Here is a 56,690-nt window from a genome sequence, read left to right as displayed (position 1 = left end):
CAAAGCCTCATTTCCGGGAGCATATTCTTTGCTTAGCACGATGGTCGCCTTTACAACCTGTCCCCGCACATCATCCGGCACACCGGTAATGGCGCATTCCACAACGGCAGGATGAGTCATCAGCGCACTTTCTACCTCGAATGGCCCAATTCTGTAACCTGAACTCTTAATCACATCATCGCCACGCCCAACAAACCAGTAGTAGCCATCTTCGTCGCACCAGGCAATGTCTCCCGTATGGTAGAAGCCATTGTAGAGCACTTCGCTTGTTTTTTCCGGATCACGATAGTACTCCGAAAATAGTCCAATGGGCCTTCCGCCCTTGATATTAATTACAATCTCGCCCTGTTCGCCAACCTCACAAAAAGTTCCATCGGGCTTATGAAGCTCTACCTTATACAATGGCGATGGCATTCCCATCGATCCGGGTTTTGGAGTCATCCAGGGATAAGTACCAATTTGAACCGTTGTTTCGGTCTGTCCGAAAGCCTCCATGAGCATGATGCCCGTTAAATCCTTAAAAGTATCGAAAACCTTCGGGCTAAGTGCTTCGCCAGCTGTGGTGCAATATTCTAAAGAGGAAAGATCGTAGGCAGACATATCTTCTTTTATCATGAAACGATAAATGGTTGGCGGCGCACAAAAGGACGTTACCTTGTATTTCGAAATGACGGCCAACAGATCGCTAGGCGTGAATTTTTTATGATCGTAGATAAACACCGAACAACCCGCCATCATTTGTCCGTAGAGCTTTCCCCATACCGCTTTTCCCCAGCCTGTATCGGCAACGGTAAGATGCACACCATCTTCCTTTACATTGTGCCAGTACGATGCCGTAATAATATGTCCCAGCGGATAGGCAAAATTGTGCGCCACCATTTTAGGATCGCCCGTGGTTCCGGATGTGAAATACAGTAGGGAGGTATCCTCAATCGAGCTTGCCTTTTCGGGTCCGGCAAATCGGGGCGCTTTCGCGATACCCTTTTCCCAGCTATCCCAGTTCTCAAGCTCATCCGATCCTGTGACAATGCAATGTTCCAGCGTTTCACAATCCTTTCTTGCCTCATCAACATGATGAACCACCTGCTCTGCATTGGCAGCAATAATGGCTTTAATGCTTGCCGCTGAGCATCGGTAAACAATGTCTTTTTTGGTTAACAGATGAGTAGCGGGAATCGCCACAGCACCCAATTTATGAAGGGCAATAATTGCATACCAAAACTCCAGTCGGCGCATCAAAATCAGCATCACCTTATCGCCATGGCCAATACCAATCTCCTGCAAATAGGAGGCTGCCTCATCGCTTTTTCTTTTTAACTCCTCGTAGGTAATTTCAACATGTTCTCCCTCATCATTCGTCCAAATAATAGCCACTTTACTGGGTTCCAGCCTCGCGTACTCGTCAACAATATCGTAAGCAAAATTAAAATTCTCACCTTGCTTGATTTTAAAATTTGTCATAAAATCGTCCATGGAAGAAAATTCCGACTGAACGAGGTATTTTTTATATAACTGCATTGTATTTTTTATTTTAGGATAAGCACAAGAAACTTGCAAGCCAGGTTATTTACTGCACTCATACTGTGAGGAATCGCGGAATTAAAATATATTGAATCTCCTTCGTGCAATAGAATCTTTTTATTATTTAAACGCAGCTCCATTTCCCCTTCAAGCACAAAATTGAATTCCTGTCCAACATGCGAACTTTGCTTCAGCTCTTCCCCATTGGGCTCAACGGTAACCACAAAAGGTTCTGCTTTTCTTCCAACAAAAGTCGAAGCCAAAGACTCGTACTGATAGGCTCCTCGACGGTGAACACCAACGCCTGTGCCTTTGCGGGTAATTGAATACTCAAACACATGAGGCTCTTCGCCGGCAATGAGTGCCGTAAGCTCAATATGATAATGTTTTGAAATGCTATGAAGGACACTCACAGGAATATCAATCGTTCCACTTTCGTACTTCAAATAGGTGTCGGCTGTGGTATGACAAACACCTGCAGCTTCATCGATGGTGAACTCCAGCACTTCTCGTAAACCTCTTAAACGCGAAGCTATTTGACGGATTTGTTCGTTCATTTTGTGGTATATTTTGGTAAGAATGCAAGGAAAGAAAAATGATTCCCAAATGCAAGGCTCCTGCTTTTTACTTCTGATCCAAATAAAAATTATCTGAAGGAACAAGCTGAATTTGAATCAGCAAAAGCAGGAGAAACAAAAATCCCTCGAAAGAATTACTCTTAGGAGGATGATAGGTGGCACTATGGGAAGCTACTTTTTGTTAGAAGATCAAATAATTTCTCATTGATATAGTAATTGCTTTTTTACAGGATAACCATCTTTTGCAAGTACATTCAAATAACTCGCCGCCCTTCTTCTCTACACATCATCTTACTCCTGTAAGGAGAGTGCATTCTTCTGCTTGGCTACAATCTCATCAATTATTTCCATTACTTTTTCACTTCTTAATATTGTTAATCCAAGTCTTTCTGTAGATATCCCATTCGCAAGTTTGTAGTTATAAACTGCCTTAGCTCCCCTTAAATAGGACTCAAAACATTTAAAATCTACACTATTTAACTTTTCAAGCTCCCGACCAACCTCTACAATATGAGTGGATATGAAAAATAAGGAGTTTTTTATTTCTGAAAATCCCTTTGCAACCATTAGGGTCGCATCAAATGCATCTTTTACGTTGGTACCCCTAAATAATTCGTCGAAGATTACCATCACATTTTTCTTCTCCTTTATCATTAAAGCAATCTCCTTTACTCTTCTCACCTCGCTATAGTAATGGCTAAATCCCCTATTAATATCATCAGAGATATTAATCGTTGAATACAATCCATTAAACATCGATACCTTCATTTCATCTGCAGGAACAGGAAATCCAAGATGGGCCAGATATACACATAAGCCAACAGTTTTTAGGAAGGTTGATTTTCCTGCCATGTTCGCTCCTGATACAAAACACAGGTTTTTACCATCCAAAATATTGAAATCATTTTTTATTGGAGAGGTGAGAAAAGGGTGAAATAATCCATTGATTTTTAGGTAGACTGGAGAAGCCTTAGCTAGTTCCGGAAATCCAAAATTTCTTTTCTTCGATACGTAAGCCACCGACAGATAAGCATCTAATTCATAGCTTAGCCTAAGAACTCTTCTTATCGTTTCCTTACTTTTTTTTCTGATTATAAAATCAAAATAATTGATCTGACGGAAAGTAAAGCTATCCTTATCCTGCTTCATAAGCTGTCCTAATTCTGGCTCACTTTTTATGCTTTCTATTTCTTCTGATAGCCGATTGAAAAAATCGGGCCTATCTACTGTGCTGATATCATTCAAAAAATCAGACAAAATAAGCAAGTGATTTTTGATATACTCCAAACCTCTTTGAATAATATAATACTCGTTTTCCGGCTTTATCAGATACGAAATTCGTGCAACAAGCGAATCGAATAAATTATCTCTTAAAACTGGCGTATTCTGGTTTAAATAGTATTCAATAAAATCGAGATAATCTTTATCGAGGGCACAATATATTTCATTATCACAAATGAATTTTAGAGAAGATAATCTGGCATTTATGTCATCAGCATTGGTCAAAGGGATCCTCATCATTTGCTCTAATTTCTCCCTTCCTCCTTTTGTGGTGGTTGAGTTGTAGATATCGAATATGGAACGAACACCTTTCGACTCTGGAAAAATATTTAAATCATGAATTGTTTGTCTGTCTGTCCCAAATTTTATCATTTGCTATGCTTTTTAGGGTCCTACCTGCCAGGTAGAAGTGCTTTACTCTTTCGATTCTAAAATTAACAAAATAGGAACTAGAATGCCGATATTGACTACTTAGATTACCGAAGCAAAGACAGTAATTGCTTAAACGATCCGATAACAGCCGTGTTCATCTGCCTTTAGATCATAAGAATATCCTTGATATCCACTTCTTACATCCTCCATATCCACCTCACTTAGCAATCCAAAGGGACTGTCCATACTTAGGGGAGTTACTACCTCTTCCCGAATGAACTGAAAGCTGACCTAATATAATCCCTTACACAAAACCTGAGACAGTATCGGGAAAGGCTCCGGATTTTCGCGGCAAGCATTGCAGGATACAAAATCAGTAAAACATCACAATCTTGACAGAGAATTCCTGGCTTATACTTTTTAGCGGACTGCCCTTTTTGAAGGTCCCAATATTCGGCTTCTTAGAAATTCCGGCACAAAACAGACCCAAAGATGGGCGCGTTTCCAGCGGTAACATTTCAGAAAAAAGACCATTGCCACCAATAGGAAGATGGCGGCTCCTCCGGCCACCTGAAGGGGGTACAATGCTACATTTTGTGGCGGAATAATCATGGGAATAAGCGCAATGGCACAGGCTGGCGCAAAAGCTTCCCCAAGCAATTCAATAAACAGAAAAAGGCAGGCAAAAAGGAGAAGCACTGTATAAACTTCCGAAAAACCCAATACGCCATGCAAAACATACTGAAAAAGAGCCCCCAAACTTGCGGAGACTACGAGTAGGAAGAAAATCTGCACCGGACGCTTTCGAAAACCTGCCGCAGAGGAAGCAAACTCTACAAAGGTGACCACCAGTGGAGGAACAATAAAATACATTTTGCCGATGTACACCGGAATTGCCGCTATAAAGAGAAAGCCCACAAGCAATTTTAGCCAATGCACCAGCGTATGCCGGCAAAGACTTTTCTTGGAACTAACATTCACATATTTGCGCCATCCGATCTGCTCAAAAATCCACTGTACACCAACCAGAACAAGGCTCATGGAGAAAACAGACAGAGGATAAATCCAGGAATGGGTCGCCAGCAGCACAGGCAGCATGGATGCAGAGATAATCGGTATCAGGTTGGTGCGACTGAAAAAGAGACAGAGTGAGGTGAATATAAATGAGATTGCAAGATTGACAAACAGAGGCATAGGAGAATAGCGCACAAGGAGAATCCCAAAAAGGGCACTCACTGTCATCAGCAACACCACCATGGGTCTGCTGATGATCCAAACTTTCTTATCGATGATCCACAAGCCCAGTATCAGAGCCGCAATTTCCGGAAAGATTATTTCCTTCTCTCCCAGCCAATCCGAAACTCCAACCATCAAGCCGATCATGAGCAAAGCAAACAGGTAGCGGATGAATTTAAATTGATTCATTTTGTGATCATGCTTTTTAAAATTCGCCCGCAAAGATAGCCTTATCTGCTCAAATAAAATCAATGGATAGGATATCAAATTTGGTAGAAAGGCGTAGTAGCGAAATACCAGACTCCGAATTGAAATTGGGTGTATGTATTTGCCATCATTTCATTTTTTGATGTCAGGGCTACGCCCCTTTTATTTTTCGCTCAATCATTTTCTACGAAGATTGCAGGGCTACGCCCCTTTTGTTTTTCGCTCAATCATTTTCTACAGACGAATATTTGTTTTTCCGAACTGTCAATAAATTCTTCCTCACGAAAACCACCGAATTTATGAATAATTGTAAAACCATTTTCTTGTAAATAGGAATCTAGTTCTTGAGGAAAATATAATCTCATATCTAGATTTTGAATTGAATCAAACTTGTCATTAATAAAATAGTGCCATTCTATCCGATTAATTTGACTTTTGTTTTCATATTGCATTTTCTGCTTTATCAAAATATTCCTACCATCATTTGTTTTGTATTCAGCAACTTCAACCTGTTCTTTTTCAGATTCTACAATATATTGGATATTTGGATTAAAGCAGTCCAATAAAAACAATCCGTTTTCTTTAAGGTGTTTTTTTACAACTTTAAGAGTTTGGAATAAATCAGCATTCTGATATAAATGATGAATCGAATTGAAAGGAATAAAAATCAAATCAAATTTCTTATGTAGCTCCAAAGACCGAATGTCCGCTTGAATAAAATCAATCTCTAAACCAGCTTCGGTAGCTTTCGTTTTTGCTTGTTCAAGCATAGAGTTCATAATATCGACTCCGCTGACCTTATATCCATCCTTTGCTATTGGAATCGTTAGTCTACCCGTTCCACAGCAAAGTTCAAGTATACTAGCACCCTTGTCTTTGGGCAACCATTTTCGATAGAACTTCAAATCAGTCAGATCTGTATTCATTCCATCATATACATTCGCGTCATAAATTAAATCACCTACTTTATATTTGTTACTCATTTTGACCTTTTTGCGATGTTATATGTTCTCGGATTCTAATTGCCCACAACAGTTTGAATATGCGTAGTTGCGTGGGTTGCGCCTAAGTTTGCAAGTACACAGCCAACTGAAATCCTAGCGGATTTTCAGAAGGAGGCGAAAACAAGCAATTACTTATAGCCATTAATGTATGGTTATTTTTTTATTTCATTTTTTAAGTCCAACAATTTCAATTCTTTGTGGTAGTTCTCAATTCTTGAGTGTGCATTTCCGTCGATTAATAGAATGACAATTAACATTGAAATGCTTGTAACACTGATTGCTCTCCAGGTTGGTGTATGAATAAATAGAATCAATAATGCTGCTACAATAATTAATATTGGAACAAATTTAAATACAAATATAAATTGCTTTAAAGTGCTTTCAGAACGTTCAATTTCAGACTGATAAAAGGCTGTTTTATCGGTATTAAAATCCTTTTCAAATTGTTTAACTCTCTGCACATTGGTGTAGTTAGTACCGCTGCCAATTATTAATAGTAATATACCTACTACTAAGGTTGGAATGATATAAGCCTTAGCTAAATCGGTTTTTCCTAATTGCCAAAATCCAACACTTGCGATTAAAAAGCCAATCGCAAAGAAAATAAAGAAACGTGTTGAGAAGACTTCAGCTTTTGCCCATTCGATTGCTAGTTTTAATACGTCCATAGTTTCATTTTTTAATAAAACAACGGTCTTGCTAAGTATCGTGGGTGATTTCAAAGAGAAATCTCATCAAAACGCTAAAGAAGCAAGCCGATTAAATTTGTTTATATTTTTAAGCAAATCCAATTTAATGGGCTTGCTGGTGTTTATTAATTGTACTAAACTTTCGAACTGCTAATCACCGCCCATGAAATTTAGCTTTTGTTAGCCTTTCGTTATTTTTCAATCGTAATCAGAACTTATTCTTTCAACCACTTCCGATAGTGTTCTCCCAAAGGTGAACAAAAACATTTCAATTTGGTCAGGTTCAGCGTTTATTGATTTTGACAACTCATTGATAGTCTTTAAGTATTCAGGATAGCGTTTGGGTGCATTCTCATATGTAATTCCTCTCAAATGATTAAAGTCTTCAAAACGACCAGTATTTATTGCTTCAATGATTTGAATATCTAAAATCACGGCTTTATTTCCGTTGATAGTTGTATTTAGAAAATGTGTGAATTTAGTAATGGTTGAAAGACCAAGTCCAGGAACAGCTTTCAAGTCAGTTTTTAATTTCTCAATCGTGATTTCTGTATCTTGATAATCTTCCAGTATTTTTATTAACCGCTCAAAATTTCCGTTTTCAAGCATGTTTTCAATATTTCGCCCTCTACCCTTGGTCGGATAACCCCACATCAACGTTTTTAAGATAAAACTTTCTAAATCATGTGTTGAATTAAGTAAATCAAACCTGTTCAATGTTACTGTGTCTGTGTCATTAAATATCAAATCAATTTTTTGTTGTTGAGATTCAATTTCCCAATTCTTCTTTTTTATATCAAAAGATTGATTCAAATAAGGAAATGCTCTAATAAAATCTTTGAATTCTGAAATTCTCACAGTTTTTGTTTTTAATGAAGGCTAACTTATTAGTAAATGCTATAGTGTTTATTTCCCTTATCTTCTTCAGAACCTATTTATCTAGTCTAACAGCAGGCTGGTAATTCTGCCTGGCTTTGAAAGGCTTCCTATTCCAGCCGGGATCCTCTATTGAATTGAGGTTTTGTGTTTTCACATACAACCCTATATGGCAAGCAAATAGGAAGACAGACCAACGAAAGTACGCATAATAAATTATTTACGGTAAGGATTTTTTTACTAGTTTCAGAAGGAATGGAGCCTACTCGCTTGCAAGACTTGATTTTGGAGCTTTGTTTGTGGACTTTTAAAATGCAGCAAAGTACAAAAAACAGACGATTGGGGCGATATGCTGGGGACAAAGCAAAATAAGAAATCCGTAAAGTGCATATAAATAGCATTTTACGGATTTACCTGGTAGCCCCAGCAGGACTCGAACCTGCATCTAGTGTTTAGGAAACACTTGTTCTATCCCTTGAACTATGGGGCCAAAAGACATGCAAAAATATTCAAATCTTGCTAATCAGCAAAACAATTGGAAAAAGGATTCAAAGAAATAAGCAGGCTTCAGCCATTAGTCCTCCTCGCGGAAGAGTTCCGAAAGTACCGATAGGGATTTTAAATTGCTAAAACCATCAATTTGCAGGGCATAAAAGTTCAAAATAGACCTCAAAACTACATCAACCTCGTAATCATTCATTTTTAACACATTAACCTGATCAATTGAAGTAATAAATAAAGAATTTAACCTTCTACTAATCCCTTTTTCAAGGCAATGTGCATGCCTTCTTTCCTCGCCCACAAAAAAACCATTATCCATATCGAAATAAGCCTTTTCAGCTGACCAATTTAATTGGGGAAAAAAACCCAAATAGCGACTTAGCTTACTTAAAAAGTACAAATGGAAATATTGAATTGAGTCCTGACTAAGATCCAGGTAGCGAATGCTATTGTATAAAAAGTCAAATAATTCCTGGTTCTGCTCTTCTTCTCGTAGAACTTTGGTGCATACTTCAGCCAAAAATAGCACCATTGCACTTTTGTAAACATCAAAAACCAGGTTGTTCAAATTCTCACAAAGTCGAACTTCTTTCAATGATTGAATGTTTTTACCTTCCTTGTGATACACTTCCATATCCAGAAGAAAAAAAGACCTGAATAAATTGCCTTTCATAGCTGATTTTCTGGACCTTCCTCCTTTCACCATATATGTTTGACGACCAAACCTTTCGGTGTACACCTGAACAATCAAGCTAGTTTCTCCATACTTAATCTGACTGAGAACGATTCCTTTGGTCTTATGAAGCATGATTTCCTTTTTTAGTGAATGAACAGTAATTTAATTACCTTCGATTTGGAAGCATCAGAATTGGAACAAAATATCAGATAAACACCCGTATGTACACGCGAGCCATTAAAATTTTTCCCATCCCAAATAAATTGTCCTCCATCAGATTTTCCTTCCATCACCAAATTGCCACTTATATCGGTAATTTTCACCGTAGATTCGGCAATTAAACCACTCACAACAACATCGCCATGATAAGTTTCACGAACCGGATTCGGATAGACATACAAATCGCTGTAGCTTTCCGAACCTGAGGTAACTTCTCCTTTATAGGATACCATCCCTAAATCGGTCACAAAAAACACCTCGCCTGTTCCCGGATTTACCGATATCTTCTCAATGGTATTTGATGGTAGAGAACTGTTCTCGCTTGTAAAATGAGTAAGTTGTTCATCGCCATCTTCCGAAACCAAATAAGCGCCCGAACCAGCGGTTCCCAACCACTTCTGATTCGCTCCATTTAAAGCAATGCAATTCACCGTTTCTGTTGTCAAAAGATATTGTGTAGAGCCATCAATTGTAATAATAGGCTGATATGCATAAAAACTCCCTGACCTAAAAATATAGCCTGGATTTGCATAAACAGCCACTCCACTAGAGGTTCCTACCCACACATCACCATTATCGTCCTCAATAAAATCATAAACATTAGAACTAATAATGGAGTTATCCTCATCCCGCACATAAAAAGCAGCCAATACATCGTCATCCTGATCGGAAAAACTTTCATTCTCGTTAAACGCGAAAAGAGCTTGTCCTACACCATTTAAAACCCACTTATCGCCATTGGAAAGACATTGTATTTTTTTCATATCCGAGCGATTTGCTAGAGTCGAATAGGATAAAGAAAACCATTCACCATCTTCTGAGTAAAGCTTAATGGCTTCAGTAGAAGCAGCATCCAAAATCCACAAATTTCCATCCTCATCGCTATCCATTCCACTAATTCCCTTACTGCCAAGAGGCGAATTTACAGTATTCCAATTGGCTTGATATTCACCATGATCAAACACAAAAAGTCCATCGCCCCAGCTTGCCGCATAAATGCGCGATGCATCACTTTTATCGCCAACAACAGTTGTTAAATCATACTTACCGGCAAAAGCATCTGTGTTTTCGCTGGTATAATTGGTCCATTTCTGATCTTGGAAAACCGACAATGCAGCCTCTTCACCTAATCCTGCATAAGTTGAAGTGATTCCCCCCGGCACAAGCCAGGTTTGATCCTCTACCGAATAAAGACTAGAAACATTCTCACTCAAGGGACCATCAGGCTTTATTTGCTCTCCAGTGCTTCCTTCGAGCTCGAGCAATGACTGTTGGTAATCGGCCATAAATATACGACCCTCAATTTTTAAAGCATCTCGCATGGTAGAGACCTCCGAAACCTGAATTTGAGAAGATTGAATTCCATTGGTATTAAAAATCAAAACTTCGTCAGCTTGTATGACCCATAATTGATCATCGACATTACGAAGAGAGAAGATTCGGGAAAAACTTCCAGAAAAATTAGTCCAATTACCATCAACAAGACGATACAGCTCACTCGCATCATCGCTTAAAAATCGACTTAGAAATAAATCATCGCCAATGGCTTCTATGCTTTCACATTCCCGTTGATAACTTGGAATTTCGACCTCCTGTTCCCAACTATTAAAGTCGGCCAAATTGCTTGCTGTTAAGCTTGCATGAAACAATCCCTCATCGGTAGCCGCCCAAATTATATTATTACTGATTATTAAATCGTTCACCGAAAGCTTTGCTCCGCCCTCGCCTATATAGTAAGTATCAGCAACCTCCTCCTTTTCCAAGTTAATTGCCACAATTCCGAACTCAGTTCCCAGGTATGCAAAATCACCTTCCGTCGCAAGGCAAAGAATCGCTTTTTCATCAAGTAGGCTATAGTTCTTAACATCAGGAATATTGCTGATTGCACCATTGGAAATCAAATCAATATTTCCACTTGAATAGCCAATTAGTAAAATCTCAGAACCATCAGCCCAACCAATGGCAGATATTTCCGATTCCGACAAACCTGCGGTTTTACTGTAAGCAACAATTTCATTATCGCTCAACGAATAAGAGAATAAACCCGAAACAGTTAGGCAATATAATTTTTCATTTCCCACAAGAAGCTTTTCTGCCTTCAAATAAGGTAAATGCTCCCGCCAGTCACCAATCTTAATTTGGCCGCGACCATTCAAGCTGCTCACCGTGAGTAAAAAAGTCAATATCCATCCTACGACTAATTTCATTGGGTTTCATTTCAAAACAAAATTCAAAAATACTTACTTGAGTTGTAGCAAGTAATCCACTAATTTTTGTACAGCTAAACCTCGATGGCTGATCTTATTCTTTTCCTTCATATCCATCTCTGCAAATGAAAGTTCATATCCATCTGGTTCAAATATAGGATCGTAACCAAATCCGTCTATTCCTCGTTCTTTTTCAAGGATGTTTCCTTTAACTATACCTTCAAATTGATTCTCCTTACCATCAATAAATAAAGATATTACAGTTCTAAACCTAGATTTTCTATTTTCACAACCTTTTAGCTTAAGAAGTACCTTTTTCATGTTGGCTTTTGAGTCCTTATCCTCACCAGCGTAACGAGCAGAATACACACCTGGCTCGTTATTTAAAGCTTCTATTTCTAAACCAGTATCATCAGCAAAACAATTCAATTTATATTTATCAAAAATGTATTTGGCCTTCTGGCGTGCATTTTCTTCTAATGTTTCATGATCTTCCGGAATTTCATCTTGGCAATGAATATCGGCTAAACTTAAAAGTTCAATTTCTTCTCCCAAAAGATTTTGCAGTTCCTTTAGTTTATTCAGGTTATTTGTGGCAAAAACAAGCTTCATATTAACAAAATTAATCAGATATGGATATAAAAAAACAACGGCTTCTCAACCGTTGTTCAAATATATAAATTTCAAATTTATGCTTTAGTAAAAACTACCATATTTGGCTAAATCTGTTCGTGGATTAACGCACATTACTGGAATATGAGCAGAATTAGCAATCACAAATTGCTCATGAGCTCCTAACATATAATCCTGAAAGGAAATATTTTTTGTGGTCATGATTAAGATGATATCTGCCTCAATTTTCTTTGCAAAATTGACCGTTTCCATGGCAAAATCGTTGCCTCCATCTGCGGTATCAATCTCGTAATCAATCCCTCTGTTTTCGAGATATTTTTTTGCAAACACCAAATTGGCTTTTGTCCTCTGAAGCATCTGACCTTCGGGAATTTTAGGCGTAATAATTCGCATTTTTGCTTTAAAGAATTTACCTAGAAATTCAGCCCAGCTAAGCTTTTCTTTATTCTCCTTTTTAAAATCCACAGGCAATACCACCGAAGAGTATTTTTTATGTACTGGAGGTTCTTGAACAACAATAAAAGGAACACGAGAACCAATGATCACTTTAAGTGCCCAACTGCCCGTTAATTTTTGCATTCCTTTAATTCCGTGAGTACCCATAAGCACCAAAATGCAATTCATTTCTTTGGCAATATCATTAATGGAAGTAAAAATACTACCCTCACGAACAAGCACCCCAGGACGAATTCCCTTTTGTTTTTCTATTTTATCCGCGGCCTCAATCATTTTTACCTTAGCCTCATCAATGTGAGAATCTTTTTTAACGATGTGTAGCAAGCTAACATTAGCATCAACATTTTCAGCAAATATTAATGCGTGATCAAGCGCATACTCAGCCACAACGGAGAAATCCCAGGCTACAAGTATTGATTTCTTAGTATTTTCCATAGTTCATAGTAAAAAGAGGATAGTCATTAAATACATAACATAACCGAGGTACAATTTAGCCAAATTAAACTAAATTAACAAATTTAAAAGAGTTGGGTAATAATCTTTATTAATTTAAACTTAAGCCTATTAATTAAAAATTCTTGGCTATTTTTATTACCATTGTTAATCATGAATTATAATTCCTAAAACATGACCTCAGTCTATCTTCTATTAATATACTCATCAACAAAACAATACATAACTATAATTCTTGTATTATTAGAAGAAATCAGTACTTTTTTAACATCAAAAAATTTTATCTTACTTGCTCTTTCTCAACTCATTTTAATTGCTTTAATGTATTTATGGTATAAAAGGAGACTTAATAAACAAAAAGAAGAGATCGAAAATGAATTTTACGATAAAAATCAAGAATTAATTCAACAGAAGGACAAAGCTGAAAAACTTCTTTCGAATCTTTTACCTCAACAAACTGCCGAAGAACTCAAATCTACAGGTAAAGTAAGTTCAAGAAGGTTTCGTATGGTGACTGTATTGTTCTCGGATATTCATGGATTTACCAAAATTGTTGAGCAAATGAATCCTGAAGATTTGATTGATGAGCTGGACAAATTTTTTATGCATTTCGATTCTGTAGTCGAGAAATTTAATATTGAAAAAATTAAAACCGTAGGTGATGCCTATATGTGTGCTGGCGGAATTCCCAATAAAAACAGAACCAATCCTATAGAAGTAATTTTAGCTGCCATGGAAATACAGCAGTACATGAAAAGCATGAGAATTAACTCGAAAGCAGGCAAAAAAGCAATTTGGGGGTTACGAATTGGAATTCATACAGGACCCGTAATTGCAGGAGTTGTAGGCACTAAAAAAATCAGTTATGACATTTGGGGTGATACCGTAAACACTGCCAGTAGAATGGAATCCTCGGGCTCGGTGAGCGAAATCAATATCTCGGGCATGACCTACATGCTCATTAAAGATTTCTTTATTTGTGAATACCGGGGAAGAATGCCAGTCAAGTACAAAGGCAATATCGACATGTATTTTGTAAAAGGATTCAAGCCTAACATGTCGGTTGATTTAAAAGGCTTGGTTCCGAATCAGCATTTCATGACCCAATTCCAAATGCTCCGATACGATGATCTAGAAGAAGCTGTGCTGACCAAACTTGAAAATGAACTTCCTAAAAACTTATATTACCACAACTTAAAACACACCATTGATGTAATTACCGAAGTAGAGATAATTGGCCGAAAAGAAAACATTTCAGATTCGGAAATGCTTATCATTAAAACGGCTGCTTTGTTTCACGATACTGGTTTTATTCTTTCCTATGCCGAACACGAAGAATGCAGCGTGAAAATGGCTCGTCACATTCTTCCAAAATACTTTTATACAGCCCAACAAATTAATCAAATCTCCGAAATAATCATGACCACCAAATTTCCCCCAAAACCCAAGAGTCTTTTGGAGATGATTATTTGTGATGCAGACTTAGACTATTTGGGAAGAACTGACTTTATCCCTGTTTCAGGAAACTTATATCGCGAATTGAAAGAACATGGCAAAATAAAAAATATTGATGACTGGAATCGCTTACAGATTAAATTCATTGAGAATCATCAATATTTTACCGAAACAGCTCGTGAAATGAGAGATGTAAATAAAAACCGACAGCTGGACAAACTTCGGGAATTAATCTAATCAATTTAAATGATATAACACATATTTGTTTTAAACTATAAGTGTTTTATCTAATTTCATTAACAAATTCATTGTTTTACCCCCTAAATATCGTAAATTTATAAACAAAGCTTGAATTATATCTTTTACGAATTTAACCATTAGCAAAGGGGGACAAATAATGATCACAAATCTTGAAAACATTCTCTCTGATAGTGCAAAACGCATGAAACGATCTGTTATCAGAGAGCTATTAAAATTAACACAAAAACCTGAAATTATCTCATTTGCCGGAGGACTTCCTGCTCCTAGCACCTTTCCTATCGATGAATTAAAACAAATAAGCAGTGAAGTTTTAGAAGAAGATGGAAATGCTGCCTTACAATATAGTGCCACCGAAGGAGATTCGAAACTACGCAGTATTCTAACTCAAAGGTATCAAAAACACGGTTTAACCATTTCCGAAGATAATTTGGTAGTTCTTACCTCATCGCAGCAAGGGCTTGACTTAGCAGGAAAAATTTTTCTGAACAGTGGCGATAAATTTATTTGCGGATTGCCTAGTTATCTGGGAGGCTTGGGAGCCTTTTCGAGTTACGGTGGAATACCTATTGGAATTAAATTTGATAAATATGGTATGCGTTCCGATCTTTTAGAAGCTACTTTAGCTGAGCTTTTGGAAAAAGACGACCTCCCTAAATTTATCTATGTAATTCCTGACTTTCAGAATCCTGCAGGAATTACGATGCCCGAATTCAGAAGATTGGAAATTATTGCCATAGCTAAAAAATACAACATCTTAATCATTGAGGATAGTCCGTACAGAGAACTTCGATTTGAAGGAATACCTCAGAAAATGATGTACGAATTAGATGCTTCGGGACAGGTAATTACGCTGGGAACTTTCTCAAAAATATTCGTTCCTGGATTTAGAATTGGCTGGGTAATCGCCGACGAGGCAATTATCGATCAATTTGTGAAAGCAAAACAATCAACCGATTTATGCACATCATCCTTTGTACAAAAAATAGCGGCTAAATATCTAGAAAAAGGTCTGTTCGATAAAAATCTGAAGGGAATTATACAACAGTATCATCGAAAACGGGATGTAATGCTGGAAGCATTTGAAAAACACATGCCAAAAGGTGTAAGTTGGACAAAACCTGAGGGTGGTTTATTTCTTTTTCTTAACTTACCAGAAAATATGGATGCTGAAGATCTGTTTAAAATTGCCATTCAGAAAAATGTAGCTTTCGTATTAGGATCGGCTTTTCATTGCGATGGCAGCGGAAAAAACACTATGAGAATTAATTTCTCCTTTGTTGATGAAAAAGAGTGCCGAATAGGTGTAGAACGCCTGGCCGAATCCATAAAAACACTAATGAGTAATAAATGCTTAAGCCTTTGATGTTCTATTTAAAGTCAAAAGCTAATTTTTTAATAATTATAAATCCTAACTCTCACCTTACAATGAGAAAAAGCGAGCTCACATTGTAGTGAGTTCGCTTATTTTTACACCAAATATCCAAAAAGAAGAAATTACCAGTTTTCCTTCGCCCTTAAAAGTCATTCTACCTCCAAAATGTAAGGTGACTAGCTGGAATAAAATTTTATTATAAAAATATTCGCACTAACAAACGCCAACAAATCACTAATTACCATCTACTTGTGTGCCTTTATAGATATTGCCTATCGCTTTCTATTTATTATCTATTTGATTTATATTGCAATCTACACTAGATTTGCAGCATAGAAAAAAACAAATTGAAATAATAATAATAAAAAACTTTAGTTATGTCATTAATTGGAAAAGAAATTGTAGATTTTGAAGCACAAGCTTTTGTAAACAACGAATTTAAAAGTGTCAAAAAATCAGATGTTTTGGGAAAATGGTCAGTATTTTTCTTCTACCCAGCCGATTTCACTTTTGTTTGTCCAACCGAATTGGAAGATCTAGCAAATTTGCACAGTGAATTTGTAGCTGCAGATTGTGAAATTTATTCCGTTTCAACTGATACTCATTTTGTGCACAAAGCATGGCATGATACTTCAGATACCATCAAAAAAATTCAATACACCATGCTAGCTGATCCTACTGAAGTTTTATCTCGTGGATTTGATGTTATGATTGAAGAAGTTGGCCTTGCTGAGCGTGGTACTTTTATCGTGAATCCTGAAGGCGAAATCGTAGCTTACGAAGTTGTTGCTGGAAATGTAGGAAGAAATGCAGAAGAATTACTAAGAAGATTAAAAGCTCTTCAGTTTGTAGCTAAAAATCCTTCAGAAGTTTGTCCTGCAAAATGGAAAGAAGGAAACGAAACCTTACACCCAAGTATCGACCTAGTGGGTAAAATCTAATTAATTATCCTTTCGTCAAAATCATATAAGCTGCCTCAAATAAGACTTTTGCATAAAAACTCGAAAATTTTCGAAGTAGACAGCAAAACTAAGATTTGAGGCAGTTTACTCTAAAACAAAAACAAAATGCTGGAAACATCTATAAAAAATCAGGTTGTTGATTTATTCACTTCTCTTAAAAATCAATATAGCTTTCAAATTAAGGTTGCCAATTCTCATCCAAACAAAAAAGAATTAATTGACTTGCTGGATGATGTAGCCAATTGCTCGGATAAATTGCAAGTTGAAATTGAAGAAGAAAAAGGATTATCCTTTACAATCTTTAAAAATGGTAAAGCCACCAATGTAACCTTTAAAGCTGTTCCTAACGGACACGAATTTACAAGTCTTCTATTGGCCATTCTAAATTTGGATGGAATTGGAAAAAACCTACCCGATGAAACGCTTTCCCAGCGAATTAAGAACATCAATAAAAAAGTAGAAGTGAAGAGCTATATTTCACTTTCCTGTACCAATTGTCCGGATGTGGTTCAAGCTTTGAACATAATGGCTTTTCTAAATCCTAATATTAGTCATGAAATTATTGATGGAGCTATTAACAAAGAAGAAGTTGATCAATTAAATATTCAGGCAGTTCCCAGCGTTTATGCTAACGGAGAGCAGCTTCATGTTGGACGCTCCTCTTTAGGTGAACTATTGGCTAAAATTGAAAATTTAGTTGGTGTTGAACCTTTATCGGTAAAAAAAGAAAACAAAGAATACGATGTAATTGTTGCGGGTGGCGGGCCGGCAGGGGTTTCTGCGGCTATTTATTCGGCACGAAAAGGCTTTTCGGTAGCTATTGTTGCTGAAAAAATTGGTGGCCAAGTAACTGAAACTGTCGACATTGAAAACATGATATCGATTCCAAAAACTACTGGATCTAAACTATCGGCTAATCTTATGGAACATTTGGGCGATTATCCTATCGATATTTTAGAAAACCGCTTGGTGAAAGAAGTTGAAGTAGTAGATGGAATCAAAAAAATCACCACTTCGTTGGGAGAAAACTTTACCACTCCTGCACTAATTATAGCAACCGGAGCAAGTTGGAGAAAACTAAATATTCCTGGTGAAAGTGAATACATTGGGGCTGGAGTAGCATTTTGTACCCATTGCGACGGTCCTTTTTACAAAGGTAAAAAAGTAGTGGTAATTGGCGGTGGCAACTCAGGACTAGAAGCCGCAATTGATCTCTCCTCTATTGCCACAGAAGTGAAAGTGCTGGAATTTATGCCTGAAGTAAAAGGCGATCAGGTGCTTCAAGATAAAATTAAAGAATTAAAAAATATAAGCATTACTACCAATGCGCAAAGTTTACGAATTGAAGGTGATGACAGTAAAGTAAATGCCATTGTTTTTCGCGACAGAGAAAGTGGCAATGAGGAAAGCATACAAACTGATGGGGTATTTGTTCAAATTGGCTTAACTGCCAATAGTCAAGCATTTGCAAATGCAGTGAAAACCAACAAAATTGGGGAGATTGAAATTGATTCGCACTGCAGAACCAATCAGGCTGGTATTTACGCGGCAGGCGATGTTTCCATTGTGCCTTACAAGCAAATTGTAATTGCCATGGGCGAAGGTTCAAAAGCTGCTCTATCCGCTTTCGACGATAAAATTAAAGGATTGCAATTGGCCAACTAATCCATCGGGTTAAATTACTTCCATTGTAATAATATAACAACAAAGGCTTTGCAATGTGCAAATCCTTTGTTGTTTTTTATAGAATGTGAAAAATCCCTACTTAAAATTCGATAATGGTATTCCACTTGTGTTTATCTTCTACGGTTCCATACTGAATTCCACGAAGTGTTTCATACAGTTTTAGGCTCACCTTTCCAGCCTCATCGCCATAAACATAGTCCACTTTATTATCAGCATCTACAATTTTACGAATTGGTGAAATAACAGCAGCAGTACCACAAGCTCCTGCCTCGCTAAAATCAGCAAGCTCTTCAACAGTTACTTTTCGGCGTTCAACAGTCATTCCCATATCTTCGGCAATCTGGCACAAACTTTTGTTGGTGATTGATGGCAAAATAGAATTCGACTTTGGAGTTACATAGCTATTCCCTTTAATTCCGAAAAAGTTGGCAGGTCCACACTCGTCGATGTATTTTTTCTCTTTGGCATCGAGGAATAAAACAGCCGAAAATCCTTCCTCGTGTGCACGAGTTCCACTACGCAAAGAGGATGCATAATTTCCTCCTACTTTAATAGTTCCAGTTCCTTGTGGAGCTACACGATCGTACTCACGATAAATAACGTAGTCGGTTGGTTTAAATCCTTCTTTAAAGTAAGGACCAACTGGCATCACAAATATTGCAAAAGTATATTCTGGTGCTGGGTTCACTCCCACTTGAGCTCCATTTCCGAAAAGAAAAGGACGAATGTAAAGCGATGCGCCAGATTCGTATGGTGGAACCCATCTTTCATTCAATTTGATGGTTTTAACTACCGCTTCCTGGAACAAATCAACAGGCATCTCCGCCATCATGATACCGTGAGAAGAAGTTTGCATACGTTTAGCATTTTCATCCATGCGGAATACTCTTACCTTTCCATCGGGACCTTTAAATGCCTTTAAACCTTCGAATGCTTGCTGTCCGTAATGCAAACCTGTTGCTGCAATATGAACATTTACCTGATCGGAAGAAGAAACTTCTAATTCTCCCCATTTTCCATCACGAAAGTGACAACGAACATTATAGTCGGTTTTAGTATAACCGAAACCAAATTGTTTCCAGTCTATATTTTCCATCTTTTATTAAGAATTTTACGATTAGTAAAGAATATTTAGTGTAATTGGGTCTATTTAGTCTTCTACAGAAAGTTCAATTAGGTATCCGTTGTGTTTTCGAACGTTCAGAACTTTTCCATCTTCAAAGATAAGATATTGCCCCTTAATTCCTTTTAAAATTCCGGAGTATTCTTTCAACTTTTCAAATCCGAAACTTACAATTTTTTTGGGTGGGGAAATCAGGGGAAAATGGATATCAAATACCTGATCTTCTTCGGAAATATATTGTTGCAATTCAGGATGTAAAAAGCTGCTTGCTTTTTGTTTTTCGGCAAGCAAATCTACATTCTCAACAGACCTTAACTTCAGCATTTGACGCCAATTTGTTTTATCGGAAAAATGTTCTTTTAAGGCAACTTCTATTACTCCTGCGATGTGTCGATTAGGCGTTTTTGCCAATTTTATGGCCTTGCTTGCTCCCTGATCCATCCATCGGGTTGGCACTTGCGATTGTCGTGTAACACCTACTTTAAGATTTCCCGAATAAGCCAGGTACACAAAATGAGGCTGAAGCGAATTCTTTTTTGCCCATTCCATATCGCGTGAAATTCCCAAATAGGAAAGATCCAGTTCGGGACGAAGAATGCTATCATCGGTTTGTGGCAGCTTGGTAAAACAGGAATAGCAGTAACCCTGTCCAAATGATGTTTTTGTTTTTTTGCCACAATGAATACAATTGATCTGACCTAAATAGTTAAAATGTAACCGTCTTCCAATCAATGGATTCATTTCAAGCATTTCATCGCCTATTGGCAACTGATACTCAACGATCTCTTTAAGATCGGTATGCATTTTTCGAATATTTCCCTGCATGTGCATCAATACTATTATTTACAAATTGTCTTGAATTGTTTTCATCATTTGCTCCAACTCTTCCTCACTAAAGCCAACTCCCTGCCAAATAATCTTACCTGTTTTATCAAGAATAAAATTACGAGGAATGTACTGATTTGCAAATTTACTGTACACTTCTCTTTTCGGATCGGGAGCGATAGGAAATGTAAAAGCTTTTTTCTTATTCCAAGTCTGTAACTGCTCTTTTGTGTGTTCACGACCAATCGAGATCATTGTAAAATTCTCATCTTTAAATTTCGGCCATAGTTTTGCCTCAACTTGAGGAAGTTCTTTCATACAAGGTCCACACCAAGTAGCAAAAAAGTTTACAAGCACTACTTTCCCTTTTAAATCGGCAGTAGAAATTTTGTTTCCCGATATGGATTCAAGAGTAAAATCAGGAACTTGATCGCCACATTTTACCAATGAGCCTTGATAATCCTGTGCAGAAAGACTTGTTATAGCTACAAAAGCCATGAGAGTAAGAACTATTTTTTTCATGTTTAATTTTAATTGCATCAATATTATATTCTTTTCTGTCGCGAATAAGTAAATTTTCGAACTTATCCTGTTTTTTTTAAACTTGTGGCTTAAAGCTAACCGCTTTTTACTGTATTAAATCATTGGTCACCTCTACAATTTTATAGAGTTTATCCGAACGACGAATCATCGTATCCATAGCAATGGAAAAACTATCTCCTTTAACTGCCTTTTCAACCGATTTTAAATCCACTCGAATTTCCTTAATGGTAGTTTCTACCACTCCGGTTGTGGGTCCGGTAATCAATATCTTATCTCCTACTTTCAATTCTTGTGATTCGAGAAGAAACTCTGCCACCTTAATTTTGGCAAAATAGTTGGTTCCTTTTCCGATAAGCATTTTACGCTTGGTAGCTCTATTTCCGTACTCGTTGCTCCACTCGCCTAGCTTTTGTCCTAAGTAGTAACCATTCCAAAAACCACGATTAAAAACCGTTGCCAATTGCTCCATCCAAGCATCAATTTTACTTTTGCCATAGGAACCATCCAAATAACTACCAACAGCTTCACTATAGCAGGAAAGCACGGTTTTTACATATTCGGGAGAACGAGCTCGTCCTTCAAATTTGAGAACACGAACTCCGGCATCGAGCATTTTATTCACAAAACCAATGGTGCACAAATCTTTAGGCGACATGATGTATTCATTATCGATCTCCAATTGGTTGCCCGACTCTTTTTCGGTAACCGTGTAAGCTTTCCGGCAGGTTTGCATGCATGCTCCTCTGTTAGCTGATGAATTTTTCTCGTGCAAACTCAAGTAACATTTGCCCGAAACTGCCATGCACAAAGCACCGTGAGCAAACATCTCTATTTGAATCAATTCTCCTTTTGGTCCACAAATTTCTTCTTCAACAATTTGCTTGTAAATGGCCGCCACCTGATTGAGGTTCAGTTCGCGTGCCAAAACCACCACATCAGCAAACTGAGCGTAAAATTTAAGCGCCTCTATATTGGTGATGTTGCATTGTGTAGAGATATGCACTTCCACGCCAATACTACGTGCATACATAATTGCCGAAACATCGGCTGCGATGATTGCTGTAATTCCACCTTCTTTGGCAGCATCCACAATCTTGCGCATCATAGTAATATCGTGATCGAACAAAACAGTATTCACCGTAAGGTAAGATTTGAGATTGTTTTCCTTACAAATGGAGGCAATTTTATGCAGATCTTCAATGGTAAAATTGTTCGACGATCGCGACCTCATATTCAACTGCTCAATGCCAAAATAAATAGAATTGGCTCCTCCTTGTATTGCGGCCATCAGCGATTCGTAAGAACCTACTGGCGCCATTAATTCAATTTCACTTCTCTTCATCTACTCTTAATTAACTGCTATTACATTCTCAAATCGAATGTTTTTTTTGTTTATTCTGTCAAAAAAATCCATTTCTCACTGAGTTTCAGCAAAAGTAATCTTTATGTGCCATTCATGCAAAACAAATAAGAATTCTAATTCAAAGGCAAAACTTTCCTCAAAGTCTTCCCATTCAGTCTCTTTTCAATTTCAAAAATAAAAAACTAGACTTATTATTTGGATTAAAAAACGGAAGGAGTTAATTTCAGTTAATTCACGTTAACTGAAGTTAATATGCATTCCTAACCAGCAACAATACTGAATATTACACACTCTCGCAATTATTTTAAAACAATGATAGAAACTCAAAAATGTTAGTACATTTGAGCAATTCTCACTAATACATTTTTAGGGTTTAGACATTCAAATTATATGTAAACAAAACATTATACAATAATGTTAAAGTGTGCAAGGCGCACGTTCTAAGTAAAACAATGATAAGTCTATAATTTAATAGGGAAATTGATTATATGAAAACGCGATTTATAATAGTAACAGTTCTTCTAGTTGTTGTATATTTTGGTTGTGCAAACAAATCGATTAATGACCAAGTAGTAAAAAAAGGAATGGCCTTGCCCTTACGCTCTGGCGAGCAAATGACACCTTTACGTGATTTAAAAAATAGTGTATTACAGTCTAAACTGGATAAAACACTAAAAAAGAACAGCAAATGGAAGCGCCTCATTGACAGTAAGAAAATGGCTGTGGGCTTGGTTGATTTACGCGATTTAGACAATATTCGATTTGCCAGCGTAAACGGAGACAACATAATGTATGCCGCTAGTTTACCAAAAATTGCCGTTTTGTTAGCGACAACTGATGCTCTGGAAAAAGGTGAATTAGAAGAAACTCCCGCTGTTTTAAGTGACATGAGACTGATGATGAGCCGATCGAATAATCAGGCAACCACCCGATTAATTGATTTGTTGGGCTATGAGAAGATAAAAAATGTTTTAATGGATCCAGCCTATAAACTCTATGATGAAGAACAAGGAGGAGGATTATGGGTTGGTAAACGATATGCTAAAACTGGTGCACGCTATCCCGAACCTATTAAGGGAATAAGTCATGCAGCAACAGCAAATCAGGTTTGTCGCTTTTATTATATGCTTATTAATGGAGAATTGGTAAGTCCCGAACGATCAAGTCAAATGCTGGAAATGATGGTAGATCCTGAAATTCACCATAAGTTTGTCAATACCATCGAAAAAATTCGTCCCAATGCAAAATTGTTCCGAAAATCAGGAACCTGGAAAAATTATCACGCCGATTCCATATTGGTGTGGGGAAAAGAGGATCGTTTTATTCTAGTTGGTTTACTGCAAGATGATGATGGAGAAAGAATTTTAAGGCAACTGGTTATAGAAGTAGAGAACGTTCTTGACGAAGCAAAATAATGTTGAATATAAATTTTCAGTAAATTGAGAAAGAACTCACAATTTTTTCTCAATTTTATTAATTATAACATTAAACACGATCAAAAATACAATCCTTTTAAATCTAACCTTATACTACCTGATTTTACCGAATGAAAAATTTTGAGAGTTCAATAAGAAATGTTTTTCAGGAAGCTTTTCAATACTTCTTAAACAAATCCTTTGATATTCGGGTAGGTGAATATCGAAGGGTCGTTTTAATGCAGGTCAACATTTTCCTGATCATCTCTACTCTTTTAATAATCAAGCCAATTGTAAATTCTCTTTTTCTTTCTTCTTTCGGTTATTCTTCCCTTCCTACAGCATTCATTATTGTTTCCATTTTTGCTGTCGCTATTTCAAGATTGTATTCTCGTTTGTTATCGAAATTTGCATTCGATAAAATTATGACCCGAACACTGCTAACCTCGGTCTTGAGCCTGTTTGTTTTTGGCTTGCTACTTCGTTTAAACATACTGGTACAACTTGTTCTTTTGTTATTTTATGTTTGGGTAGCACTTTTTGCAGTGGTTTCCTCTTCCCAATTTTGGGTACTGGCCAACATTATTTTTAATGCTCGTGAAGCCAAACGGGTTTTTGGGTTTATTGGTGCTGGAGCTATTGCCGGAGGAATTTTTGGTGGTTACCTTACATCCATTATGGCTCCGCTAATTGGCAGCGAGAACCTTATTTTTTTAAGTATACTGGTATTATTGCCCAGCTTTTGGATTACCAAACGAATTTGGACCGAAAGAGACAGTGAACAACAACGAGTACAACAGCGTAAAATTCAGGAAGAAAACTTACCCGATAAACCTTTTCATCTCATAAAAAAATCAAGGCATTTGAGCTTAATGGCTGGCATAATTGGCGTAAGCGTTGTTGTTGCCAAACTGGTTGATTATCAATTTAGTGCCATTGCATCTACAGCAATTCTCGATCCGGATCAATTAACAGCCTTTTTTGGATTCTGGTTTTCGAACTTTAACCTGTTATCCTTATTTATTCAATTGTTTCTTACCCGAAGAATTGTTGGTATGTTTGGTGTGGGAAGCTCACTGCTCATTCTTCCAGGAGCAATATTTTTAGGAGCTTTGGCAATGCTGTTTTTCCCACTACTGGGAGCTGCCATATTCATTAAGCTCTGCGATGGAAGTCTAAAGCAATCCATCAATAAATCGGCTACGGAACTCTTGGCCTTGCCAATTCCTCTCGAAATTAAGAGCAAAACCAAATCCTATATTGATGTTACGGTAGACAGTGTTGCGTCAGGAATTGGAGGATTATTATTATTTTTTCTTGTAAATGGACTACAGATTTCTACCAATTGGATTAGTTTACTGATTATTGGCTTGCTTGCTGTTTGGATCTACTTTGCCCTGCAAGTAAGAGATGAATATCTAAAATCATTTAAACTGAAAATCAGCAAAAAAATTAGCAGGAAAAATACGAACAAGCAAGCTGAAAGTAATGAATCGGTTATTGGCAATCTGCAAAAGCAATTGGAAAGTACTAAGGAAAGCCAATTACTATACATGATTCAGAAAACACGTGAGGTACCACGCGATGAGTTCTATTTACCACTTAAAAAACTACTCGTGCATGAATCTGGAAGGGTAAGAGCAGAAGTAATCAGTAGTCTTAGGTCCTATATCAGTCACAACCTATCGGGCGACATGCTTCTTTTGGTAAAAGATAACGATCAGGAGGTTCGTGTAAATGCTTTTGAATATTTAATTGCATTAGCACCAGGCAACCGCGTAAAATTAATTGAGTCCTATTTGGAGCATGAAGACGAAAGAATTCGTGAATCGGCCCTATTGGCATTGGCAATTGAAACTCGTGGAAACCAAGAACTTCAGAACTGGTTTTCCTTTGGTGATCGTTTGCAGATGCGAATTCAACAAATGGATAATACCGAAAATGTAAGTGAGAAAGACAAACTGCACCAGCATATCATTCAGATTATTGGAGCTTCAAATGCTTCGGGATATTTTAGTTACCTGCAAAATGCTTTTCATCACGAAAAAGTAGAGATTGTTATCAAAGCAATCGAAGCTGCAGGAAACACCGTTCACCCACAATTTATTAGTGTATTGCTGAACTTTTTAAATCAAAAGATATTTCTTCCGGCAGCACAAACTGCTTTAGCAAATTATGGCAGTCAGGTTTTCCCAGTATTTCAAAAACTTATTCAAGAGGATAAAATACCGGCCGAACTCGTCCGAAAACTACCTGTTGTTGCACAAAAAATAAACAGCCAGAAATCAATTGATTTTCTTTTCTTTTTACTTGATTATGAGGACTATATGGTTCACTTGGAAAGTTTAAAAGCACTAAACAATCTCAAACAAAGTTTTTCTCATTTATTTTTCGATAAAAAACTGGTTATGAGTCTGATTGCGGAAGAAATACACTTATCCAAAAACACTTTAATTGTTCTAAAATCAAAATTCGTTACTAATATGGATCTTGACTCAATTTCGCCTAAGATACTAGATGCACGAAATAGTCTGATTAAATTATTGGAACGTAGGCTGGATGGTAGTTTAGAGCGCATCTTTCAATTGCTAGAGCTACAATATCCTCCCGAAGACATTCTAACCGTTTACAAAGGAATTCAAAGCAACAAGACCGATCTTAGAATGAATGCCATTGAATTTTTGGATAATTTATTGGAAGCTCGTTTGAAAAAAATACTCATTCCGGTTCTGGAAACAGCCATCTTAAATAGTATGGCTGAACCCGTTTTTAATTTATTTGCCGAAAAAGAACCCGATGAGTTTGCCTGCTACCGACTGATACTAGAAGGAGTTGATTTAAAACTAAAATTAGCCGTATTCTATTTACTAGAACAGCTCTCTGATCCGCAGTTTTTGCCACTCGTTCAAGCCTATCTAAATTCCGAAAATCAGAAAATCAGAACATTTGCAAAAAAAGCTCAACAAGCAATGACACTCAGTTAATTTAGGGTTTCCGAATTAAATCATCAATATTGCTGGCCAAACCCAAGTGATCGAGATTGGAATTTTTTCTCAGCACGTTAGTCATTAACACCACCATATAGGTAGTCCCATCAGGTTGTTCAACAATCACCACCGAATTCATGTAATTCTGAACATTTCCCATGTATTTTTTGCAAGTAAAGTCCTCTTCGGGTTTACATTGATACAAACTACCCGATTTAAAATAAATAGCTGCATTGCTTAACCGAGGTGAGGATCCGTAACGAATTCGTCTATCGGTCATGTACATCATTCTTTTGATCTCGAGGCTCGACTTGTAATCTACAATTTTACCTCGCTCCAAAGCAATTAGGAATTTCATTAAGCCTCGCGGACTTCCAATACTTCCACCCGAACCAGGAATAATTCGTTTTGCTCCCTGGGTAAACATACTCCCTAATCGCCATTCCTCTTCACTAATTCCAATTTTAAACAAAGGTTCATTTACAACCAAGTTCGCCAAGTTTTGCAAGCTAGCTCTGGGAGTATTCTTAAAATACTCTGCAGCCTGCTCCTCGCTAAGGTTTGGGTAACCCTTCCCGAAAGCTCGCATTAGCAATGCTTCTCGCCAAACTATACTTGCCGCACTATTATTACTTACTGAAAGCATATGATCCACCCACTCGTAAAGTGAAAATATATCGGATTCCTTTACTGTGCGTTTAAAAAATACATTCGTTGTGGTATCATAAAAAGGAACTGTATGTTCGTCGTAATTTCCCCAAGTTCCCGCTTTTACCGATCGTGTTTTTAGAAGCTTTACCCTATCCTCATACGAATTGGGATAAAGTCGTTCCAGCTCATTAAATAAGCCAGCAATTACTGCCAACTTACCCACACTGCCTGGCTGAAACCCTTTGGTATCCTGGCGAGATGCATACCTTATTTTTTTTCCTTCAGTAATATCCAGTAATGCCAATGAATAACTTTCGTGAAGATTGGGAAACAGGCCATTTAGCTTTTGTTGTAGCTTTTTATCGGCCTGAGGAAATACCTCCAAACTATCGCCTCGAACTCCTAAAAGATTTAATTTGATATCCTTTATCGACTTAAGTGCTCCTGGAATCGGCTTTGTATCCTTAATTTGTCCATCGATAATTTTTTGCAAACGCACCAAACGTCTTATTCCTGTGGTTTTGTAACCATCAATCGGATATGGCTCTCCACTTCCTTCTGCAAAAGTTAAAAAGAAGGAAAACAGGAAGAAGATTACAATATAATTTTTACAATTCATCATTTCAAAATTGTAGTTAATAAAACAGACTGTACTGATTTAATTTCAGGAGAAATAGACTGCAAATAAGCAGAAGATAGTGCTTGTTTATTCTCCACAAAAGGTCGTACCTGAAACAACCAAAGCTTGTTATTTTTAAAACCCAGTTCTACATCCCAGGGACCGCTACTATTCACTCCTTCGCTTGTTTTTAATTTCTCCTGCAAAGTCTTTGCAAAAGCTCGAATCTCCTGAAAATTCTCATCCGACAAAATCGACTTCTCGAATGTACTACTAAGTTGTAAAATTCCTCCGGTATGAGGCAAGCTGTTGTATTTTGGCTCCCGTGCTGGCGACAACAAGTTATTTACGCCACTAACCTCTAAAACATGCGATTGCGCCGCTTGTCCGTCTACTGCTCCACCAGCACCTCTGCTAAAGGCAATGGTCAGCTCATCGGATTTTCCCGACTGCACTCCTTTGGTGATTAACACGCCAGAATAATCCACATCTACACTCGGAATTATCAAAATAGAAGGAAAAACATTCTCAGGATTCAGCAAATAACTTTGTCTCCACTTATAGCTTCTTTCCGAATAAGGCGAAGCCCAAACATCTTTGATTCCCTGCACTATTTTTTCAGCATCAAGCACATTAAAAAGAGTCAAATTCAAACCTGCTCCTGTAAAGCTCTTTAAATCTTCCATATTTGTATCGCTACGCAGGAAAACAGGAATTTTCCCCAAAGTTTTTCCAAAAACTGCTAAAAACTGCTGTTCCATATCCTCCTTAAATTCAGGCAACAAAGGCATTTTTTTAATCGCTTCTCTAAGTGTTGACAACTGAGATAAAACGTACTCATCGATATCTAGACTAGAAGTCCCCGCCTTTTGTTTTTCACCTGCAACACGAAAGATTTGGTTCAAAAACTGCCAATACGATACATTTAATCCCGGCATAACCTGATTCATATGCTTTCTGAAAATGCCGAAAGGAACCACCAGACCTTCCACCACCTGATTGGGAAACAACTGCTTCAACTGTCCTAAATTTGCAGCCTTAGGACCACATAATTTTCCCGAATTCGTAGCATTTACCTTTCGGAGATTTACCAAACTGGTTTGCTTCAAATCGATCTGTTCTACCGGAATTTTAATTTTTTCTTCGCTTCGCTTTTTAACAGCAAACAATTTTTTTTCCTCATCAGTCATCCTACTTTCAGGTTTAATAATCACCTTTCCTTTATGCGAAACCACGTAAAAAACGGAAGTTCCCGAATATTTTTTAAGATCTCTAAGGTTTTGCTGCGAAAGCACTGCATTTGGAATCCCTAAATTACGAGCCAAAAGCTGAACGTGCGATACCATATTACCTTCCGAAACAGTTGCAATACCAGCTACTGGCTTTAAATCGGCAGGTGGCCTGCTAAACAAATATATTTTCTCCTTCGATACCTCGATATTTTCCACATTAGCTTCCACTACTACCAATTCGCCTTTTGCAAAGCCTGGATTCAAGCCTCTAAAATGACTTTGGTTTTCAATATCCATCACCTCATTGGACTGGTTGGAAATTTCATTCATAAAATCGCCCAAACGACTTACCGAAGCACCCAAAGGAAGCAGCACCGATGAGCGAATTCGATCATCGATAAAATGATAACTAAGTGGTTCAAAAGCACCAAAAATCTTAATCGTTTCTTCGAAAACAGCAGAATTCATACCAGTTCCCCACTCAATAATGCTACGAGCAGCATCGTGCACTTTACGAATTGATTCCAATGAAATATCTGATGATTCGGTAATCTGCAAATCATTTTTCACTTGCTTCCATTCCCACATTTCGATATAACCACAAGCAGCTGCTGCCTTGGCAAGCATTTCATCCAAATTAATTACGCCTTTCAAAGTTTTAGGTTTCCAACTAGTTAACTCATAAAACAAAATACTTTCTAGCTGAATCGAAACATCCATAAAGGCAAGACGATGCGACGAAAGTTCCTGCAAAAGACAGTCCCGAATTTCGAACAGCATATCGCTAATAGCTTTCACGCGTTGCTCCCCTTTTGTATTGGCTTGCAGATTAGTGAAATTGAGTATGTTTTGCTTTAATTTTGAGCTTGCAGGAACCTTAACAAGGTATCCTTCTAAATCTTTTAAATTTATTGGCTGATAATACAATTCCAATTCGCGTATCAATTTATCAAGCTGTTCTTTTGTGCTTGCCTCGAGCTCGGTGTATTTTTTGCTTTTATATGCTTTTACGCGTTCGATATCTGATTGATCGGGCTGTCCGTGAATTTTAATGCGTGCATCCATAAAATCCAAATCAGTATCTGCAATTTGCAAGGATAAGGAACGAATATTTTGAAGACTTTTTGTTTCCTGACTATGCGGAATACTGCGAACAGATTCCCGCAACAAATAAAATTGGCTTTTAACAGCCTCGCTGTCGGCCAACAACCAGTTGAAGAATTTAATTCCCCAAGCATTTTCATCTTCTGCCTGAATGGCTCCCCGATAAAATTGTCCACGACGAAGCACCCAAGCATTATCGGTAGCCTGTAAATATTTCTCTATCAAATATTGTTTCAATCGAGATTGATGATTTGCTTCATCCCAAAAATCCTCATTAGGAGTTGTTGTCAAAATCTGACCTAAGAACACGTGATTTGTTTGCGCCAAACGCTGCACTGCATCCTTATATGTTGCACGTTGCACTCCTCCTGGCTCGGGACAGCGCTGCTTAGGAGGTACCATGGATCCATCCGGACAAAACCACATGATTTGTTGATAAGGCCCCTTGGGATCCTTTTTGAAACTTTCAATCATACTGGTAATTTCTGCATTGGAAACAGGTTGTGACTGAACCTCAACTCCAAAAAAACAAATTCCCAAAATCAACAATATTAAACTTGTCTTCATAAGTATTTTATTATCGTTATACTAACCAAAAATATCACTTTAAATAGATAAACAATGTTTTTTACGAGCAGTTTAAATCGAAATGCCAAACAAGTTAAAGCTTTCCCCAAAATGAGAATCATTGCCACTCTTCTATTGAAATGAAAGTATTTTTTTACGGCATAAAACATCATTACATACCGCCATAACAATCTTTGAACCAATATATTTCTTCCTACTTGCTTACAAAGTACAAAAATTCCTTATTCATTGAACTACATTTTCGGACAAGTGCTATGTCGAACAAAATAAACTTCGCCAATGTGCCCCTAATAAAATGTTAATATGGAAATAACAGGCATTTTGTGTATCTTAAGAGCAAGAGCTTCTATTCGTGTTACCATCCAGGAAATATCTACTTACAACTCTACCATCTGAATTGCCTTAGTTTTTAAAACTATAAGCATCTTATGCCTTTTCAGATTGGCTCTCTAACAAAACAAAAAAGAATAATTTTATGGAATACATTGCCTACAATTTAAAAACATTCAAAAACATCCCCTTTATTAAGAATTTGAGTCAGGAACAAATCTTCGATATTGAGGTAGTAGGAGAAGTACTTCCTTTTAAAGTAAACAACTATGTAGTAAATGAACTTATCAACTGGACAAATTTTGAAACAGATCCTATCTTCATTCTTACTTTTCCGCAAAAAAGAATGCTGTCGGAAAAGCATTTTAAGAAAATGGCTCAATTGATTCAGGATAAAGCAACTAGGCAAAAAATCGTGCATACCGCCAATCAAATCCGCAAAGAATTAAATCCGAATCCGGCAGGGCAAGGAAAAAACATACCCAAACTAAATGGAACACAATTATTTGGCACGCAGTACAAATACAAACAAACATTACTATTTTTCCCATCACAGGGCCAAACTTGCCATGCCTACTGTACCTTCTGTTTTCGTTGGCCTCAGTTTACTGGTATACATGAATTGAAATTTACCACAAAACGGATTGATTTGGTGATTGAATTCCTCAGAAAAAATCCTCAGATTAGCGATTTATTGATTACCGGTGGCGATCCAATGGTGATGAAAAGCAAACTATTTGCAGACTATATCAACACCATTCTTACTGCCAATATTCCGAATCTGAAAACCATTCGCATTGGCACCAAAACACTTAGTTACTGGCCTTACCGATACACTAGTGATGATGACGCACAACTGCTTCTGGATACCTTCCAACAAATTACAGATGCTGGAATTAACCTATCGATTATGGCCCATATAAACCATCCGATAGAAATGGATACTCCGGTTTTTGCCGAAGCAGTTCATAAAATCCGCGCAAGCGGTGCAATAATTCGCAGCCAATCGCCACTGATAAAACATTTGAATGATGATGCGGAAGTGTGGGCCCAAATGTGGCGAAAACAAGTAAATATGGGCATTATTCCCTACTACATGTTTGTAGCTCGAAACACAGGTGCTCATGAATATTTTGCCCTTAGTTTGGAAAAGGCTTACAACATTTACCGTGAAGCCTATATTCAACTTAGTGGACTTTGTAGAACCGTACGCGGCCCCGTTATGTCGTGCTATCCAGGGAAAATTCAACTTACTGGCATTAGTGAAATTAAAGGAGAAAAGGTATTTATACTGAATTTCATTCAGGCTAGAGATACCGATTGGGTAGGCAAAGCATTTTTTGCCCAATACAATCCCGATGCCCTCTGGTTAAATGACTTACAGCCAGCCTTTGCAGATAAATTTATTTTTGAGGAGAAAACACCTCAGATCCATGGCTAAAAATTTAGCTTTGATTTCAAAAGATAAAGCAACAAACACATATAAATTAGCAGGATTTAAAAAGGGTTCTTCTTCCAATTATATTCATCTTCGCTCAACTGATTTCCGTTTTTACAGATAGGACAATAGTGTAGATAACGAGTCTTGAAGGGAAAAACGGAAATAAAAAACAGACTGGCAAATGTGGCATTTTTTTCCAATATCCAATTGCTTGTGTTATTGCAATTGGTGCAATGTTCCTGCTCTCTGCATTGCTGTTGTTCAACCACTTTATCGTTGGCTCCGAAAATAAAAATCATATTCTTACTTGTATTTAATCGTTTGTTGGGGTTTGGCGATTACTTATTCCTTAATTTGTTCTGATTCCAAAATACAATCTATATCATTTAGAAGTGTTTCCTTCTGATCCGAGGAAACCGATTTCCGATAATCATCGAGAATGGCCTTTAGGCTTAAATAAGCCTTGGTTTGCAATACCGGAATCTTATCGGAACCTGCATTCTCGAGAATATCTATTACCTTATTTACCGTCATGGAATTGATATCGAAAGCTGGCTGATAGGCCATTTGCTTATCTGTATCGGTAACCAATTCCACCACCAATTTAGCATTAATCAAATCAAATATAATTTCCCGAACCAAACGAATTGGCATTTGTAGACGATGCGAAATTTCCTGAGAATGCATGGCTACCTGGTCCTTACGAAAATTATGGATGATTACATGCAAAACATAAATACTTAGAAGGCGTTTGTAATCGTAGGATATTTCGGAGGTTTCTGTTTCGTACTCATAGTTTTCCACATTTTGCTCAGCAAAAGAAATTTCGGCACCAAATAGAACAATCAACCAACTTAATTGCAGCCACATTAAAAATAGAGGTAAGGCAGCAAAACTACCATAAACAGCATTATAAGTAGTTACCATTCCCTGAAACTCGATGTAAAGCAACTGAAATATTTGATAGATGGTTCCAGCGATAATTCCCGCCAGCAAACCCGACTTAAATTTGACATTGGTATTGGGCATAAAAATATACAAGAGAGTAAACAACACCCAAACCAAAAAGAAAGGAGCCAAATTGATCAGAAAACTAAGGTAAGGTCCGACCGCTTCGAGCAAGCTATTCCCATGGGTAAATTCCTCAATCATAGTTTTAATCACCACCGTAGCCGCACTAGAACCAATCAATAAAATAGGAGCAAAAATCATAATAGCGGTATAATCACTAAACCTGCGACCCCAACTTCTTCCCTTTTTTATTCGCCAAACATCATTAAACGATTCCTCTATATTACTCAAAACCTTTAGTACCGACCAAAACAAAATTACAAAACCCAAACCGGCAATCAGGCTGACTTTTGTATTCAGAAGCATTTTATTGGCAAATTCAATCAACCAGTTTAGAACTTCTTCCTGACCAGATAGTTGAGACATGAGTTCTTTCTCCAATTTTTTATCCAAACCAAAGCCTTTTGCAATTCCAAAACCCATAGCCAAAACAGGAACCACCGAAAGAATAGAATAAAACGTTAAAGCTGAAGCCCGAAGCTGGCATTTATCCTCATAGAATCCTTTAACCGCCAAAATGTAAATTCGCAATTGTCGAAGCAAAAAATAGCGTGGACCCGATAATTGTTTCAAGCGCATGCTCCAAACACCACGACTTAAAAAATTCATTAGGATATCGAAATAGTCACGAATACTCTTCATTTATTATGTTTTAGTATATGATTTACTTCTTCGAATTTACAGAAAACGTAAAGATTTAACAATACTATAGATACATAGCCTTTATTTACAAGTTAATTTGCAAAAATAGCAAGAGTATCTAAGATATCCACTTCACTTTTTCCTAAGTTTGTATTTGGCAGTTAAAAAAATCGTTCCCATTTATGAAAAAAGAAATGTTAATTATCGAAGACGACCTATCGCTACAAAAAATTGTGAGCGAACACATGCAAAACATCCAATTTAAATGTACTTGTGTTCAAACAATTGCCGCAGCAAAATCTCTTTTCGAAAAAAAATTTTTTCATATTATATTGCTCGATTTAGGCCTTCCTGACGGAGATGGACTGGATTGTATTTCCTTCATAAAATCGATATGGAACGAAACTGGAGTGCTGGTTATTTCGGCACGTGACAAACTGGAAGACCGCGTAGATGGTCTAAATTTAGGAGCCGATGACTACCTGGTTAAACCCTTTCATCTGTCCGAACTAACTGCTCGTGTAAATGCCTTGATGAGAAGAAATTTTCAATCGGAAAATCAGATTCTTCACTTTGGTCAAATACAAATAGATACCCAGCTAAACCAAGTCTTTATTACTGGCAAAACAATCGATTTTAGCCGAAAAGAATTTGATTTGCTCCTGTATTTTTTCGAAAATAAAAACAAAGTTCTTACCAAGGAAAGTTTATTTGAACACGTTTGGGGTGAAAATTCAGTTTTTATGGATAATTCCGATTTTATCTACACACACATCAATCGCCTCAGAAAAAAAATCAAAGTACACACAGGCGAAAATTACATTACCACCGTTCATGGTTTTGGCTACAAACTAGATATTCTAAAAGATGAAGCTTCTCACTAAAATTAATCGCTCCTACCTGAAATATGCTATTATCGTATTCTTAGTTGCCGATATTGTTATTGTAATGTTGAGCAATCATATCATAAAAGGTGAAATGAGCCAACAACTAAGGCTTGAAGCTGGAGAGATTGAAAGCACAATAAAAAATAATAAGCAATTTTATAACATCAACCCCACTGATATTGCTATTGAGGTTCCTCCTTCGCAGGTGAAAAAGGACATTTTAAAGGACACATTACTCTACAATTCCGAACAAAATGAAATGATCCCTTACCGAGAGTTTACTACCTATAAATTCATCGATGGTATCTGGCATCAAATTACAACCCGGCAAATGCTCATGGAGTTTGATGACATATTAACCCTCTTCACCACTCTAATTTCACTGGTCTTGCTTCTTATTTTCATCGGACTTTTACTTTTTACCCAACGCCTAAACAACGCCTTATGGAAAACATTTAATACAAACCGGGAAAAACTAAAATCCTACTCTTTTTACCCTCCAAGTAAATTAGAATTGGCAAAAACCGGAATCGATGAATTTGATGCTCTTAACGAAGTTCTTTCGCTAATGTCGAACCGACTAGAAACAGATTACAATGCCAGCAAGGAATTCTCAGCCAATGCTGCACACGAACTTCAAACACCTCTTTCCATCATTCGAAATAAATGTGAAAATTTGTTCTCCGAACCCCATATCGATCAAAAAACCATAGAAACCATACGGGAAATTTACCTGGCAACAGATCAACTTTCAGGCATAAGTAAAGCTTTGCTTTTACTCGCGAAAATTGACCATGGACAGTTTCATGAAAAAGATCAAATCTCATTCAATGAAATTTTTAAGTACTGGATCAACTCTTTCCAAGATGTTATTCAGGATAGAGAACTGGCACTTTCGGTTTCTGCAACAGATAATTGTCGAACTAAAATGGATAAACGACTCGCCAATTTGTTGATTCAAAACATTCTTGTTAATGCCATAAAACACAGTAAAAATGGTGAAGAAATCGCCATTTCCTTTGGCAAAAATTATTTTACTATTAGTAATTCGGGCGAAAAAGCCATTCATAAACCCGATCTGATTTTTAATCGTTTCTATAAGGAAAGTCAAAGTAGCGGTGCCACAGGAATTGGTTTGGCCATCGTAAAAAAGATTGCAGATCATTACAAAATTGAAATTGAATACCGATTTACAGATTTTAAACACTTATTCACGTTCAAACACAAGGATTGTTAGCTTTTTGTTAGAAGTATTGTGTTGTTTTGTCTTGAATTTTATATAAAAAAATAGGGGAAATAAACAGCTAGTTTCATCTTTTTCCAAAAAAGTAAATCTAAAATGTTAAAAATTCAAAAATATATTAATTCATATTTATAGTGAATAAGCTCAAAAAAGAGAGATTTGTATATTATTTGAACTATATATTACCGTTCAGTTTATATCTTTGGCAATTATTTTAATAAAATTCCGTTTTTAGACAGAATACCGAACATTAGTCTGCAGTATAATATTTCATTAAAGCTAAATTAATGAGCCAACAAGAAAAAACATTCGAATTAACAATTATCGTTCCTGTTTACAACGAGGAAGACAATATGAAGCGTGTAAAAGAAGAATTTACAGCTTATTTTGCCAGCTCAAAATATACATCTAAAGTTTTGTTTGTAAACGATGGCTCCTCAGACAGTAGTCAGGAGATGATTGAGGGAATTTGTAAAGATTCAGATCTATTTTCCTATTTAGAATTGAATAAAAATCACGGTTTAAGTGCGGCAATTAAAGCAGGATTCGATAATACAGATACACCATTTGTTGGCTATATCGATTCCGATCTTCAGACCACCCCATTTGATTTCGATTTGTTAATGGAACACCGACACGAATATGCTTTGGTAACCGGCGTTCGACAAAATCGAAAAGATAGCTTTGTAAAAAACATGAGCTCGAAAATTGCCAATGGCTTTCGCCGATACATGACTAAGGACACCGCAGAAGATACTGGTTGTCCACTAAAAATCATGAAAACTGACTACGCCAAGAAAATGCCTTTCTTCAATGGAATGCATCGTTTCATTCCTGCCCTAATAATGCTACAGGAAGGAGCTATTAAGCAAATCCCCGTTCGTCATTTTCCTCGAATCGCGGGTGAAGCCAAATACCATCTTTTCAATCGACTATCAGGGCCTTTTAAAGATTGTTTTGCCTATCGGTGGATGAAGAAGCGATATATCAATTACGAAATTATTTCCCGTAGCTAATGAGTAGTTGGTACGTTTATACAATCGGCTTTATCGCGCAAGGGCTGTTCTCGGCTCGATTAATTGTGCAATGGATAAAATCTGAGAAAGCCGGCAATTCATTATCGCCCATCCTATTCTGGCAACTCAGTATTTTAGCTTCGTGGATGCTTTTTATTTATGGCTTACTACGCGATGATTTTGCCATTATCATAGGACAGGTTATTGCCTATTCCATTTACATTCGCAATCTGCACATTCAGAACAATTGGAAAAACCTTCCCTTGTTAACGCGTTTAATTGCCATTGTAACACCCATTGTAGCCTTGGTTTTTATGATGAAAAACTGGGAGTTTCACTATCATCAACTGTTTAAAAATGCGGATATTCCCACGCTACTTTTGATTTGGGGAATTGCTGGTCAAATAACCTTTACCTTTCGCTTTGTTTACCAATGGATTTACTCCGAGCGAAAAAAAGAATCTTGTCTTCCCCTTGGCTTTTGGGTAATCAGTATCATTGGCTCAATTATGATTCTTTCCTACGCCATTTACCGAAAAGATCCGGTTCTTTTCCTTGGACAAGGTTTTGGCATGTTGGTCTATTGCAGAAACATCATGCTCATTCGAAAACAATCTCATAAATTAGATCACTAAACTTTTATACAAATGATTCAACGTTTTCTATTTGACAATAAAACATCAGTTCATCTGATTTTTCTGCTACTAGTATGTTACTTTGCCTTTTTCTTTGCCAACAGTAGTTTTTTTGTGAATATTATGGAAGCAAGGAACTTTGTTACTGCCCGTGAAATGATCGAAAAAGGAAACTGGTTGGTACCAAGCATGAATGGTGAATTACGTATTGCCAAACCCCCACTTCCTACCTGGATTACTGCACTAATCGGCAGCTGGTTTGGCTTGGAAAATCTCAGTATTCTGCGCTTCCCATCAGGCATAATGGCATCGATTATGGTGGCGTTCATGTACTTGTTTACTCTTTCGCTAAATAAAAACAGAATAGCAGCACTTACCAATAGTTTAATTTTAGCAACCAGTTTCTACGTGCTTTTTATGGGAAGAAATGGTACTTGGGACATCTACTGCCACAGCTTTATGCTTGGAGCCATTTGGCTCTTGTACAAAGCCTGGAAATCTGAAGGAAACAAATGGTTAACATTTACTGGCATTGGCGTGTTGTGGGGATTATCTTTTTTAAGCAAAGGTCCGGTTGCCTTTTTTGCAACCTTAATTCCTTTTCTAATTGCCTACGCATGGGTTTATAATGGAAAAACAATACTCAAACAATGGAAACCCCTGGTCTTAGCAATTCTCATTTTTGCAGTCATCAGCTTTTGGTGGCCCATTTTTATTTCTCTTATGCATGCCGACGAAGCTGCTGCCATTGCAAAACTAGAATCGGGCTCTTGGATGAACCGACACGTTCGTCCTTTTTACTACTACTGGAATTTTCCTATTCAATCGGGAATCTGGACTCTAGTAATTGCCAGTGCCTTAATTTTTCCGTACGCTTTTAAGCGATTCGAAGCCAAAAAGGAATACAAGTTTGCACTTATATGGACAATCTCAGCTGTGGTTCTCTTGTCTCTTTTACCAGAGAAAAAAGACCGATACCTTTTGCCTGTTCTGATTCCTTCGGCACTTTTAGCAGGTCAATTTATTCAACACTTGCATCAGGTATTTACAGAAAAAACAGACCAAAAATGGGATCGTATTTTGTTTGGAATCAACCTTGGTTTAATTTCCATAGTTGCTTTTGCATTACCCATTGGCGTTTACATCTTTTTTTATCAAGACGGTCAGATATCTCTTGTTTCCTTCATTTTATTTGCTCTTCTTTCGGAAAGCGTTCTCGTTTTACTCATACAGGCCTGGAGAAACAGAAAAGCGCTTCATCTTGTGGTGGGAATGGTTGTATTAATGGTTTTGGCAGAATTTTTTGTGATTCCAAACACTGCATCCATACTCAATCAGAATCCTGATTTTAAAGACATTAGAGAGTCGAGGGATTTGGAGGAAATTAAAAATTTAAATTTATACAGCGCCGGCGAAGAAGGTTTTCGAATTGAACTGGTTTGGGAAGTAGGTCGCGAAGTGAACGAATGGAATTTTACAGAATCTCCAAATTTACCAGAACAGCAGGCATTTGTTGTCTTTTCGAGTCAATTACCAAGTAAAACATTTCCGCAAAACATATTGAATCAGGTAGACATTGAGGTTCTCGACTTTTATGACTACAACCGATACAGCAAGGGAAAACACCGAAACAAACCTCATTTTCAAAAATATGTTTCGATCATCAGGCCAAAAATTAATTCCAGCAAATAAAAAGAATAATAAAATAATATCCAAAGTGCTACAACAGTGGATATCATAGCCTTTTTATTGCGAAAAAATCCTGACACAATTTAAATGATATTTGTTTTTACGGTCTGAATACAATTTAGCTTAACGGATTGCATATGGAAACACTCATACAAATCGATAAAGAATTATTACTGTGGCTTAATAGCTTCCATACCCCTTTTTGGGATGTGATAATAATGATTTTTACAAGAAAGGAATTCTGGATTCCACTGTATTTTACCTTAATTTATCAGATTTATAAATTCAAAGGAAAGGAAGCTTTGTGGTGGATCATCGGCATTGTGCTCGTTGTTGTTTTAAGCGATCAGATTTCTACACTGTTCTTCAAAGATGTATTTGAACGATTCCGCCCCAGTCATGATCCAAGTTTAAAAGGTATGGTAAACCTGGTTAGCAACTATACAGGAGGCAAATATGGTTTTGTTTCCTCGCACGCAACCAATTCATTTGCCTTTGCCATTTTCTCAGCTTTACTGTTTCAAAATAAACTATATACTGCATTTATATTCACTTGGTCTTTGCTTATCATCTATACACGAGTATACCTTGGCGTTCATTTTCCAGGAGATGTATTGGGCGGAATGTTGTTAGGCCTACTAATTGGTTACGGGATTTATCATCTTACTCAATGGGGAATTTCGAAATACCGATTATCCAACCATTCAGCAAAACCCAAAAGGCTTGATTATAAAAGTGTTTACTGGATTATTTGTGTAGCTTCTGCCGAAATAATCACCATCTGCCTAGTTGTTAAGAAACTACTCAAATACGGAATGTTTTCATAAATTCTTTTTTTTATTTGGTAAATAAAACGACTAATTTAGGAGATTCATAAAAGTAAAATTTGTTATCCTCCGTAATACATTCGGCACAATCATTAAACATAAATTTAACTTTTCAAAAATAGATTCGAAATATCAGTCCTTTGACAAATTAACAAGAAGGAAAAGATCAACAAAATAGTATCAAATGAAATCAATCGTAGTGACTGGATGTGCCGGTTTTATCGGCTCACATCTTACAGAAAAATTATTACAACTTGGATATAAAGTAATTGGAATCGATAATTTTGATCCTTTCTACCCAAAAAGAATAAAGGAAGAAAATATGAACCATTTTCGTCAGGATTCTTCTTTTGTATTTTACGAGCTAGATTTGAGAGTTGATTCAAGTTTGGATATCATTACAGAACCGGTTGATTTAGTGGTACATTTGGCGGGAAAAGCTGGTGTTCGACCTTCCATAGAAGATCCGCAAGGATATATCAATAGTAATATTTCTGCTACCCGCAATGTGTTGGATTTCATGAGAAAAAAAGGAGTTAAGAAATTTGCATTTGCGTCCTCCTCATCCATTTATGGCAATAACAAGGAGGTTCCTTTCTCGGAAAGTCATAATGTCGATCGTGCTATTTCACCCTACGCATTTTCTAAAAAATCTTGCGAAATTCTAAATCATTGCTACCATCATTTGTATGATTTAGATATCATTAATATGAGATTTTTTACCGTTTTTGGTCCTCGTCAGCGTCCCGATTTGGCTATTCATAAGTTTCTAAAGCTAATGAAAAACAATCAGGAAATTCCCATGTTTGGAGATGGTAGTATGGCTCGCGATTATACCTATGTTAGCGATACAGTAGAAGGAATTGTGAAAAGTTGCCAATATCTTTTCGATCACGAAAATGTTTTTGATACCATCAATTTGGGCAACAGTTATCCTATTCTTTTAAGCGATATGATAGCAACCATCGCAACAAGCGCAAAATGCACCCCAAAAATCAAGCATTTACCAATGCAGGCAGGTGATGTTGATCAAACTTTTGCGGATATTTCACGAGCTAAAAAACTGATTGGTTATAATCCTAAAGTTAGCTTTAAAGAAGGTATTGAGCTCTTTGTGAAATGGTTTACCCAAAAAGACACTCCGATCCTATAACCTGAAAAATTAGGAGAAATAAAGTTATTTTACTGATGGTATTTTTTACAATCTTTACAAAAAATACGATGCTTTGAATTTTAACATCTTTTAAAATTCAAAAGGTCGAATTGTTAGGTTTTTATTAGAACTCACCTCTTTCTTTGGGGCAGTTTTAAATCCAACAATTCAAAAAATATGAAATTTCAAAGCATCCTACAAAGTCGCTATGGAGGTATTGTAATCTTTAGTTTTATTTTCCTGACCATTTCTTTTTTGGTTCGAAGTATCCTTCTTATTACCGACATTCAAAATGTTGATTTGAATCTTGTTCGATTTATTCAAATTTACGCCTTTGGTTTGTTCTATGATTTAGTAGCTATTTCCTATTTTATCATTCCATTCGTATTTTACCTGCTAGTTGTTCCAGATAAAATTTTTAATTCTACAACACATCGCTGGATTTCTTATATTTTCTTTATTATTAGTATCGGAATACTAGTGTTTTCGGGAATTGGCGAATGGTTCTTTTGGGAAGAATTTAGTGTCCGATACAACTTTATTGCTGTTGATTATTTGGTTTATACACACGAAGTAATCTCAAATATTCAGGAATCTTACCCAATGCCTATTATCATTATGGGAATGCTTTTACTTTCAGCAACTATTTTTGCTCTTGTAAAAAAACATTTCGACAAGGTTATTAATTCAAAATCAAAATTTACTTCCCGCCTAACTACTAGTTTAATTTTATGGGCCTTACCTCTTATAGCTTTTTTGTCAATTAACAAATCTTCAGCGGAAATAAGTGAGAACACCTATTCAAACGAATTGGCTCACAATGGTATTTACCAAATTTTTTCTGCTTTTAGAAACAACGAATTAGACTATAAATCTTTTTATCAATCTATTGATGATAAGAAAGCTTTTACGAATCTGCGAAAGCTAATTACAACACCAAACAGTAAATTTATTAGTGACGATATATTCGATGTAAGAAGAAAAATTACCTATGCTGGCGAGGATAAAAAGTACAATGTAATGATGATTACAGTTGAAAGCTTAAGTGGTTCCTTTTTTACCAGATTTGGCAGGTTAGATAACATTACACCCAATTTGGATACCATTGCTCAACAATCTCTCTTTTTCACCAATTTCTATGCTACAGGAACACGTACAGTTCGTGGAATGGAGGCTTTAGCACTTTCTTTACCTCCAACTCCTGGCTATTCAATTGTAAAAAGACCTAACAACGAGGGAATGTTTACCTTTGGTAATGTTCTTAAATCGAAAGGATACGAAACCAACTTCATTTATGCAGGAAATGGCTATTTCGATAACATGAACTATTTCTTTGGGAACAGTGGCTATAATATTGTAGACAAAAAAGACTTTAAAGAAGAAGAAATTACCTTTGAAAACGCATGGGGCGTATGCGATGAAGATTTGTTTGCAAAAGCAAGTCAGGTTGCTGATAAAGCCTACAAAAAGGGTAAACCTTTTCACAACTTTATTATGACTACCTCTAATCATCGTCCATACACCTATCCTGAGGGAAAGATTGATATTCCTTCACATACCGGAAGAAAAGGAGCTGTAAAATATACCGACTATGCCATAGCTAAATTCCTACGTGAGGCTAAAAAGCATGCATGGTTCAAGAACACCATCTTTGTAATTGTTGCTGATCATTGCGCTTCAAGCGCCGGAAAAACATCCCTTCCTGTAGAAAAATATCATATTCCTTTACTAATCTATGCACCAGAAATTATAGAACCAAAAGAAATTAACACCCTAGCATCTCAAATCGATTTTGCCCCAACCATCTTAGGACTTCTTAATATGGATTATACGTCAAAATTTTTCGGGAAAGATATTCTTCTTGATGAGCCAAATCGAGCACTAATAGGAACTTACCAGAAAATAGGACTACTAAGAGATGGGAAATTGACAGTACAGTTGCCTACGAAGCGTACTGAATCTTATCTGTTAGTTGACAAGGAACAAAAAGCCAATCAGCTTGATAATAATGAGTTAAAAGATGCAATTACTTACTATCAAACAGCAAGTTACCTATTTCACCACAAAGGATTTAACTTTTCAGATTAACTCAATATATCAAGAAACAAAACACGATTAAACTCTTTAAATTTTATTTCTAAGTTTAAAAGAATGATAACAGTATTAAAAACACTTGCAATAGTCAATCCCATTTCGGGAACAGGCAAACAAAAAAACATTGAGGTTTTACTGAATAAATATCTGGATCATAAACAATTTCATCTTCAAATAGAAAAGACAGACTACGCGGGTCATGGTACCGAATTAGCAAAACTTGCCATTAAAAATAGATTTAATCTTGTAATCGCAATTGGAGGAGATGGAACTATCAATGAAATTGCTAATGCACTAACTTTTAGCAATGTAGCTATGGGAATAATTCCTTGCGGTTCGGGTAATGGCTTGGCACGACACCTTGGTATTCCTATGAGTATTAAAAAGGCAATTGAATGGCTAAACAAAGCCACTATTAACAAAATAGATACGATAACAGCTAATAATTATCGTTTTATAAATGTGGCAGGTATTGGCTTTGATGCTTTGGTTGCTCATGAATTTACCAGAATGAAATCCAGAGGGTTAACAAACTATGCTAAAGCTATTTTAAAGTGTTTCCGAATCTTCTCGAACCAAACATTTGTATTGAAAAATCAGGAGCAAGAAACAGTAGAAAATGGAATGATGCTTTGTTTTGCCAATTCATCTCAATTTGGAAACAATGCCTACATTGCCCCAAATGCAGTCCTTGATGATGGGAAAATGAATATTTCACTACTTAAAAAACCAAAATGGTTTCAAATCCCGGCATTAAGCTGGAAAGTATTTACAAAGGGACTGAACAGTTCCTTTTTGTTTAGGGAAATAATCACCGATGAAATAACGATTATTCAGCAATCAGAACTAGGGCATGTAGATGGAGAACCCATTTGTTTTGGAAAAAACATTTACCTGAAAGTAGATCCTCTAAGTCTAAAAATTCTCGCTTAAATTGTAGGGAAAGAGTTCCTTATTGAAACTCTTTCCTACAATTAAATCTACTCTCAAAATTATAACATTTCCTTAATCTTGTCTTCGAAATCTTCAGGAGCAATATTAGGTTCGATACGTTCCAATACTTTTCCATCACGACCCACAATAAATTTGGTAAAGTTCCACTTCACACCATTTCCTTCGTAAATTTCGGGGTACTTTTTACTCAAAAAACCTTTGAACTTTTTACCTGATTCAGAATCATCAAAACCTAAAAAAGGCTTCTCATCGGTTAGCATTTGGTATAGAGGATGAGCATTCTCGCCTCTCACCTCAATTTTCTGAAACATTGGGAAGCTCACACCATAGTTTTTCTCGCAAAAAGCGGCGATTTCTTCCGATGTTCCGGGTTCCTGCCCATTGAATTGATTACTCGGAAATCCCAGAATCACCAAACCCTGATCCTTGTATTTTTGGTACATCGCTTCCAACCCCTCGTATTGTGGCGTTAAACCACACTTACTGGCCGTATTAACAATCAACACCAATTTCCCTCTATATTGTTCCAGTGAATGCTCTTCTCCGCTTAAACTCTCCATTTTAAAGCCATAAATTGTTTTATCCATACATTTCTTTTTCGAACAACATTCCTTTCCCTCCGTTTTTGTAGCTTTTGATTGAGCTATTCCTTGCTGAGCCATCATTCCAAAAGCACAAATCAAAACCAATGCAATTTTTTTCATCCAACTATTTTTAATCGTTTATTTCATTTGAAGCATTCCCATAAAATTCAGCTGAAATTTATATCGTGCGCGACACGAATATACTTGATTAATTTGAGTTCCCCTAACTAATTCTTAAAAAAACAGGACTAAATTGGATGAAGTACCAAAAAATAACTTTAGGACATGCGCTGCTTTACTTCACGGGCAAGCCACTCGGGGGTGATATCGACCATGCATTGCTGATACACTTTCCGACTGCATTTTCCCGAGCCATCTTTCGTACAAGGACGACATTTTAAATCAACACTTAGCGTTTTGATGTGTTCTCCTGTCGTAAAACCAAAGGCTGTAGGTCCCATGAGCGACAAAGCGGGAATCTGAAATTTATCGGCAGCATGAAGAAAGCCCGTATCACCGGAAATCACCAAGTTTGATTTTTGAACCAAATAGCAGGATTCTAACAGATTGGTTTTTCCACTCAGATTCAGGACTCTTTCTTTGGCCACATTTTCAATCTCCTTACAGAAAATATCATCGGGTCCGGCTAAAATCATAAAATGATATTCGGGAAGTAGTTGCACCAACTTTTGCCAGTGAGAAACCGGCCAGCGCTTCATCGCCCAGGCTGCCGACGGAACCAGAGTAACCAATTTAGGAAGATCTCCTTTCAAGTTCGAAAAGACATTCTGCTCCATTTTCTCTTTAAGTTCCTCAGGAAAAAACCAATTCGTATTCACCTTAGAATAGTCGGTTATTCCAAACTTCTCGAGCGGTTTTCGAAAAGATAGCATGCCCCGAAAAGGCATGGGAAATAGATCGATACGAAATTTGAAAAGTAGAATTCGCTTGATTCTATCCTTACTTCGCATAGTGAATTTAGGTCCGATACCAAAGCATCGTTTCCAACGCGGAACGAGTACTGTTTTTAGTACGATGGATCGGATATTGCTATGCGCATCGTAAACAAAATCGAATTTCTCTTTTTTAAGCGCTTTTGCCTGTTGTAAAAGACCTGAAAAACCCTTTTCTCTATCGAAACCCCACACTTTATGAATGCGTTGATCCATGGCCAAAAAAGAAGACATGTCTTTCCGGGCAATCCAATGAATTTCGGCATCAGGATAATGATTTAAAATGCCATCAACAGCAGTCATGCATTGAATAATATCACCTATGGAAGAAAATCGAATGATTAGGAATTTTTTGGGCATTTGATAAGTGTCAGATATAGAGGAACTAGAACAAGATGTATTTACAACCTGATTCAATTATTTGTGAATGCAAAAATAGTAAGAGGAATTAGGAAATCCACAATCTTAGTAAATAAAAAAAGAGACTTTAGAAATTCCAAAGTCTCTTTTTTATAAATTATATTGTCGGCAAAATACTGATTACCAAAAGACAAAATCTATTTTTTCCTAGCTATCTGCCAATACTGAAATTACATTCTTCTTACATTCAACAACACCTCCGTTGATTTCAAAGAAAATTTCCCCTTCTCCAACTGGTTTTAGTTTAATGATTCCTTTCTCGAGAGAAGAAACAATAGGAGCATGGTTTTTCAATATTTCAAAAGATCCATTTTTCCCTGGCAGCTGAACCAATTCAACTTCCCCGGAATACAGTCTTTTTTCAGGTGTAACAATATCCAAATGCATACATTCTAAGTTTAATTATCAGCTTCAGCCAATAGTTTTTCTCCTTTTTCAATGGCTTGCTCAATGGTACCAACAAGGTTAAAAGCAGCCTCGGGATATTGATCTACTTCCCCATCCATAATCATATTGAACCCTTTAATGGTATCTTCGATAGAAACTAAACAGCCTTTTAAACCTGTAAACTGCTCAGCAACGTGGAAAGGTTGCGATAAGAAACGCTGAACACGACGCGCGCGGTGAACAACAAGTTTATCTTCTTCAGATAATTCCTCCATACCCAAAATGGCAATGATATCCTGCAACTCTTTGTATCGTTGAAGAATCTCTTTCACATCCTGAGCGCATTTGTAGTGAGCTGCACCCACAACATCTGGAGTTAGAATACGAGATGTTGAATCCAAAGGATCTACCGCTGGATAAATTCCCAATTCAGCAATTTTACGATTCAGTACCGTAGTTGCATCCAAGTGAGCAAAGGTCGTTGCCGGAGCAGGGTCAGTCAAGTCATCGGCAGGAACATAAACTGCCTGCACCGATGTAATTGATCCTCTTTTTGTTGAGGTAATTCTCTCCTGCATCACACCCATCTCGGAAGAAAGTGTTGGCTGGTAACCTACCGCCGATGGCATACGTCCCAAAAGTGCCGAAATTTCCGATCCTGCCTGAGTAAATCGGAATATATTATCCACAAAGAAAAGAATATCTCGTCCTCCTGATTTTTCATCCCCATCACGTAAACTTTCAGCAACAGTTAGTCCAGAAAGAGCCACACGAGCACGAGCCCCTGGTGGTTCGTTCATCTGGCCAAAAACCAAAGATACCTGAGAGTTATCCAAAGCTTTTTTATCCACTTTAGAAAGATCCCATCCTCCTTTTTTCATATCTTCTTCAAAAGCATCTCCATATTGAATTACTTTTGATTCAATCATTTCACGTAGCAAATCGTTCCCTTCACGAGTACGCTCACCAACACCAGCAAATACCGATAAACCATCCTGACCTACAGCAATATTATTAATCAATTCCTGAATCAATACTGTTTTACCAACACCAGCACCACCAAACAAGCCAATTTTACCTCCTTTAGCGTAAGGCTCAATCAAATCAATTACTTTGATTCCTGTAAAGAAAACTTCCGATTCTGTACTTAGCTGATCAAAAGCAGGAGGTCTTCTATGAATTGGATATCCGCCTTTTTTATCAACAGGATCTATTCCATCGATGGTTTCACCAACTACATTCAATAACCTTCCTTTGATTTTATCTCCCGGAGGCATCATAATGGGCGAACCTGTTGCAATAACATCCATTCCTCGTCGTAAACCATCGGTAGAATCCATAGCAATGGCACGAACCGTGTTCTCGCCAATATGTTGCTGACACTCAACAACTAAATTCTTGCCTTTTTCCATCACAACCTCTAAAGAATCGTAAATTTCAGGAAGTTTGGTTCCTTCCAAATCAAAACTTACATCGATAACAGGTCCGATCACCTGCACTATTTTGCCTGTATTTTGTGACATTTACATTAATTTTTTGGATCATTACTATCGTGTAACAACAAATTTAGAATTTTTTGTCATTAAAGGAGAATCTTATCTGAATTTTTAACATTCTTAAACGGAACGATTTATCAAACCCTTTACTAAAGAATAAAGTTCTTTTTTCTTTTCTGCCGTAACATTCACTTTATCAAGATATTCCAAACACAAAGCGAAATAGTCATCAATCTTTTTCTGCGAAAGTTCACGCACACTCAATTGTTCATAAATTGTCTTTACAGCCTTTATTTTTTCCTCAGGATTAAAATCTTTTACTTCTAACCAGTATTTCAAATCCTTTTTCAACTCGGGAGGCACTTTCTCTAAAGCATTTATTAAGAGGTAGGTTTTCTTATTAGATAAGATGTCTCCTCCTATCTTTTTCCCAAAAACAGATTCATCTCCAAATACATCCAACAAATCGTCTTGCAATTGGAAGGCCATACCTAGATTCACTCCGAAGTAATAAAGCAGATCCGCATCTTTTGTGCTGGAATCCCCCATGATAGCTCCCATTTTTAAACTTCCACCCAAAAGAACAGCTGTTTTCAAACGAATCATATTCAGATATTCTTCCACTTTTACGTTGCTACGACTCTCAAACTCCATATCGAATTGCTGACCTTCACAAACTTCCAAAGCCGTTTGGTTAAAAACAGAAAGAACATCACGCAAGTGTCTGTCTTCACAGGATCCAATGAACTGATAAGCTTTAATAGACATAGCATCACCCGACAAAATGGCTACATTACTGTTCCACTTTTCGTGAACGGTAGCCTTTCTTCGCCGTATAGGAGCATTGTCCATTACATCATCGTGCAAAAGGGTAAAATTGTGAAAAATCTCGATTCCAATGGCTGGTAGGCAAACTTTTGAAAGGTCATCCTTGTATAAATTTGCTGCTAACAAAACCAAAATTGGTCGTAAGCGTTTGCCTCCAAGTCCAAGAATATATTGCATCGGTTCGAAAAGACCTTGCGGAGGAGATGATAACTCCAGTCCATCTATCTCTTTTTCAATGATTTTCTGAAGCTCTATAAAAGTATACATGATTTTTAAACTATTTTAATGGGTATTCGGAAACAGCTCACTAAAATATAAAAAAATCAATTCAATAAGCTTTATTTGTCCTCTTTGTTTTCGTTAGGTGCAATTCTAAGATTATCCAACTCAATATCCTCTTCCTCGTCGAAAATTTGCAGCAAAGGTTCTTTGAAAGAACGGTTAGTGATAAATTTCTCGAGAGTAAGTAGTAGAGATGGCAATAGAATTAAATTGGAAAGCATTGCCGAAAGCAAGGTTACCGATACCAATATTCCCAAAGATACTGTTCCGCCAAAGTCGGATAGCGCAAAAATACCAAAACCAAAAAATAGAATTATAGATGTATACATCATGCTCTGTCCGGTTTCGCGCAAGGCAAGTACTACCGATGAACGAATGCTCCAGTTGGTTGCTTTCAACTCCTGACGATATTTTGCCAGGTAATGGATAGTATCATCCACAGAAATACCAAAGGCAATACTAAACACCAAAATAGTAGAAGCTTTAATTGGAATGCCAAAGAAGCCCATGAGTGCTGCAGTAACAATCAAGGGCAAAAGGTTAGGGATTAATGCAACCATCACCATACGTTTGGAAGAGAACATCCAAGCCATGAAAGAGGCGATTAGGAAAACAGCCAAAGCCAAACTCAGAAATAAATTCTTAACCAAGTACTTGTTGCCCTTAAAAAAGATAATGCTCGATCCGGTTACATGAACGGTATATTTATCTGTCGGAAAAATTGAATTTACCTGATCAATAATTTTTTTCTCCATCTCCTCCATTCTTGTGGTTCCAATGTCCTTCATTCTAAAACTCATTCGAGTAGTCGTCTGAGTTGAGTCTAGAAAAGTATTGAACAACCTTGAATCATCGCCGGTATTTGATTTTGCTACGTAGGAAAGAATCACGTTTATCGTTTGACTACTCGGAAGCTTATAGTATTTTTCTTTGCCGTTAAAATAGGATTGATTGGCAAATTTGGCGGCTTCTACAATCGAAACCGAGGAAGATATTTCTGGGTAGGATTTTAGACTATCGTTGAGAGCATTTAATTTTCGTAAAGTAGATAATTTTAAAACTCCGGCCTTCTTTTTGGTCTCTACCATCACTTCCAAAGGCATAATTCCATCCATGTTCTTCTCAAAGAACTTTAAATCCTGAAAAATTACATTATCGTGTGGCAAATCGTCTACCATAAAACCTGTACTTTTCATTTTGCTGATTCCGAAAAAACCAACAAGTACCATAATAACTGCTATGATATAAACAACAGTTCGACGCTTAAGTACAATATTGACCAATCTCCCGACAAACCAAACGGTCATTTTGCTATCCAAATGCTTTGTTGCTTTCTGATCGGGAGGATTTATAAAGCTAAAAATAATAGGAATAAGCAGCAAAGAAAGCATGAAGACCACCATGATATTTAGGGCTGCAATCACCCCAAATTCTTTTAATATCTGACTTGAAGTCACAATAAAAGTAGCAAAACCTGATGCTGTGGTTAGATTGGTTAAAAAGGTGGCATTCCCAATTTTGGAGACCACGCGTTGTAAAGCCTTAATTTTATTGTTGTGACGAATGTATTCGCCGTGGTATTTGTTGATAAGAAAAACGGAATTCGGTATTCCTATGACCACTAGCAAGGGCGGCAACATTGCAGTAAGCAAGGTAATTTTATAATCGAACAAGACCATCGATCCTACAGCCCAAATTACACTTAACCCCACAACCAGCATGCAGAAAAACACCACCTTAAACGATCGAAAAAACATAAATAAAATAATGGCGGTCACCAAAAGAGAAAGGTAAATGAACATGTTCATCTCCTTCTTGATCATTTGGGCGGTCACCACACGAATGTATGGAAGGCCCGAATATTTCATGTCTAGATTGTACTTTGAGGTGAAGCTATCGGTAATTTCGCGCACCCTAACCACCATAGGTTCACGCGCCTTAGAGTTAATTATTTTGGCATTTACCGTAATTCCCATTAAAAAAGTATTGCTCTCCTTATTAATCAAACTGCCCTGATAAAAAGGCAAAGATTCTGCCACCGCAGCAATACTATCGAGTTGTTTTTGAGAACTAAGCTTTTTGGGGAATATACTTTGGAATTCAAATCGTTTTTCCTCTTTATTTTTATTGATATTGTAGGTATGTGCAATGGAAACTACAGCATCTATTCCATCCAGAGCTTTTAAACTATCGCCTAAGGCAATCCAATCGTTGAACTTATCAAGTTCATAGAAGTCTGAATCTTGAACAGCGAAAAACATCACATTCCCTTCTTGCCCAAAAGTATTCTGAAATCGCTCATACTCAACCGAAGCAGGATCATCATCGGGAAGTAATGCAGCATACTGATATGACATTTCCACAAATTGAGCTTTGTAAGCCATAAATATCGTGATAAGCCCAATTATCACTAAAAGTAAAATTCTATTCCTAAGAATTAATCCTGCAATTCTATTCCACATACTATATCCTGCTAAAGAGATCCCGATTTTTATTTAGATTGCGGCGAAAATACTACTTTATAATCATTTTTTCAAAAGATACAGAAGGTGTAGAATCCGAATCTATATGTTGTGACTCACATCAGGGAATAAAATTACGGAATTTAGATGAAATCATCTGGTTTTTAAGAAATTAATTCCAAAAAACACCTTAATTCTAGAGCACCATCATCTATCTTTTTAGAGAATATGTCCCAAAATTGAGTTTAATTATAGAATATACCACAAAAAAAATTGCCAACAGACTAATTTTCAGAACTAATTTAAAGCGTTAAAAATCTATAAATATTCTTCTTGTTATGATTTTGACATGTTTAATTGAGCTTATTTTGACTTTTTCTTAATACTCAATTAAGAATGAAAAAAATTAGAGATTCTCTTAATTACTTCTATTTTTGCGCACTTTACGAGTACTAATTCATTGAAAATAAAAAACCAAATCAAGTTATGGATTACGGATTGGCCGATATTTTAAGACTTATAGGCTCTTTAGGCTTATTTCTTTACGGAATGAAGTTAATGAGTGAATCGCTTCAACGAGTGGCTGGAGACAAGATGAGATCTATTCTTGCTGCAATGACTTCGAATCGATTTAAAGGAGTATTAACAGGTGTAATGATAACCGCATTAATTCAATCTTCGTCGGCAACTACTGTTATGGTAGTAAGTTTTGTAAATGCTGGCTTGTTATCGTTGGTTGAATCGGTTGGAGTAATTATGGGTGCCAATATTGGTACAACCGTTACTGCCTGGTTAATTTCCCTTTTGGGATTTAAGGTAAGCATGAGTGCTATCTCTCTTCCTTTAATTGGTTTGGGGCTTCCCTTCCTGTTTTCGCAAAATCGTAGCAAGAAAAACTGGGGTGAATTAATCATGGGTTTCGCTTTGCTTTTTATTGGCTTGCAGTTTCTGAAAACTTCAATGCCTGATATCAAAAGTAACCCTGAAATATTGAACTTTCTGACAAGTTATACCGATATGGGATTTGCTTCTACCCTACTATTTTTAGGGATAGGAACGCTTCTTACCATCCTAATTCAATCTTCGTCGGCCACCATGGCACTTACTCTGGTAATGTGCAACAGCGGATGGATTAGTTTCGAAATGGCTGCAGCAATGGTATTGGGCGAAAATATTGGAACAACAATTACTGCCAATTTAGCTGCCATGATTGCCAATACATCAGCAAAAAGAGCAGCTCGCGCCCATCTTATTTTTAATACTTTTGGTGTTGTTTGGATGCTAATTGCTCTACCTTACTTTTTAAATGGTGTTGCTTGGGTAAACATAAACGTTTTAGGTGGTGGAAATCCATTCTCGAATACTTCGGATGTTCCGGTTTCTCTTTCTTTATTTCATACTGGCTTTAATATTTTGAATGTTGTTTTCTTAATTTGGTTTGCCAATTTTATTGTAAAAGTAGTTACCCGATTGGTTCCGGTCCGCGAAGATTCTGAGGAAGAATTCAAACTTCAGCATATTAAAACTGGAACTCTATCAACTCCAGAAGCCTCTTTATTCCTGGCAAAAAAGGAAATCAATTCATACGTAAAAAGTACGAAGAAAATGTTTAGCTATACCAAGCAGGCATTTAATGAGACAAACGACAAAACCTTCAATAAACTGTACGAAAAAATTGACAAGCGAGAAAATGAAAGCGACGACATGGAAGTAGAAATTGCCAACTTCCTGGCTAAGGTGTCCGAAACTCGTTTAAGTACCACAAACTCGGAAAGAGTAAGAGCCTACTTTAAAATGGTAAGCGATATTGAAAGTGTTGGTGATTCGATTCTGAATCTGGCCAAAGCCATGAAGAGAAAACGCGAACAAAAAGCATGGTTCCCTCAAGAATTAAGGGATAATATCAACAATATGTTCATAATGGTTGATAACGCTCTTAATATCATGCATGAAAATACAAAAAATGAATTTACAGAGGTTAAAATCAAAAAAGCCTGGGAAATAGAGCGAAAAATTAATGATTATAGAACAGTCCTTAAAACCCAACATCTGAATAATGTTGAGGACCACAAATACAAATATCAGGCAGGGATCGTGTACAGCGATATTTTTTCGGAATGTGAAAAAATTGGTGATTACTGTATCAATGTTAGTGAAGCTCTTAACGAGATTAAAGAGTAAAAATCTATTTCTAGATAATAGCAAAAAATCCTCATCGAAAACGGTGAGGATTTTTTTATGCTGTCAATTCATTCGAGAAAAGTAAAACAATCTCAGGCAATAAGTCTTGCCTGAGCAATTATGTCAATATGAAATGCTGAATTTTACCAGAAACATAGGAAAGTAGACCTTCAATCTTTACTCCTCTAGCAAAAGATTGACCAATTTAACTGAATCGGAAATACACTTTGCGCAAACATTCTTTTTCAAATCCTTATTCTCAAATTCCTTCTCTCCTTCTACAGTATTAAAATCACAATTTAAAATCGTTTTGCAGTCGATAGATCCATGCAAGGCTTTAAAGTAAAGGGTAAAACTTTTTATCATTTCATTGGTTGCACTTCTAGCATCCATATTATCGGGGTGTTTTTTAGAGTTGTAGATTCCCAATACCATAAAAGATCCTGTAACTGCTCCGCAAGAGCTTTGCAACTTTCCCATTCCACCTCCAAAACCAGTAGATACGGATAAGGCCATGTCTGGATCAAATTTTAAATGATCAGCATAAGCTGTTACAACCGACTGTGAACAATTCATCCCATTGTAAAACGAATGAATGGCTTTTTCCTCTATTTCTTTCATATAAAAATGTTTGTGGCGATTTAAATCGCTACTAAAGGTAAGCATATTCCTTACCGAAAAAAAAACCACCCGAAGGTGAGTTTACGATCTTTAATAAAATGTTATTTGCAGGCGAATCTATTTCACATGAAAAGAAGATTCTAAACGGATATCATCGGAGGCTGCTCCAATTTTCACCTGAAACTCACCTGGCTCAATTACTCGTTTCATGGCTCTGTTCCAAAGTGCTAAATCATCAGGTAATAATATGAAAGCTACCTCTTTCTCCTCGCCAGCTTTTAACTCTACACGCTTAAACCCTCGTAATTGCATAAGGGGAGTTGCAACTGAGCTATACAAATCGGTAATATAAAGCTGTACAATTTCACTTCCATCTCGGTCTGAAATGTTTTTCACCTTCACTTTAACAACTTGATTTTCACCCTTAGTAATTTCTACTTTCTCAATATTAATATCGGAATATTCATATTTGCTATAGCTCAAACCATGACCAAATGCGAATAAAGGCTTACTGCTTCCGTAAAAGCTTTTTCGAAAACATATAAAAAGTGACTGCGAGCTTCACGTTCTCCGATGTAAACAGTTCCGGTATTTAATCCTTTTAAAGGCATACTATGAACCCCAAAATGCTTCGGCTCGGCAACCACAGCATCGTCAGCAGTTAAATCCTCTCCCTGCATTCCTTTGATAATCGCAACTCCATTTCGAGCGACCAAATAGGCATCTTCACCATAGGTTTCCTGAACACGAACCCAACGAGGCTCGCGACCAATTCCTAAAACCGGTCCTAATACCATATGAACATTAACCGAACGTGTCTCAGTTGCAATCACCTTTCCAATCTTCTCCATCAAGTCAACATCCCACATGCTTCCCAGTCCCAATGAAACAGGAAATGCAGTTGATTTTTTCCCTGATAACCGTGCAATGCTTCCTCGATAAACAATGCCGGAATTCCCAATCGGGTATTCTCAATTACATATTTTCGAAGTTCGTTAGCATGATCTGCCGTTTTCCGGATAGTAATCATGAACAGAACCAATACTCATTCCATTTAATGCTTTTGTAGCTCTCACTGGTTCTACTCTTCCATCAAGCACCAAGTCTCCAGCAGAATACATATCCAGCTGCATTACTTTTTCTTCCAATGTCATGCGTGATAGCAAATCGGCAACTCTTGTTTCAATACCTAAATCTGCATTTTTATAAGCAGGTAGCTCATCTTTGTTCGTAAATCCAAAAAATAATAGTGTTACAAAGTTGCTGTTTTAGCAGGGCCGATGTTAATGTTAAAAGCTTTGTCAAAGCTATAAATACATTTTAAGTAAAGATTTAAGCCAAAAAAAGCCCACCCGAAGGTGAGCTTGTAAATTGTATCAATCGTTTAATTACGCTCGTT

Annotated in this window: 48 protein-coding genes and 1 tRNA gene; 18 read left to right on the top strand and 31 right to left on the bottom strand. The window is 36.9% G+C overall.

Going from position 1 to position 56,690, the window contains the following annotated elements; translation table 11 throughout:
- The 7 genes from ABYT26_RS08590 to ABYT26_RS08560 all read right to left on the bottom strand — a co-directional run.
- Nucleotides 1-1,518 (bottom strand): AMP-binding protein (locus tag ABYT26_RS08590; protein WP_372752882.1); only part of this gene is annotated, 1,518 nt, incomplete at its 3' end.
- Between the two features lie 8 nt (nucleotides 1,519-1,526).
- Complete coding sequence (locus ABYT26_RS08585) at nucleotides 1,527-2,078, bottom strand: helix-turn-helix domain-containing protein (protein ID WP_372752880.1); 552 nt, start codon at nucleotides 2,076-2,078, stop codon at nucleotides 1,527-1,529.
- 312 nt (nucleotides 2,079-2,390) lie between these two features.
- Nucleotides 2,391-3,752 carry a hypothetical protein gene (locus tag ABYT26_RS08580; RefSeq protein ID WP_372752878.1) on the bottom strand — a complete coding sequence of 454 codons (1,362 nt, stop codon included), beginning with the start codon at nucleotides 3,750-3,752 and terminating at the stop codon, nucleotides 2,391-2,393.
- 420 nt (nucleotides 3,753-4,172) lie between these two features.
- Nucleotides 4,173-5,177, bottom strand: coding sequence for a hypothetical protein (locus ABYT26_RS08575; protein ID WP_372752876.1), 1,005 nt, complete (start codon nucleotides 5,175-5,177; stop codon nucleotides 4,173-4,175).
- A 245-nt stretch (nucleotides 5,178-5,422) separates the two neighbouring features.
- Nucleotides 5,423-6,178, bottom strand: coding sequence for a class I SAM-dependent methyltransferase (locus ABYT26_RS08570; protein ID WP_372752874.1), 756 nt, complete (start codon nucleotides 6,176-6,178; stop codon nucleotides 5,423-5,425).
- A 173-nt stretch (nucleotides 6,179-6,351) separates the two neighbouring features.
- Complete coding sequence (locus ABYT26_RS08565) at nucleotides 6,352-6,867, bottom strand: hypothetical protein (RefSeq protein WP_372752872.1); 516 nt, start codon at nucleotides 6,865-6,867, stop codon at nucleotides 6,352-6,354.
- 219 nt (nucleotides 6,868-7,086) lie between these two features.
- A complete protein-coding gene (locus ABYT26_RS08560) occupies nucleotides 7,087-7,746 on the bottom strand; it encodes a hypothetical protein (RefSeq protein WP_372752870.1) in 660 nt (219 codons plus the stop codon).
- Nucleotides 7,747-7,911: 165 nt separating this feature from the next.
- Here ABYT26_RS08560 and ABYT26_RS08555 point away from each other — a divergent pair, with 165 nt between their 5' ends.
- Nucleotides 7,912-8,136, top strand: coding sequence for a hypothetical protein (locus ABYT26_RS08555; protein WP_372752868.1), 225 nt, complete (start codon nucleotides 7,912-7,914; stop codon nucleotides 8,134-8,136).
- Between the two features lie 43 nt (nucleotides 8,137-8,179).
- Here ABYT26_RS08555 and ABYT26_RS08550 read toward each other — a convergent pair.
- The 5 genes from ABYT26_RS08550 to ABYT26_RS08530 all read right to left on the bottom strand — a co-directional run bounded on the left by ABYT26_RS08550 (nucleotide 8,180) and on the right by ABYT26_RS08530 (nucleotide 12,891).
- Nucleotides 8,180-8,254, bottom strand: a tRNA-Arg gene (locus ABYT26_RS08550).
- Nucleotides 8,255-8,338: 84 nt separating this feature from the next.
- Nucleotides 8,339-9,073, bottom strand: a complete 735-nt coding sequence (recO, locus tag ABYT26_RS08545; protein ID WP_372752866.1) for a DNA repair protein RecO — start codon at nucleotides 9,071-9,073, stop codon at nucleotides 8,339-8,341.
- 11 nt (nucleotides 9,074-9,084) lie between these two features.
- Nucleotides 9,085-11,367 carry a T9SS type A sorting domain-containing protein gene (locus ABYT26_RS08540; RefSeq protein ID WP_372752864.1) on the bottom strand — a complete coding sequence of 761 codons (2,283 nt, stop codon included), beginning with the start codon at nucleotides 11,365-11,367 and terminating at the stop codon, nucleotides 9,085-9,087.
- 33 nt (nucleotides 11,368-11,400) lie between these two features.
- Nucleotides 11,401-11,979 carry a non-canonical purine NTP diphosphatase gene (locus ABYT26_RS08535; RefSeq protein WP_372752862.1) on the bottom strand — a complete coding sequence of 193 codons (579 nt, stop codon included), beginning with the start codon at nucleotides 11,977-11,979 and terminating at the stop codon, nucleotides 11,401-11,403.
- Between the two features lie 84 nt (nucleotides 11,980-12,063).
- Complete coding sequence (locus ABYT26_RS08530) at nucleotides 12,064-12,891, bottom strand: universal stress protein (protein WP_372752860.1); 828 nt, start codon at nucleotides 12,889-12,891, stop codon at nucleotides 12,064-12,066.
- 339 nt (nucleotides 12,892-13,230) lie between these two features.
- Here ABYT26_RS08530 and ABYT26_RS08525 point away from each other — a divergent pair, with 339 nt between their 5' ends.
- From ABYT26_RS08525 to ahpF, 4 genes are all read left to right on the top strand, one after another.
- Nucleotides 13,231-14,601, top strand: coding sequence for an adenylate/guanylate cyclase domain-containing protein (locus ABYT26_RS08525; RefSeq protein WP_372752858.1), 1,371 nt, complete (start codon nucleotides 13,231-13,233; stop codon nucleotides 14,599-14,601).
- Between the two features lie 160 nt (nucleotides 14,602-14,761).
- Nucleotides 14,762-15,988, top strand: coding sequence for a PLP-dependent aminotransferase family protein (locus ABYT26_RS08520; protein WP_372752856.1), 1,227 nt, complete (start codon nucleotides 14,762-14,764; stop codon nucleotides 15,986-15,988).
- Nucleotides 15,989-16,374: 386 nt separating this feature from the next.
- On the top strand, nucleotides 16,375-16,938 hold the full coding sequence (ahpC, locus tag ABYT26_RS08515) for an alkyl hydroperoxide reductase subunit C (RefSeq protein WP_372752854.1): 564 nt from the start codon (nucleotides 16,375-16,377) through the stop codon (nucleotides 16,936-16,938).
- A 126-nt stretch (nucleotides 16,939-17,064) separates the two neighbouring features.
- Nucleotides 17,065-18,624, top strand: coding sequence for an alkyl hydroperoxide reductase subunit F (gene ahpF, locus ABYT26_RS08510; protein ID WP_372752852.1), 1,560 nt, complete (start codon nucleotides 17,065-17,067; stop codon nucleotides 18,622-18,624).
- A gap of 100 nt (nucleotides 18,625-18,724) precedes the next feature.
- Here ahpF and ABYT26_RS08505 read toward each other — a convergent pair whose 3' ends face one another.
- From ABYT26_RS08505 to ABYT26_RS08490, 4 genes are all read right to left on the bottom strand, one after another.
- Complete coding sequence (locus tag ABYT26_RS08505) at nucleotides 18,725-19,741, bottom strand: branched-chain amino acid aminotransferase (RefSeq protein ID WP_372752850.1); 1,017 nt, start codon at nucleotides 19,739-19,741, stop codon at nucleotides 18,725-18,727.
- A 54-nt stretch (nucleotides 19,742-19,795) separates the two neighbouring features.
- The gene (locus ABYT26_RS08500; protein WP_372752848.1) at nucleotides 19,796-20,599 is read right to left on the bottom strand and encodes a DUF2797 domain-containing protein; all 804 of its coding nucleotides are present in this window, start codon (nucleotides 20,597-20,599) and stop codon (nucleotides 19,796-19,798) included.
- Nucleotides 20,600-20,611: 12 nt separating this feature from the next.
- Nucleotides 20,612-21,115 carry a TlpA family protein disulfide reductase gene (locus ABYT26_RS08495; protein ID WP_372752846.1) on the bottom strand — a complete coding sequence of 168 codons (504 nt, stop codon included), beginning with the start codon at nucleotides 21,113-21,115 and terminating at the stop codon, nucleotides 20,612-20,614.
- 106 nt (nucleotides 21,116-21,221) lie between these two features.
- The gene (locus ABYT26_RS08490) at nucleotides 21,222-22,478 is read right to left on the bottom strand and encodes a peptidase U32 family protein (RefSeq protein WP_372752844.1); all 1,257 of its coding nucleotides are present in this window, start codon (nucleotides 22,476-22,478) and stop codon (nucleotides 21,222-21,224) included.
- A 509-nt stretch (nucleotides 22,479-22,987) separates the two neighbouring features.
- Here ABYT26_RS08490 and ABYT26_RS08485 point away from each other — a divergent pair.
- Nucleotides 22,988-23,914, top strand: a complete 927-nt coding sequence (locus ABYT26_RS08485) for a serine hydrolase (RefSeq protein WP_372752842.1) — start codon at nucleotides 22,988-22,990, stop codon at nucleotides 23,912-23,914.
- Nucleotides 23,915-24,045: 131 nt separating this feature from the next.
- On the top strand, nucleotides 24,046-26,898 hold the full coding sequence (locus ABYT26_RS08480) for a hypothetical protein (RefSeq protein ID WP_372752840.1): 2,853 nt from the start codon (nucleotides 24,046-24,048) through the stop codon (nucleotides 26,896-26,898).
- Nucleotide 26,899: 1 nt separating this feature from the next.
- Here ABYT26_RS08480 and ABYT26_RS08475 read toward each other — a convergent pair whose 3' ends face one another.
- Together ABYT26_RS08475 and ABYT26_RS08470 are read right to left on the bottom strand one after the other, a co-directional pair.
- Nucleotides 26,900-28,174 (bottom strand): serine hydrolase, encoded by a 1,275-nt coding sequence (locus ABYT26_RS08475; RefSeq protein WP_372752839.1) that lies wholly within the window; start codon nucleotides 28,172-28,174, stop codon nucleotides 26,900-26,902.
- The gene (locus ABYT26_RS08470) at nucleotides 28,171-31,074 is read right to left on the bottom strand and encodes a PEP/pyruvate-binding domain-containing protein (protein ID WP_372752837.1); all 2,904 of its coding nucleotides are present in this window, start codon (nucleotides 31,072-31,074) and stop codon (nucleotides 28,171-28,173) included. The genes ABYT26_RS08475 and ABYT26_RS08470 overlap by 4 nt, the downstream gene beginning before the upstream one ends.
- Nucleotides 31,075-31,570: 496 nt before the next feature.
- Between ABYT26_RS08470 and ABYT26_RS08465 the strand changes: the two genes are divergently transcribed.
- Nucleotides 31,571-32,866 carry a KamA family radical SAM protein gene (locus ABYT26_RS08465; RefSeq protein WP_372752835.1) on the top strand — a complete coding sequence of 432 codons (1,296 nt, stop codon included), beginning with the start codon at nucleotides 31,571-31,573 and terminating at the stop codon, nucleotides 32,864-32,866.
- 56 nt (nucleotides 32,867-32,922) lie between these two features.
- On the opposite strand, the gene ABYT26_RS08460 is transcribed toward ABYT26_RS08465, so the two are convergent.
- Both ABYT26_RS08460 and ABYT26_RS08455 read right to left on the bottom strand, forming a co-directional pair.
- Nucleotides 32,923-33,165, bottom strand: coding sequence for a zinc-ribbon domain-containing protein (locus ABYT26_RS08460; protein WP_372752833.1), 243 nt, complete (start codon nucleotides 33,163-33,165; stop codon nucleotides 32,923-32,925).
- A gap of 43 nt (nucleotides 33,166-33,208) precedes the next feature.
- Nucleotides 33,209-34,579: a YihY/virulence factor BrkB family protein gene (locus ABYT26_RS08455; RefSeq protein WP_372752831.1), complete on the bottom strand. Its 1,371-nt coding sequence runs from the start codon at nucleotides 34,577-34,579 to the stop codon at nucleotides 33,209-33,211.
- A gap of 182 nt (nucleotides 34,580-34,761) precedes the next feature.
- On the opposite strand from ABYT26_RS08455, the gene ABYT26_RS08450 reads away from it, so the two are divergent.
- From ABYT26_RS08450 to ABYT26_RS08410, 9 genes are all read left to right on the top strand, one after another.
- Nucleotides 34,762-35,463 carry a response regulator transcription factor gene (locus ABYT26_RS08450; protein WP_372752829.1) on the top strand — a complete coding sequence of 234 codons (702 nt, stop codon included), beginning with the start codon at nucleotides 34,762-34,764 and terminating at the stop codon, nucleotides 35,461-35,463.
- Nucleotides 35,447-36,703 (top strand): sensor histidine kinase, encoded by a 1,257-nt coding sequence (locus ABYT26_RS08445; RefSeq protein WP_372752827.1) that lies wholly within the window; start codon nucleotides 35,447-35,449, stop codon nucleotides 36,701-36,703. The genes ABYT26_RS08450 and ABYT26_RS08445 overlap by 17 nt, the downstream gene beginning before the upstream one ends.
- Before the next feature lie 293 nt (nucleotides 36,704-36,996).
- The gene (locus ABYT26_RS08440) at nucleotides 36,997-37,725 is read left to right on the top strand and encodes a glycosyltransferase (protein ID WP_372752825.1); all 729 of its coding nucleotides are present in this window, start codon (nucleotides 36,997-36,999) and stop codon (nucleotides 37,723-37,725) included.
- Entirely contained in the window at nucleotides 37,725-38,360 is a 636-nt protein-coding gene (locus tag ABYT26_RS08435; RefSeq protein ID WP_372752823.1) for a lipid-A-disaccharide synthase N-terminal domain-containing protein, read from the top strand. The genes ABYT26_RS08440 and ABYT26_RS08435 overlap by 1 nt, the downstream gene beginning before the upstream one ends.
- A 12-nt stretch (nucleotides 38,361-38,372) precedes the next feature.
- A complete protein-coding gene (locus tag ABYT26_RS08430; RefSeq protein WP_372752821.1) occupies nucleotides 38,373-40,052 on the top strand; it encodes an ArnT family glycosyltransferase in 1,680 nt (559 codons plus the stop codon).
- Nucleotides 40,053-40,186: 134 nt separating this feature from the next.
- Nucleotides 40,187-40,876 carry a phosphatase PAP2 family protein gene (locus ABYT26_RS08425; RefSeq protein WP_372752819.1) on the top strand — a complete coding sequence of 230 codons (690 nt, stop codon included), beginning with the start codon at nucleotides 40,187-40,189 and terminating at the stop codon, nucleotides 40,874-40,876.
- A gap of 184 nt (nucleotides 40,877-41,060) precedes the next feature.
- Nucleotides 41,061-42,029: a GDP-mannose 4,6-dehydratase gene (locus ABYT26_RS08420; RefSeq protein WP_372752817.1), complete on the top strand. Its 969-nt coding sequence runs from the start codon at nucleotides 41,061-41,063 to the stop codon at nucleotides 42,027-42,029.
- 177 nt (nucleotides 42,030-42,206) lie between these two features.
- The gene (locus ABYT26_RS08415; protein WP_372752815.1) at nucleotides 42,207-44,117 is read left to right on the top strand and encodes an LTA synthase family protein; all 1,911 of its coding nucleotides are present in this window, start codon (nucleotides 42,207-42,209) and stop codon (nucleotides 44,115-44,117) included.
- A gap of 63 nt (nucleotides 44,118-44,180) precedes the next feature.
- Nucleotides 44,181-45,056: a diacylglycerol kinase family protein gene (locus ABYT26_RS08410; protein WP_372752813.1), complete on the top strand. Its 876-nt coding sequence runs from the start codon at nucleotides 44,181-44,183 to the stop codon at nucleotides 45,054-45,056.
- A 59-nt stretch (nucleotides 45,057-45,115) separates the two neighbouring features.
- Here ABYT26_RS08410 and ABYT26_RS08405 read toward each other — a convergent pair whose 3' ends face one another.
- The 6 genes from ABYT26_RS08405 to ABYT26_RS08380 form a co-directional block, all read right to left on the bottom strand.
- On the bottom strand, nucleotides 45,116-45,664 hold the full coding sequence (locus tag ABYT26_RS08405; RefSeq protein ID WP_372752886.1) for a glutathione peroxidase: 549 nt from the start codon (nucleotides 45,662-45,664) through the stop codon (nucleotides 45,116-45,118).
- A gap of 275 nt (nucleotides 45,665-45,939) precedes the next feature.
- Complete coding sequence (locus tag ABYT26_RS08400; RefSeq protein ID WP_372752811.1) at nucleotides 45,940-46,974, bottom strand: glycosyltransferase family 9 protein; 1,035 nt, start codon at nucleotides 46,972-46,974, stop codon at nucleotides 45,940-45,942.
- Nucleotides 46,975-47,181: 207 nt separating this feature from the next.
- On the bottom strand, nucleotides 47,182-47,421 hold the full coding sequence (gene atpC / locus ABYT26_RS08395; protein WP_372752809.1) for an ATP synthase F1 subunit epsilon: 240 nt from the start codon (nucleotides 47,419-47,421) through the stop codon (nucleotides 47,182-47,184).
- Between the two features lie 11 nt (nucleotides 47,422-47,432).
- The gene (gene atpD / locus ABYT26_RS08390) at nucleotides 47,433-48,944 is read right to left on the bottom strand and encodes a F0F1 ATP synthase subunit beta (protein ID WP_372752807.1); all 1,512 of its coding nucleotides are present in this window, start codon (nucleotides 48,942-48,944) and stop codon (nucleotides 47,433-47,435) included.
- A 93-nt stretch (nucleotides 48,945-49,037) separates the two neighbouring features.
- Nucleotides 49,038-50,012 (bottom strand): polyprenyl synthetase family protein, encoded by a 975-nt coding sequence (locus ABYT26_RS08385; RefSeq protein ID WP_372752805.1) that lies wholly within the window; start codon nucleotides 50,010-50,012, stop codon nucleotides 49,038-49,040.
- Between the two features lie 71 nt (nucleotides 50,013-50,083).
- On the bottom strand, nucleotides 50,084-52,411 hold the full coding sequence (locus ABYT26_RS08380; RefSeq protein ID WP_372752803.1) for an RND family transporter: 2,328 nt from the start codon (nucleotides 52,409-52,411) through the stop codon (nucleotides 50,084-50,086).
- 564 nt (nucleotides 52,412-52,975) lie between these two features.
- On the opposite strand from ABYT26_RS08380, the gene ABYT26_RS08375 reads away from it, so the two are divergent.
- Nucleotides 52,976-54,670 carry a Na/Pi cotransporter family protein gene (locus tag ABYT26_RS08375; protein ID WP_372752801.1) on the top strand — a complete coding sequence of 565 codons (1,695 nt, stop codon included), beginning with the start codon at nucleotides 52,976-52,978 and terminating at the stop codon, nucleotides 54,668-54,670.
- 177 nt (nucleotides 54,671-54,847) lie between these two features.
- Here the strand turns inward: ABYT26_RS08375 and ABYT26_RS08370 are convergent, their stop codons facing one another.
- The 5 genes from ABYT26_RS08370 to ABYT26_RS08350 form a co-directional block, all read right to left on the bottom strand.
- Nucleotides 54,848-55,291, bottom strand: a complete 444-nt coding sequence (locus ABYT26_RS08370) for a C-GCAxxG-C-C family protein (protein WP_372752799.1) — start codon at nucleotides 55,289-55,291, stop codon at nucleotides 54,848-54,850.
- A gap of 117 nt (nucleotides 55,292-55,408) precedes the next feature.
- A complete protein-coding gene (locus ABYT26_RS08365) occupies nucleotides 55,409-55,774 on the bottom strand; it encodes a fibronectin type III-like domain-contianing protein (protein ID WP_372752797.1) in 366 nt (121 codons plus the stop codon).
- Nucleotides 55,771-56,160: a glycoside hydrolase family 3 N-terminal domain-containing protein gene (locus ABYT26_RS08360; protein ID WP_372752884.1), complete on the bottom strand. Its 390-nt coding sequence runs from the start codon at nucleotides 56,158-56,160 to the stop codon at nucleotides 55,771-55,773. Before ABYT26_RS08360 ends, ABYT26_RS08365 begins: the two co-directional genes overlap by 4 nt.
- A complete protein-coding gene (locus tag ABYT26_RS08355) occupies nucleotides 56,142-56,321 on the bottom strand; it encodes a hypothetical protein (RefSeq protein ID WP_372752795.1) in 180 nt (59 codons plus the stop codon). Before ABYT26_RS08355 ends, ABYT26_RS08360 begins: the two co-directional genes overlap by 19 nt.
- A complete protein-coding gene (locus ABYT26_RS08350) occupies nucleotides 56,287-56,445 on the bottom strand; it encodes a hypothetical protein (RefSeq protein ID WP_372752793.1) in 159 nt (52 codons plus the stop codon). Before ABYT26_RS08350 ends, ABYT26_RS08355 begins: the two co-directional genes overlap by 35 nt.
- Nucleotides 56,446-56,690 lie beyond the last annotated feature (245 nt).

The organism is Labilibaculum sp., assembly GCF_041595635.1.
Classification (GTDB): Bacteria; Bacteroidota; Bacteroidia; order Bacteroidales; family Marinifilaceae; genus Labilibaculum.
This window is presented reverse-complemented; position numbering and strand designations above follow the sequence as displayed.

Excerpts from the sequence above, each read along its gene's own strand:
- ABYT26_RS08585 (WP_372752880.1), bottom strand. The coding sequence starts at position 2,078 with ATGAACGAACAAATCCGTCAAATAGCTTCGCGTTTAAGAGGTTTACGA.
- ABYT26_RS08580 (WP_372752878.1), bottom strand. The coding sequence starts at position 3,752 with ATGATAAAATTTGGGACAGACAGACAAACAATTCATGATTTAAATATT.
- ABYT26_RS08575 (WP_372752876.1), bottom strand. The coding sequence starts at position 5,177 with ATGAATCAATTTAAATTCATCCGCTACCTGTTTGCTTTGCTCATGATC.
- ABYT26_RS08570 (WP_372752874.1), bottom strand. The coding sequence starts at position 6,178 with ATGAGTAACAAATATAAAGTAGGTGATTTAATTTATGACGCGAATGTA.
- ABYT26_RS08565 (WP_372752872.1), bottom strand. The coding sequence starts at position 6,867 with ATGGACGTATTAAAACTAGCAATCGAATGGGCAAAAGCTGAAGTCTTC.
- recO (WP_372752866.1), bottom strand. The coding sequence starts at position 9,073 with ATGCTTCATAAGACCAAAGGAATCGTTCTCAGTCAGATTAAGTATGGA.
- ABYT26_RS08540 (WP_372752864.1), bottom strand. The coding sequence starts at position 11,367 with ATGAAATTAGTCGTAGGATGGATATTGACTTTTTTACTCACGGTGAGC.
- ABYT26_RS08535 (WP_372752862.1), bottom strand. The coding sequence starts at position 11,979 with ATGAAGCTTGTTTTTGCCACAAATAACCTGAATAAACTAAAGGAACTG.
- ABYT26_RS08530 (WP_372752860.1), bottom strand. The coding sequence starts at position 12,891 with ATGGAAAATACTAAGAAATCAATACTTGTAGCCTGGGATTTCTCCGTT.
- ABYT26_RS08525 (WP_372752858.1), top strand. The coding sequence starts at position 13,231 with ATGTATTTATGGTATAAAAGGAGACTTAATAAACAAAAAGAAGAGATC.
- ABYT26_RS08520 (WP_372752856.1), top strand. The coding sequence starts at position 14,762 with ATGATCACAAATCTTGAAAACATTCTCTCTGATAGTGCAAAACGCATG.
- ahpC (WP_372752854.1), top strand. The coding sequence starts at position 16,375 with ATGTCATTAATTGGAAAAGAAATTGTAGATTTTGAAGCACAAGCTTTT.
- ahpF (WP_372752852.1), top strand. The coding sequence starts at position 17,065 with ATGCTGGAAACATCTATAAAAAATCAGGTTGTTGATTTATTCACTTCT.
- ABYT26_RS08505 (WP_372752850.1), bottom strand. The coding sequence starts at position 19,741 with ATGGAAAATATAGACTGGAAACAATTTGGTTTCGGTTATACTAAAACC.
- ABYT26_RS08500 (WP_372752848.1), bottom strand. The coding sequence starts at position 20,599 with ATGCACATGCAGGGAAATATTCGAAAAATGCATACCGATCTTAAAGAG.
- ABYT26_RS08495 (WP_372752846.1), bottom strand. The coding sequence starts at position 21,115 with ATGAAAAAAATAGTTCTTACTCTCATGGCTTTTGTAGCTATAACAAGT.
- ABYT26_RS08490 (WP_372752844.1), bottom strand. The coding sequence starts at position 22,478 with ATGAAGAGAAGTGAAATTGAATTAATGGCGCCAGTAGGTTCTTACGAA.
- ABYT26_RS08485 (WP_372752842.1), top strand. The coding sequence starts at position 22,988 with ATGAAAACGCGATTTATAATAGTAACAGTTCTTCTAGTTGTTGTATAT.
- ABYT26_RS08480 (WP_372752840.1), top strand. The coding sequence starts at position 24,046 with ATGAAAAATTTTGAGAGTTCAATAAGAAATGTTTTTCAGGAAGCTTTT.
- ABYT26_RS08475 (WP_372752839.1), bottom strand. The coding sequence starts at position 28,174 with ATGATGAATTGTAAAAATTATATTGTAATCTTCTTCCTGTTTTCCTTC.
- ABYT26_RS08470 (WP_372752837.1), bottom strand. The coding sequence starts at position 31,074 with ATGAAGACAAGTTTAATATTGTTGATTTTGGGAATTTGTTTTTTTGGA.
- ABYT26_RS08465 (WP_372752835.1), top strand. The coding sequence starts at position 31,571 with ATGGAATACATTGCCTACAATTTAAAAACATTCAAAAACATCCCCTTT.
- ABYT26_RS08460 (WP_372752833.1), bottom strand. The coding sequence starts at position 33,165 with ATGATTTTTATTTTCGGAGCCAACGATAAAGTGGTTGAACAACAGCAA.
- ABYT26_RS08455 (WP_372752831.1), bottom strand. The coding sequence starts at position 34,579 with ATGAAGAGTATTCGTGACTATTTCGATATCCTAATGAATTTTTTAAGT.
- ABYT26_RS08450 (WP_372752829.1), top strand. The coding sequence starts at position 34,762 with ATGAAAAAAGAAATGTTAATTATCGAAGACGACCTATCGCTACAAAAA.
- ABYT26_RS08445 (WP_372752827.1), top strand. The coding sequence starts at position 35,447 with ATGAAGCTTCTCACTAAAATTAATCGCTCCTACCTGAAATATGCTATT.
- ABYT26_RS08440 (WP_372752825.1), top strand. The coding sequence starts at position 36,997 with ATGAGCCAACAAGAAAAAACATTCGAATTAACAATTATCGTTCCTGTT.
- ABYT26_RS08435 (WP_372752823.1), top strand. The coding sequence starts at position 37,725 with ATGAGTAGTTGGTACGTTTATACAATCGGCTTTATCGCGCAAGGGCTG.
- ABYT26_RS08430 (WP_372752821.1), top strand. The coding sequence starts at position 38,373 with ATGATTCAACGTTTTCTATTTGACAATAAAACATCAGTTCATCTGATT.
- ABYT26_RS08425 (WP_372752819.1), top strand. The coding sequence starts at position 40,187 with ATGGAAACACTCATACAAATCGATAAAGAATTATTACTGTGGCTTAAT.
- ABYT26_RS08420 (WP_372752817.1), top strand. The coding sequence starts at position 41,061 with ATGAAATCAATCGTAGTGACTGGATGTGCCGGTTTTATCGGCTCACAT.
- ABYT26_RS08415 (WP_372752815.1), top strand. The coding sequence starts at position 42,207 with ATGAAATTTCAAAGCATCCTACAAAGTCGCTATGGAGGTATTGTAATC.
- ABYT26_RS08410 (WP_372752813.1), top strand. The coding sequence starts at position 44,181 with ATGATAACAGTATTAAAAACACTTGCAATAGTCAATCCCATTTCGGGA.
- ABYT26_RS08405 (WP_372752886.1), bottom strand. The coding sequence starts at position 45,664 with ATGGATAAAACAATTTATGGCTTTAAAATGGAGAGTTTAAGCGGAGAA.
- ABYT26_RS08400 (WP_372752811.1), bottom strand. The coding sequence starts at position 46,974 with ATGCCCAAAAAATTCCTAATCATTCGATTTTCTTCCATAGGTGATATT.
- atpC (WP_372752809.1), bottom strand. The coding sequence starts at position 47,421 with ATGCATTTGGATATTGTTACACCTGAAAAAAGACTGTATTCCGGGGAA.
- atpD (WP_372752807.1), bottom strand. The coding sequence starts at position 48,944 with ATGTCACAAAATACAGGCAAAATAGTGCAGGTGATCGGACCTGTTATC.
- ABYT26_RS08385 (WP_372752805.1), bottom strand. The coding sequence starts at position 50,012 with ATGTATACTTTTATAGAGCTTCAGAAAATCATTGAAAAAGAGATAGAT.
- ABYT26_RS08380 (WP_372752803.1), bottom strand. The coding sequence starts at position 52,411 with ATGGCTTACAAAGCTCAATTTGTGGAAATGTCATATCAGTATGCTGCA.
- ABYT26_RS08375 (WP_372752801.1), top strand. The coding sequence starts at position 52,976 with ATGGATTACGGATTGGCCGATATTTTAAGACTTATAGGCTCTTTAGGC.
- ABYT26_RS08370 (WP_372752799.1), bottom strand. The coding sequence starts at position 55,291 with ATGAAAGAAATAGAGGAAAAAGCCATTCATTCGTTTTACAATGGGATG.
- ABYT26_RS08360 (WP_372752884.1), bottom strand. The coding sequence starts at position 56,160 with ATGTGGGATGTTGACTTGATGGAGAAGATTGGAAAGGTGATTGCAACT.
- ABYT26_RS08355 (WP_372752795.1), bottom strand. The coding sequence starts at position 56,321 with ATGATTACTATCCGGAAAACGGCAGATCATGCTAACGAACTTCGAAAA.
- ABYT26_RS08350 (WP_372752793.1), bottom strand. The coding sequence starts at position 56,445 with ATGACATTGGAAGAAAAAGTAATGCAGCTGGATATGTATTCTGCTGGA.